This is a genomic window from Arthrobacter terricola (genome assembly GCF_004354015.1).
In the GTDB taxonomy this organism is placed as follows: Bacteria; Actinomycetota; Actinomycetes; order Actinomycetales; family Micrococcaceae; genus Arthrobacter; species Arthrobacter terricola.
Window position 1 is genome coordinate 1 of sequence record NZ_SMRU01000019.1, and the last position, 57,671, is coordinate 57,671.

52 protein-coding genes and 1 pseudogene (1 of these 53 running past the window's edge) are annotated in these 57,671 nt (G+C 64.3%); 33 read left to right on the forward strand and 20 right to left on the reverse strand.

The genetic code is table 11. The features are described 5' to 3' along the window. On the reverse strand, positions 1-428 hold a 428-nt coding region (locus E1809_RS15855), incomplete at its 3' end, for a CalY family protein (RefSeq protein WP_235835637.1). Between the two features lie 683 nt (positions 429-1,111). Here E1809_RS15855 and E1809_RS15860 point away from each other — a divergent pair. Continuing rightward, on the forward strand, positions 1,112-1,864 hold the full coding sequence (locus E1809_RS15860; RefSeq protein ID WP_133205211.1) for a GTP cyclohydrolase II: 753 nt from the start codon (positions 1,112-1,114) through the stop codon (positions 1,862-1,864). Positions 1,865-2,050: 186 nt separating this feature from the next. On the opposite strand, the gene E1809_RS15865 is transcribed toward E1809_RS15860, so the two are convergent. After that, positions 2,051-2,350 carry a DUF4193 domain-containing protein gene (locus E1809_RS15865; protein WP_133205212.1) on the reverse strand — a complete coding sequence of 100 codons (300 nt, stop codon included), beginning with the start codon at positions 2,348-2,350 and terminating at the stop codon, positions 2,051-2,053. Positions 2,351-2,753: 403 nt separating this feature from the next. Here E1809_RS15865 and E1809_RS26740 point away from each other — a divergent pair, with 403 nt between their 5' ends. The 9 genes from E1809_RS26740 (at position 2,754) to E1809_RS15905 (ending at position 13,014) form a co-directional block, all read left to right on the forward strand. Continuing rightward, positions 2,754-2,906, forward strand: coding sequence for a hypothetical protein (locus E1809_RS26740; RefSeq protein WP_205754213.1), 153 nt, complete (start codon positions 2,754-2,756; stop codon positions 2,904-2,906). Between the two features lie 87 nt (positions 2,907-2,993). Then, positions 2,994-3,902, forward strand: coding sequence for an SDR family NAD(P)-dependent oxidoreductase (locus E1809_RS15870; RefSeq protein ID WP_133205213.1), 909 nt, complete (start codon positions 2,994-2,996; stop codon positions 3,900-3,902). A gap of 157 nt (positions 3,903-4,059) precedes the next feature. Continuing rightward, positions 4,060-5,217 carry a substrate-binding domain-containing protein gene (locus E1809_RS15875; RefSeq protein ID WP_133205214.1) on the forward strand — a complete coding sequence of 386 codons (1,158 nt, stop codon included), beginning with the start codon at positions 4,060-4,062 and terminating at the stop codon, positions 5,215-5,217. Between the two features lie 88 nt (positions 5,218-5,305). Further along, entirely contained in the window at positions 5,306-6,637 is a 1,332-nt protein-coding gene (locus tag E1809_RS15880; protein WP_235835638.1) for an ABC transporter substrate-binding protein, read from the forward strand. A gap of 1 nt (position 6,638) precedes the next feature. Continuing rightward, positions 6,639-7,550: a carbohydrate ABC transporter permease gene (locus E1809_RS15885; protein WP_133205215.1), complete on the forward strand. Its 912-nt coding sequence runs from the start codon at positions 6,639-6,641 to the stop codon at positions 7,548-7,550. Then, complete coding sequence (locus tag E1809_RS15890; protein ID WP_133205216.1) at positions 7,547-8,473, forward strand: carbohydrate ABC transporter permease; 927 nt, start codon at positions 7,547-7,549, stop codon at positions 8,471-8,473. The genes E1809_RS15885 and E1809_RS15890 overlap by 4 nt, the downstream gene beginning before the upstream one ends. Continuing rightward, positions 8,470-9,474 (forward strand): hydroxyacid dehydrogenase, encoded by a 1,005-nt coding sequence (locus tag E1809_RS15895; RefSeq protein WP_133205217.1) that lies wholly within the window; start codon positions 8,470-8,472, stop codon positions 9,472-9,474. The genes E1809_RS15890 and E1809_RS15895 overlap by 4 nt, the downstream gene beginning before the upstream one ends. A 72-nt stretch (positions 9,475-9,546) precedes the next feature. Further along, entirely contained in the window at positions 9,547-10,221 is a 675-nt protein-coding gene (locus tag E1809_RS15900) for a ThuA domain-containing protein (protein WP_133205218.1), read from the forward strand. A gap of 96 nt (positions 10,222-10,317) precedes the next feature. Continuing rightward, entirely contained in the window at positions 10,318-13,014 is a 2,697-nt protein-coding gene (locus tag E1809_RS15905; RefSeq protein WP_165962345.1) for a polysaccharide lyase 8 family protein, read from the forward strand. A 915-nt stretch (positions 13,015-13,929) separates the two neighbouring features. On the opposite strand, the gene E1809_RS15910 is transcribed toward E1809_RS15905, so the two are convergent. After that, positions 13,930-14,268 (reverse strand): carboxymuconolactone decarboxylase family protein, encoded by a 339-nt coding sequence (locus E1809_RS15910; RefSeq protein WP_133205220.1) that lies wholly within the window; start codon positions 14,266-14,268, stop codon positions 13,930-13,932. Between the two features lie 132 nt (positions 14,269-14,400). Between E1809_RS15910 and E1809_RS15915 the strand changes: the two genes are divergently transcribed. From E1809_RS15915 to E1809_RS15960, 10 genes and pseudogenes are all read left to right on the forward strand, one after another. Next, positions 14,401-15,297, forward strand: coding sequence for a helix-turn-helix transcriptional regulator (locus E1809_RS15915; protein WP_133205221.1), 897 nt, complete (start codon positions 14,401-14,403; stop codon positions 15,295-15,297). Between the two features lie 2 nt (positions 15,298-15,299). Beyond that, on the forward strand, positions 15,300-16,286 hold the full coding sequence (locus E1809_RS15920) for an aldo/keto reductase (RefSeq protein WP_133205222.1): 987 nt from the start codon (positions 15,300-15,302) through the stop codon (positions 16,284-16,286). A gap of 16 nt (positions 16,287-16,302) precedes the next feature. Then, positions 16,303-16,743, forward strand: a complete 441-nt coding sequence (locus E1809_RS15925) for a cupin domain-containing protein (protein ID WP_235835639.1) — start codon at positions 16,303-16,305, stop codon at positions 16,741-16,743. Beyond that, entirely contained in the window at positions 16,740-17,597 is an 858-nt protein-coding gene (locus E1809_RS15930) for an aldo/keto reductase (RefSeq protein ID WP_133205223.1), read from the forward strand. Before E1809_RS15925 ends, E1809_RS15930 begins: the two co-directional genes overlap by 4 nt. Positions 17,598-17,617: 20 nt before the next feature. Further along, positions 17,618-17,989, forward strand: a complete 372-nt coding sequence (locus E1809_RS15935; RefSeq protein ID WP_133205224.1) for a DUF2255 family protein — start codon at positions 17,618-17,620, stop codon at positions 17,987-17,989. 380 nt (positions 17,990-18,369) lie between these two features. Then, complete coding sequence (locus E1809_RS15940; RefSeq protein ID WP_133205225.1) at positions 18,370-20,316, forward strand: beta-glucoside-specific PTS transporter subunit IIABC; 1,947 nt, start codon at positions 18,370-18,372, stop codon at positions 20,314-20,316. 28 nt (positions 20,317-20,344) lie between these two features. Then, positions 20,345-21,763, forward strand: a complete 1,419-nt coding sequence (locus E1809_RS15945; RefSeq protein ID WP_133205226.1) for a glycoside hydrolase family 1 protein — start codon at positions 20,345-20,347, stop codon at positions 21,761-21,763. 88 nt (positions 21,764-21,851) lie between these two features. Further along, positions 21,852-22,700, forward strand: coding sequence for a PRD domain-containing protein (locus E1809_RS15950; protein WP_133205227.1), 849 nt, complete (start codon positions 21,852-21,854; stop codon positions 22,698-22,700). A 176-nt stretch (positions 22,701-22,876) separates the two neighbouring features. Then, positions 22,877-24,555: pseudogene (gene ptsP, locus E1809_RS15955) on the forward strand (phosphoenolpyruvate--protein phosphotransferase). Positions 24,556-24,606: 51 nt separating this feature from the next. Beyond that, positions 24,607-24,885, forward strand: a complete 279-nt coding sequence (locus tag E1809_RS15960; protein ID WP_133205228.1) for an HPr family phosphocarrier protein — start codon at positions 24,607-24,609, stop codon at positions 24,883-24,885. 240 nt (positions 24,886-25,125) lie between these two features. On the opposite strand, the gene E1809_RS15965 is transcribed toward E1809_RS15960, so the two are convergent. From E1809_RS15965 to E1809_RS15995, 7 genes are all read right to left on the reverse strand, one after another. Further along, positions 25,126-26,526, reverse strand: coding sequence for an MFS transporter (locus E1809_RS15965; RefSeq protein ID WP_205754214.1), 1,401 nt, complete (start codon positions 26,524-26,526; stop codon positions 25,126-25,128). A gap of 336 nt (positions 26,527-26,862) precedes the next feature. Next, on the reverse strand, positions 26,863-27,711 hold the full coding sequence (locus E1809_RS15970; protein ID WP_133205230.1) for an HAD family hydrolase: 849 nt from the start codon (positions 27,709-27,711) through the stop codon (positions 26,863-26,865). A 210-nt stretch (positions 27,712-27,921) separates the two neighbouring features. Next, complete coding sequence (locus tag E1809_RS15975) at positions 27,922-29,121, reverse strand: FAD-dependent monooxygenase (RefSeq protein WP_133205231.1); 1,200 nt, start codon at positions 29,119-29,121, stop codon at positions 27,922-27,924. A 249-nt stretch (positions 29,122-29,370) separates the two neighbouring features. After that, entirely contained in the window at positions 29,371-30,075 is a 705-nt protein-coding gene (locus E1809_RS15980; RefSeq protein ID WP_165962346.1) for a phosphatase PAP2 family protein, read from the reverse strand. Between the two features lie 257 nt (positions 30,076-30,332). Continuing rightward, positions 30,333-31,091: an SDR family NAD(P)-dependent oxidoreductase gene (locus E1809_RS15985; RefSeq protein WP_133205233.1), complete on the reverse strand. Its 759-nt coding sequence runs from the start codon at positions 31,089-31,091 to the stop codon at positions 30,333-30,335. A gap of 1,097 nt (positions 31,092-32,188) precedes the next feature. Then, a complete protein-coding gene (katG, locus tag E1809_RS15990; protein ID WP_133205234.1) occupies positions 32,189-34,387 on the reverse strand; it encodes a catalase/peroxidase HPI in 2,199 nt (732 codons plus the stop codon). Positions 34,388-34,473: 86 nt separating this feature from the next. Beyond that, on the reverse strand, positions 34,474-34,953 hold the full coding sequence (locus tag E1809_RS15995) for a Fur family transcriptional regulator (protein ID WP_133205235.1): 480 nt from the start codon (positions 34,951-34,953) through the stop codon (positions 34,474-34,476). 786 nt (positions 34,954-35,739) lie between these two features. Between E1809_RS15995 and E1809_RS16000 the strand changes: the two genes are divergently transcribed. Both E1809_RS16000 and E1809_RS16005 read left to right on the forward strand, forming a co-directional pair. Then, entirely contained in the window at positions 35,740-36,186 is a 447-nt protein-coding gene (locus E1809_RS16000) for a hypothetical protein (RefSeq protein WP_133205236.1), read from the forward strand. A gap of 64 nt (positions 36,187-36,250) precedes the next feature. Further along, the gene (locus tag E1809_RS16005) at positions 36,251-37,348 is read left to right on the forward strand and encodes a D-TA family PLP-dependent enzyme (protein ID WP_133205237.1); all 1,098 of its coding nucleotides are present in this window, start codon (positions 36,251-36,253) and stop codon (positions 37,346-37,348) included. A 304-nt stretch (positions 37,349-37,652) separates the two neighbouring features. Here the strand turns inward: E1809_RS16005 and E1809_RS16010 are convergent, their stop codons facing one another. Together E1809_RS16010 and E1809_RS16015 are read right to left on the reverse strand one after the other, a co-directional pair. Beyond that, positions 37,653-37,904, reverse strand: coding sequence for a PhzF family phenazine biosynthesis protein (locus tag E1809_RS16010; RefSeq protein ID WP_133205238.1), 252 nt, complete (start codon positions 37,902-37,904; stop codon positions 37,653-37,655). Further along, positions 37,876-38,181, reverse strand: coding sequence for a hypothetical protein (locus E1809_RS16015; RefSeq protein WP_133205239.1), 306 nt, complete (start codon positions 38,179-38,181; stop codon positions 37,876-37,878). The genes E1809_RS16010 and E1809_RS16015 overlap by 29 nt, the downstream gene beginning before the upstream one ends. 357 nt (positions 38,182-38,538) lie before the next feature. On the opposite strand from E1809_RS16015, the gene E1809_RS16020 reads away from it, so the two are divergent. The 8 genes from E1809_RS16020 to E1809_RS16055 all read left to right on the forward strand — a co-directional run bounded on the left by E1809_RS16020 (position 38,539) and on the right by E1809_RS16055 (position 46,028). After that, a complete protein-coding gene (locus tag E1809_RS16020) occupies positions 38,539-39,315 on the forward strand; it encodes a cyclase family protein (RefSeq protein WP_133205240.1) in 777 nt (258 codons plus the stop codon). Further along, on the forward strand, positions 39,312-40,988 hold the full coding sequence (locus tag E1809_RS16025; RefSeq protein ID WP_133205241.1) for a thiamine pyrophosphate-binding protein: 1,677 nt from the start codon (positions 39,312-39,314) through the stop codon (positions 40,986-40,988). The genes E1809_RS16020 and E1809_RS16025 overlap by 4 nt, the downstream gene beginning before the upstream one ends. Before the next feature lie 354 nt (positions 40,989-41,342). Next, positions 41,343-41,789, forward strand: a complete 447-nt coding sequence (locus E1809_RS16030; protein ID WP_133205242.1) for a flavin reductase family protein — start codon at positions 41,343-41,345, stop codon at positions 41,787-41,789. 48 nt (positions 41,790-41,837) lie between these two features. Next, positions 41,838-42,962: an LLM class flavin-dependent oxidoreductase gene (locus E1809_RS16035; RefSeq protein WP_133205243.1), complete on the forward strand. Its 1,125-nt coding sequence runs from the start codon at positions 41,838-41,840 to the stop codon at positions 42,960-42,962. 56 nt (positions 42,963-43,018) lie between these two features. Beyond that, positions 43,019-44,050, forward strand: a complete 1,032-nt coding sequence (locus tag E1809_RS16040) for a helix-turn-helix domain-containing protein (RefSeq protein ID WP_215279600.1) — start codon at positions 43,019-43,021, stop codon at positions 44,048-44,050. A 310-nt stretch (positions 44,051-44,360) separates the two neighbouring features. Continuing rightward, a complete protein-coding gene (locus E1809_RS16045; protein ID WP_133205245.1) occupies positions 44,361-44,951 on the forward strand; it encodes a sulfite oxidase-like oxidoreductase in 591 nt (196 codons plus the stop codon). Beyond that, positions 44,902-45,699: a ferredoxin reductase gene (locus tag E1809_RS16050; protein ID WP_235835640.1), complete on the forward strand. Its 798-nt coding sequence runs from the start codon at positions 44,902-44,904 to the stop codon at positions 45,697-45,699. The genes E1809_RS16045 and E1809_RS16050 overlap by 50 nt, the downstream gene beginning before the upstream one ends. Beyond that, complete coding sequence (locus tag E1809_RS16055; protein ID WP_235835641.1) at positions 45,696-46,028, forward strand: DUF6510 family protein; 333 nt, start codon at positions 45,696-45,698, stop codon at positions 46,026-46,028. The genes E1809_RS16050 and E1809_RS16055 overlap by 4 nt, the downstream gene beginning before the upstream one ends. Positions 46,029-46,246: 218 nt before the next feature. On the opposite strand, the gene E1809_RS16060 is transcribed toward E1809_RS16055, so the two are convergent. The 5 genes from E1809_RS16060 to E1809_RS16080 are packed head-to-tail and all read right to left on the reverse strand — an operon-like array spanning position 46,247 to position 52,668. After that, positions 46,247-48,640: a bifunctional salicylyl-CoA 5-hydroxylase/oxidoreductase gene (locus E1809_RS16060; protein WP_133205246.1), complete on the reverse strand. Its 2,394-nt coding sequence runs from the start codon at positions 48,638-48,640 to the stop codon at positions 46,247-46,249. 13 nt (positions 48,641-48,653) lie between these two features. After that, a complete protein-coding gene (locus tag E1809_RS16065) occupies positions 48,654-50,306 on the reverse strand; it encodes an AMP-binding protein (protein ID WP_251600233.1) in 1,653 nt (550 codons plus the stop codon). A gap of 37 nt (positions 50,307-50,343) precedes the next feature. Further along, positions 50,344-51,261, reverse strand: coding sequence for an acyl-CoA thioesterase (locus E1809_RS16070; protein WP_133205248.1), 918 nt, complete (start codon positions 51,259-51,261; stop codon positions 50,344-50,346). Between the two features lie 4 nt (positions 51,262-51,265). Beyond that, on the reverse strand, positions 51,266-51,754 hold the full coding sequence (locus E1809_RS16075; protein ID WP_133205249.1) for a cupin domain-containing protein: 489 nt from the start codon (positions 51,752-51,754) through the stop codon (positions 51,266-51,268). A 5-nt stretch (positions 51,755-51,759) separates the two neighbouring features. Further along, positions 51,760-52,668: a fumarylacetoacetate hydrolase family protein gene (locus E1809_RS16080; RefSeq protein ID WP_133205250.1), complete on the reverse strand. Its 909-nt coding sequence runs from the start codon at positions 52,666-52,668 to the stop codon at positions 51,760-51,762. Positions 52,669-52,803: 135 nt separating this feature from the next. Here E1809_RS16080 and E1809_RS16085 point away from each other — a divergent pair, with 135 nt between their 5' ends. Then, positions 52,804-53,202 (forward strand): RidA family protein, encoded by a 399-nt coding sequence (locus tag E1809_RS16085; protein ID WP_133205251.1) that lies wholly within the window; start codon positions 52,804-52,806, stop codon positions 53,200-53,202. Positions 53,203-53,327: 125 nt separating this feature from the next. On the opposite strand, the gene E1809_RS16090 is transcribed toward E1809_RS16085, so the two are convergent. Then, on the reverse strand, positions 53,328-53,780 hold the full coding sequence (locus E1809_RS16090) for an acyl-CoA thioesterase (protein WP_133205252.1): 453 nt from the start codon (positions 53,778-53,780) through the stop codon (positions 53,328-53,330). Between the two features lie 194 nt (positions 53,781-53,974). Between E1809_RS16090 and E1809_RS26745 the strand changes: the two genes are divergently transcribed. Both E1809_RS26745 and E1809_RS16095 read left to right on the forward strand, forming a co-directional pair. Next, complete coding sequence (locus tag E1809_RS26745) at positions 53,975-54,115, forward strand: hypothetical protein (protein ID WP_165962347.1); 141 nt, start codon at positions 53,975-53,977, stop codon at positions 54,113-54,115. A 102-nt stretch (positions 54,116-54,217) separates the two neighbouring features. Beyond that, positions 54,218-55,081, forward strand: a complete 864-nt coding sequence (locus E1809_RS16095; RefSeq protein WP_133205253.1) for a PaaX family transcriptional regulator — start codon at positions 54,218-54,220, stop codon at positions 55,079-55,081. Between the two features lie 105 nt (positions 55,082-55,186). On the opposite strand, the gene E1809_RS16100 is transcribed toward E1809_RS16095, so the two are convergent. Together E1809_RS16100 and E1809_RS16105 are read right to left on the reverse strand one after the other, a co-directional pair. Beyond that, positions 55,187-56,764: a phytoene desaturase family protein gene (locus tag E1809_RS16100; RefSeq protein WP_133205254.1), complete on the reverse strand. Its 1,578-nt coding sequence runs from the start codon at positions 56,762-56,764 to the stop codon at positions 55,187-55,189. A gap of 15 nt (positions 56,765-56,779) precedes the next feature. Beyond that, positions 56,780-57,671: the 3' portion of a flavin reductase gene (locus E1809_RS16105; RefSeq protein WP_133205255.1), read on the reverse strand. It continues 848 nt past the right edge of the window; only the last 892 of its 1,740 coding nucleotides appear in the window; its start codon lies beyond the right edge, outside the window; the stop codon is at positions 56,780-56,782.

A 57,671-nucleotide genomic window follows, 5' to 3' on the forward strand; every position in this document is an offset into this window, starting at 1 on the left:
CTGGTCGTGCCCGCGCAGGTGTACGTGTAGGCGGGGGCCGTGCCGGCCTCAACCCAGCCCGTGGAGCAACGGTCGACGACAACCTGCAGGCCGTTGGTGGCGTCGGAGTCCAGCTTCGTGCTCGTCGTGGTCGCCGCCGTCGTCAGCGTGACGGCCGAGAGGTTCTGGTTCCCGGCTGCGTTGCTCAGGGTGACCGCGCGTTGGATGGTGTCGCCCGGGACGATGCCGGTGGCGGCGACGTTGAGCCGGTTGGTGGCGGCGGTGGTGCCGAGGGCAATGTTGACGGTGCCGGAACCGACAGCGGCGCTGGCCGACGTCGAGGACGTGAAGGCACCGTAAGTTCCCAGTCCTGCCACGCCGGCGGCGGTGCCGACCAGTGCCAGGGAGGCGATGACTTTGCCGGTGGTGGTTTTCAGGTTCAGACCCATGATCGTTGTCCGTTTCCGTGTGGTCCGTGGTGGCTGTGCTTTCTGTGTTGCTGTTGATTCCACGGTGGTGCAGATGGTTTAGGACGGTGCAGGGATCCGGTCAGGATTGCATCAAGGTTGCTTAAAGATCCGCTCAAGAGGCCGATCGCCTCAGACGGTCCTTGTTGGTTTCGGACGGCTGTTGGATGGGGAAAGCCGCTAGGTTCCCTTGTGGCGCAGCGGTTGCGGCAGGAAGACTGTTTCCTCTTGCGGGGAAGATGGGGTTGGTCAGGCTGTTCGAGGGAGCGCGAACGTGGGCACTCTGGATTCAGCGATGTGGTCGGGCCGGGTCTTCATTGATGGCTGGCAGCCCGGCGGTGGCGGCACCATCGGGGTGTCCGGGCCGGCAACGGGTGCTGTCCTGAGTGAGATCGCTGTAGCCGATGCCGCGGGGATGTGCGGCGTGCTGCTGGCCTTGCCAAGGAATCCCAGACGCGTGAGCGGCCGCGAGACCGGAAGACAGGACTGCTGTTCTGCGCCGCGCAGGCCAGCTCTTCGCAGAGCATGCCAAAGAGATTGAGGGATGGCTTGTCCGTGAATCGGGGGCTGATGCCCTGAATTTCCAAAATCATGCTACGTTGTTTTAGAAGATGAAATGCGGCATTCCGAGCCGTCTCTTCCGAATCCCAGAAGGAGTGGCCCTGATGCCCGAGTCCCCGCTCACGGCGACCGATTTGCCGGCCAGCACGGAAACCGCATGGACGTCAGATTCGCCTTCGGGCCCTTTTGGTCCCTCGCATCGCGGACTGAAAGAAGTTCCCGCCGCTACCGTGCGCACGCAGGTGCGCATTCCGCTCAGGTTCGCCGACGGATTCAGCACCTCAGCCGAGGCCTTTACATTCAATGGACTCGTTGACGGTAAGGAGCACCTGCTGCTGGGACTGGGCGATTGGCGGCAAGCACTTAACAACGGCACGGGAACGGGACGGGCACCGCTCGTCCGCCCGCACAGCGAATGCCTCACTGGAGATGTCCTGGGCTCCCAACGCTGTGATTGCGGCCCTCAGCTGCGTGAGGCAGCTGAAAGGATCGCAGAGCAAGGCGGGTTCCTGTTGTACCTGCGACAGGAAGGCCGCGGGATCGGCCTATACAAGAAACTGGACGCCTACGCCCTGCAGGACGGCGGACTGGACACCTACGCCGCCAATGTCGCCCTGGGCCATCGTGAAGATGAGAGGGATTATCGTCCGGCAGGGCAAATGCTCCTTGCCATCGGAGCACGCAGTATCAGGTTGCTGAGCAATAATCCGGACAAGGCCATGCAACTTGAAGCGAACGGTGTCACCGTCACCGAACGCATACGTACCGAAGTCCACCTCTCGCCGGAAAATGCCCGCTACCTGGCCGCAAAGCGCGACCATACTGCCCACACCATCGACCTCGGGCCCCTTCAGTAACCTCCGCCTGAGACCACCCAGGACACGTGCCAGGGGCACGATAGACGTTGACCAGCCGGCTGGCTCGGCCGCCGGCTTCGGCAAACGTGACCCAGGGCCGAGCCGAACCAGGGCCGACCTCAAAGGCCGGCCGCCGCCGTCGTCCTTGCGGGTCATGGTCCCCTTAGGTGGTCCGGCCCGGTACGGTCAGCCTTCACATTCGATGCAGTAGGCGTGCCCGTCCTTCTCCCGCGCGATCTGGGACCGGTGCCGGACCAGGAAACAGGAGTAGCAGGTGAATTCGTCATTGGCCTGGGGAATGACCTGCACGGTCAATTCCTCAGAGATGAACTCACCGCCGGGACCGTCCTGGTCAAGTCCGTCAGCCTGGTCAAGGTCCAATACCACGCTGCGGGCATCCGGCGCGTTCGCCGATTTCAGGGCCTCCAGTGAACTTTCTTGCGACTCCTTGACGTCGGAGCGTACTTCGTCATAATCAGCTGCCACGATGTGTTTCTCTTTTCTTGCTATCCATTAGTCCGACATGCAACGTACAGGACGGCGGCAAAATTCCGCAGCCGGCCCGGGACCCACCCACCGTCGAAGGGGCTCAGGAAGTTGCCAAGTTCCTGAGTGCCTCCGCAAAACAGTCTCCCAACCGGCAGTCGTGGCGTGGCTGCCAATCGGAAACCAGACCACAGACCGGGCGTCGCCGACGGTGAAGGCGAGCAACGCACTGTGGCCGCCCCGGGCCGCCACGACCTTTCCGACTGCAAATTGAGCTATCGGCATAAGGGCCACATTGGCGAATATTCAAAAAATGAACACCACGTTCAAACTCTTGACATTCAAGGTGGCGAGGATCACACTAGAACTAGTTCATTTAATGAACGTTTCGTTCATTTTGGAGATGAGTACGATGACACGTCGTGACAGGATCAACACCAACAGGCAAAGCCGGACTGAAGCGGAGACATCCCTTCGGGGCACTGCAGAGCGCCGTACGTCGTGGATGCCGATCGCAGACTACGACGGGGCGATCTTCCCCGACATGGCAGACTGATTGGCGAATAGCAGCCGCGTGCCCCCACTCGATGCCGCGTGGCGCGCCCTGGCCGGCTGAGACCCACACCGCCAAAGGAGAACGTCGATGTCCACCGCCACATCCGCCTGGGTCATTACCGGCCCCACTTCCGGTTTCGGTGCCGCCACGGCCCGCGAGCTCGCAAACCACGGGACCATGGTCCTCGTCGGCAGGAACGCCGCCAAGCTCGCCGTGGTGAAAGCCGACATCGAGAACCGCGGCGGCAGTGCGGCCTGTGTCGTCGGTGACCTGTCCGACATCGTCAGTGCCCGTCAGGCCGCCGCCGATGTCCTGGCGCTCGGGCTGCCGATCCGCGGTGTGCTGAACAACGCCGGCGTCATGTTGTCGCGTCCGGCGACGAGCACGCAGGACTGGGAGCTGTCCTTCGCGACCAACCACCTCGGACCCCTGGCCTTCACCGAAGCGCTCATCCCCGCCCTGACCGCCGGGACTAACGTTGTGTTCATCGCCTCGGCCGTCGAGGATCCCGAACGGATCCCCGCCGTCCGCGCGGGATTCCGCGGCGGCCGCTACATATCTGCCGCGGCGGCGGCCCGGGGCGAGTACACCCCGGGCGGCTCAAAACGCCCCGGTATGGACGCCTATGCCACATCGAAACAAGGCAACCTCGCCGCTGTCTTCAGCCTGGCACGCCAGCACCCGCACCTGCGCTTCCGGGCTATCGAGCCCGGGGTCAACCCCGGCTCAAACCTCGGCGAGCTGACGGCGACCCTCCGCCTTGTTGCCAAAGCCCTGACACCGATACTCACGGTGTTTCCGCACTTCACAACCTCCAAGCGCGCAGCCCGGGTCATAACGAAGATCCTCACGGACACCTCCGCGGCGTCCGGCACCTATTACGACGAGAACGGCAAGCTGATGCGCGCCTCCACGCAGGTCAGCGATCCCGCCTTCAGCGACCGGTTCATCACCGAAAGCCGCGCACTGCTCGCCACGGTCGAACCGCAGCCCTAGCATGAGGATTCCCACGAAAAGAACAAGCCCGCCACCACGCGGTTGAGGGAGAGGCCTGGGTGGATCCCCTCGAAGCCGGCGCGTTCATCAACTATGATCGAATAAGTTCGTTTGTAGCCAATGCGAACATGGAAGCCCGAACGATCAAGGAGGGACAATGATCGCTGATCAGCGCAAGGAACTGATCCTGCGGGAGCTCCGGGCGCGCGGATCGGTCTCGGTCTCGGACTTCGCCCAGCGGCACGACGTGGCCCGGATCACCGTACGGCGGGACCTGGCGGCCCTGGCCGATGAAGGGCTCCTCGCCCGGACCCACGGGGGAGCTGTCCCCGCACCTGCTTCCGCAGGCCGGGACGGGCAGGATCGGAAGGGCGCGCAGGCGCGGCGATCCCGGAGTGCTGCGGACGTGGCGGCCAGGAGCGGTCGCGGCGGATCCCGGGGGCAGCCGATCGTTGGCATGATTGTCCCCTCCGCTTCGTACTATTACCCGCTGATGATCAAAGGGGCCGAGGAAGCCGCCAGCCGGATGGGGGCACGGCTTGTGCTCGGCATCTCCAATTACTCCCCGGTGGAGGAACGCCGCCAGGTTGATCGGCTCGTGGCCAACCGGGTCGATGGCCTGCTGATCACTCCGAGCGAAGCGGACTTCTCCGAGGGCCGGACCCTCGAGGTCCTTGCAGGAGCGAAGGTGCCGGTCGTCGTGATGGAACGCTCGCTCGATGAAGCCCCGCCTCTGGGCTGCCTCGAAGGGGTTCGCACTGACCACGCAGCCGGAGCCGAGCTCGCGGTGGCCCATCTGGCCGGACTCGGGCACGGCCGCGTGCTCCTGGCAGTGCGCTCGTCGACTCCCACATCCCGCTGGATCGCCCAAGGGTACGCCCGTGCTGTCGCCCGGCGAGGGCTGGAGCCGGGGGGAAGCGTCATTGAACTGCCGATGATTCCGGCGGGCGAGCTGCCGGACATGGAGCCCTTTGACCGGCTCCTCGACTCGGTGTCCGGCGATTCCTGCGCGGTGATCGTGCACACCGACGAGGATGCCGCGCAGCTCCTGCGCCGCGCCCAGGAACGCGGCGTCGAGGTCCCGGAGCAGCTTTCCATTGTCGCGTACGACGACGAGATCGCCGCCTTTGCGCCGGTTCCCCTGACGGCGGTCTCGCCTCCCAAGCACGAGCTGGGCCTGGCAGCCGTCACTATGTGCCTTGAGCGCTTGGCCTACGGGGGCGTGGACTCGACGGAGCAGTCCCCGCTCAGGCGGCTCAAGCTCGTCCCTGCATTGAAGATCAGGGAGTCCACACCGCCGAGAAATGTTCCTTAATGATCGATTGTGGCCTTTTTCATTGACTCTGTTCTAAAGAGAACATTCCATGGAGTGACGCACCACACACTGCATGGAGGAGTTGGAAATGATCAAGGTTCGGGCAAAGATGCTCGGCGGCGCGATGGCGGCCGCCGTGGTCCTCGCGCTGGCCGCTTGCGGTTCGGGAACAAGCACTGCCGGTAGCACGACCGAGGACGGGGCGCAGGCCTCGGCCATGGCGAGTGCGAGCGGGAACATCACTTTCTGGTCATCGGTGGCGAACATGAAGCCGGTGGTCGACGCGTTCAATCAGAGCCATCCGAACATCAAGGTCAATTACGAGGTGACTCCCTCGGCCGCACCCGGGTACGCGAAGCTCAGCACTGCGCTCCAGGCCGGGAACGCCCCTGACGTGGCCACGATCGAGTACTACCGGCTGCCCGGGTACGCCAGCAACGGCGACCTCCAGCCCATCTCCGATTACATTGGCCAGGCAGACCTGGGGAAGTTTTCCGGCCAGGTCCGCGGCCTCGTGAGCCTGGGCGGCAAGTCCTGGGCCCTGCCTTACGACGCCCCGCCGATGGTGTTCTATTACCGCAAAGACCTCCTCGCCGATGCCGGGGTGAGTACCGCCCCGGCGACCTGGCAGGAGTTCGAAGCCGACGCGCGCAAGCTCAAGAGCGTCCACCCCGACGCCTATCTGGCCTCTTTCTACCCGGATGACCCATCGACGTTCGCTGGCCTGGCCTGGCAGGCCGGGGCGAAGTGGTTCTCCACCGAAGGCGATAGCTGGAACGTGAACCTCGGCGACGCAGCGACTCAGAAGGTCGCCGGGTTCTGGCAGAAGCTCATCGATGACAAGCTCGTCAAAGTCGAACAGTCCTTCAGCGACCAGTGGTCCCAGGACCTGCAGAAGTCAACGATGGCCGGAGTGGTCGGCGCCTCCTGGAGCGCAACCGGGATCGTCTCCCGGACCAAGGGCCAGGAAGGCAAGTGGGCCGTGGCCGAGCTTCCGAACTGGGGCACTCCCGCCGATAGCATGCTCGGCGGATCAACGTTCGCGATCACCAAGACCAGCAAGAACCCCGCCGCGGCCGCAGCGTTCATCCAGTGGATGACCACCAGCCCGGACGCTATCAAGGCACGCGGGAACGTCGGCTCCGCTTGGCTGGCCTACCCGGGCCTTTCCGATATCGCCAAGGCGAACTTCAGCACCGCACCTTTCGGCGGCCAGGACATTTTCTCGGTGTTCCAGAAGGCATCCTCGACGGTCAGCGACGGCTGGAACTGGGGCCCGAAGATCACGGCCACATACACCCCGCTGGCCGATGGCTTCGGCCGCCTCGCCACGGGAGGCACGATCTCCGAGGCGATCAACTCGGCGCAGACCGCGACGGTCAGCGACCTGAAGAACTCCGGCCTATCGGTCAAGGGTTGATATGAGGCGCACCGCCAGAACGTCCGCCCGCCGCGAGAGCGGCGGGCGGGCCGCCGCCCTCTTCCTCGCCCCGTTCATGGTGCTCTTCGCCCTGACGATGATCGCACCGATCATGTATGCCCTCGTGCTGAGCCTTTTGGCCGAGAAGAAGTCCGGGCTTGGCTTCGCACCCGCTGCAACGGTCTTCGCCGGGCTCGGGAACTATGCTGCCGTGCTCGGCTCCCAGACCTTCCTGGACGGGCTGGCTCGGCTGGGCGCGTACTGCCTGATGTACATCCCGGTCATGATCGGCCTCGCCCTAGTCCTGGCACTGTTGATGGACACGGCCGTGGCGCGGGCCCGGAAAGTATTCCAGCTGGTGCTCTTCCTGCCCCACGCCGTGCCCGGCATCATCGCCGCGATCGTCTGGGTATACCTTTACACGCCCAGTGTGAGCCCGATCGTGGAGGTCCTCTCCAACGGCGGTATCGCCGTGGACTTCCTGGACGCGCATCTGGTGCTCCCTGCGATCGTGAACGTCTCGGTCTGGGAATGGACCGGCTACAACGTCGTCATCCTCTTCACCGCGCTGCAGGCCGTCCCCAGGGAGACCATCGAGGCCGCGACGGTTGACGGGGCCGGGGGGCTGAGGACCGCTCTGAGCATCAAAGTGCCCCTCGTGAGCTCCGCCATCGGCGTCATCGCCCTCTTCACGATCATCGGCACGCTCCAGTTGTTCACCGAACCGACCATGATGCACACCGCCACCTCCTCTGTCACCTCGACCTATGTGCCCAACATGTGGGCCTACGATGCCGCCTTCAACCAGCACAACCTGAACCAAGCCGCCGCTGCCTCCCTCATCCTTGCCGTCCTCGCAGCAGCCCTGTCGTTCATCGTGACGCGCTGGACCTCCAGGAGCCAGAAGCCATGACCATCACCAAGACCGCCTCCCGGACCGCCGGACCGGCCCGGCCCCATAATCGACCGTCGCGCACACCCAAGCCCGACAGTCCCCGCCACCGACCGGCCTGGTCCGTGCTCTCGGTCAACGGCATCCTCGTCTTGGGCTCGGCGTACATGGTGCTGCCCGTGTTGTGGCTGGTGTTCGCCGCGACGAAGAACCTCCAGGACTTCTACGCCACGGACGCACTCTCGTTCGGCAGGTTCTCGCTGCTCGAGAACATCGGGCACGTGCTTACCCAGAACGACGGCGTCTTCACCGTCTGGATCCTGAACAGCCTCCTCTACGCCGGAGTCGGCGCCGTCGGCGGCGCCCTCATCTCGGTCGCCGCCGGCTACGCCTTCGACAAGTTCTCCTTCCGCTGGAAGGAACGCTGGTACGGCCTGGTGCTTCTGGGGGTGCTCGTGCCGAACACGGCCACCGTCCTGCCGCTCTACCTTCTCGCCTCCGCAGTCGGCCTGACCAACACGGTCTGGGCCGTGCTGATCCCGGCCCTGACCAATCCGTTCGGCGTGTACCTGGCGCGCGTCTACAGCGCCGCCTACATCCCCGACGAGACACTCGAGGCCGCACGCGTGGACGGGGCCGGGAATGTGCGAAGCTTCTTCTCCCTGGGCCTGCCGATGATCATGCCCGGACTCGTCACCATCGCCCTGTTCCAGTTCGTGGGCATCTGGAACAACTTCATGCTGCCGCTGGTCATGCTCTCGAACGAGCGGCTCTTCCCGCTCTCCCTCGGCATCTTCGGTTGGAGTACCCAGACCTCGGCCTTCCCGGACTTTTACCCCCTGGTCATCACGGGCTCGATGCTCTCCGTCATTCCCCTGATCATCGCCTTCGTCTTCCTCCAGCGCTTCTGGAAGACCGGCCTCACCGCAGGAGCGGTCAAATGAGGCCACTCGCCACGGCCCTGGCGATGGCCGAAGACACCGCCCGCGGCGTCTTCCCTCCCTCGAGGCTTGCCACGATCAGCGGCGAGCTCGAGCTGATCGATCCGCGCCCGCTGACCAGCTTCGACGGAGAACGTGCCGCCCGCGTCCTGGCCGAGACGGAGATCCTGATCACCGGCTGGGGATGCCCGCCCCTGACCCGCGAGGTCCTCGAACGCGCGCCGCGGCTGCGTTTCGCGCTCCACGCGGCCGGCTCCGTCAAGGAACACATCACCGAGGCGGTCTGGGAACGGGGAATCGAAGTCAGCACGGCTGCCGATGCCAACGCCATCCCCGTGGCCGAGTACACCGTGGCCATGATCCTTCTGGCGAATAAAGGCGTGCTCCGGATCTCCCGGGAACTGCACCACACCCAAGGTCCGATCGGCCTGGCGCAGTACCCCGGGATCGGCAACTACGGCAAGCGCGTCGGAATCGTGGGAGCCTCCCGGATCGGACGCAGGGTGGCCGAAACGCTCGCGGGCCAGGACCTTGAAGTTGTCCTCTGCGACCCCTACGTCACGGACCATCAGGCAGCCCGACTCGGCGTACGGCTCGTGGACCTGGACGAGCTCGTCGCCACAAGCGACGTCGTGTCCCTGCATGCCCCAGACCTGCCCGAGACCCGACATCTCATTGACGCCCGGCTGCTCGAGCTGTTCAAGCCGGGAGCGACCTTCATCAACACCGCGCGCGGTGGCCTGGTCGACCAGGACGCGCTCGTCCGGCGGCTCCAGCGTGGAGACCTCTTCGCAGTCCTCGACGTCACGACGCCCTGGGTCCTGGATCCCGGACACCCCCTGTACAGCATGCAGAACGTGTTCCTCACCCCGCATATGGCGGGCTCACAGGGGACCGAGCTCGAGCGCCTCGCGGCCGCGGCGATCGAAGAGGCCCGGCGCGCGGCGCGCGGCGAGCCGCTCAGGCACCCCGTGGCGGCCGCCGCCCTCAACCGCCTCGCCTAGGCCACACCATTCCGTGCCCGAGGCCAAACCGTTCCGTGCCTCCCCGAGGCCTGAAAGACCCGAGGACCTCCCTTGAAGGAAGCCGTCATTATCACCGGCTCGGGCCGGTACGCCGACCCGTGGCACCGGTTCCCGGAGACCAGCCGATCGCTGGCCTCGATCCTGGAGAAGGCCGGCCACACGGCCATGATCCGTGAAGATGTGGATGACACCCTCGCCGGGTGTGCCACCGCAGAACACAGCACCGATCTGCTCGTCTTCAACGTCGGCCTGCCCCGCGACGGGAGGCCCTCTCCCGCTCCCGAGGGGGCAGCGGCCATCCGCAGCATTCTCCACTCACCGCTTCCGGTTCTGGCCATGCACTCCAGTTCCACGAGTTTCGCCGATTCCCCGGAGTGGGAGGCACTGATCGGAGGCAGGTGGATCCGGGGGACATCGATGCACCCGCCGCACGGAAACGCGCACGTGGAACTGGCAGACCAGCGCCACCCGATCACCGTCGGATGCGAGGACTTCACCGTCGATGACGAGAGGTACTCGTATCTGAGGCGTTCGGCGAACTCCCGCGTGCTCGCCACGCACGAGCACGCGGGGGAGCAGCATCCTCTCATCTGGGCGTTCGACCGGCCTTCGGGTGCACGCACCGTCTACGACGGCCTGGGCCACTGCCCGGCCTCCTACCAGTCACCCGGCCACGTCCGGCTCCTCTTGGCAGCGGTGCAGTGGCTTTCGCGCGGCTCTGACTGACCCGCCTGAAGTGTTCGCACTTCACCATCCCCCATCAGCTACAGGGGTATTACCCGGCCCCTGGGCATTATGACAAAGGAGTCAATGATGACATCGATGACCACTCTCACGGCGCTCTCGCGCCGCAGCATCCTCCGCGGCGCCCTCCTTGGGGGAGCCCTCGCGGCCTTCCCCTTCGGGCTCCTCCCGAAGGGGAAGGCCGCGAGCCTCCCGGACAGCTTCGGCGTCGGCCGCCAGCAGTGGCTCGAGCACCTTCTCGGCAAGGACCTCAACACCTCCGACCCCTCCATCACGAGCCAGCTGGCCTCGATCGGCTCCGCCGCCCGATCGGCTATGAACACCTACGTGACCTCGGCCTCCCGTACAGGCCTGTGGAGCGACCTGTCGCTCGCCGCGCGCGCGACCAATGCGGACTCGGCGCGTGTGACGACGACGGCGCGACGGCTCCGCTCGATCGCCTTGGCTTGGGCGGCTGGTGCCCTCGGTCCGGATGCCGACCGTGGGCTGGCCACCGTTGCCGACGGCCTTGCTTGGCTGAGCCGAGACGTCTTCTCGACAGGTGGCGTCCGCTACGGAAATTGGTACGACTGGGACGTCTCAGCCCCACAGGCCCTGAACGATGCCCTGGTGCTCACCTTCGGCGCAATTCCTGCCTCGACGCGGACGGCATTGCTGGACGCGGAGAGGCACTTCACCCCTGTGATCCCCCAGACCGGCACGACCGCAGCAGCCGCAAACCGAGTATTGTTCTGCGATTCGTTCTGCGGCCGCGGCTTGCTCGGCGAAAACGCCGACGAGCTCACGGCGGCGCGCGACGGGCTCGCACCGGTCCTCACGTACGCCCAACCCTACGGTGGACCGGTCGGGCTCGTGGACGGCAACAAGGACGAAGCGGCGTTCTTCAGCAACGACGGGTTCTACCCGGACGGATCGTTCATCCAGCACGGCCAGTTCCCCTATATCGGCGGCTACGGCGCGTCGTATCTCACGTCGATCACTGCGATCGCTGCCCGCACCAGCGGCATGTCCTGGTGCCCGGATTTGGGCATCGTGCACGGCTGGATCCACTCAAGCTTCGAACCGTGGCTGTGGCGTGGGCTTGTCATGGACACGGTCCGCGGGCGCCAGCTCGCTACCGTCGCCGGCGATCAGGGAACCGGACTCAGCTTCATCAACGGAATGCTCGACCTGCTCCCGAGCGCCTCGGACGCGGAACGCTCCCGCCTGAAGTCGCTGATCAAGGCCGAGCTCCCATGGCGCGGTACCCAGCCCACCGCGGGCCTCGGGCTCCCCGAAACCGCGCTCGCCCTTGAGATCCTCGGCGACCCGACCGTCGTCGCCCGCTCGCCCTTGAACGGGACGTGGGTCTTCGGCCCGATGGACCGGGTTCTGCACCGGCGCGACGATTGGGCGGTGGCGTTCGCGATGAACTCGCTGAGAATGGCCGACTACGAGAACGGCAGTAACGAGAACCTGCGCGGGTGGTACACCTCGGACGCAGCCACCTTCCTTTACACAGGAGACCTCGACCAGTTCGACGACGCCTATTGGTGCACCGTCAACGCCTACCGCATCCCCGGCACCACCGTAGACACCGTGGCCCGCGATGCCACCGCCACGCCATGGCGGGCGGAGTACCACAACCCAAGCCTCATGGCCGGCGGCCTGTCCGCACAGACGTGGGGCGTGGCCACGATCGACCTCACCGCCAAGGCGCCCTCGACGCTGCACGGTCGCTTCTCACGCTTCTTCTTCGACGACTGCTACGTCTGTGCCGGCGCCGGCATCTCAGTCTCCTCCGGACGCAGCGCTGAGACGATCGTTGAGAACCGACGCGTCACGGCCACTAGTTCAGGTCCGCTGACCATCGAAGGATCCGTCCCCCTCGCGCTCGGCGAATCGAAGACCGTCGACAACGCCGGGTGGGCCCACATCGGCGGCGTGGCCGGCTACGTCATGCTCGGCAGGCCCACGGTGCTCGCGCTGCACGAACAGCGCAGCGGCAGGCTCTCCGACATCAGCGGCACGATTACCGGCACCACAGCATCCACCGTGCACACCGGCGACTATGTCGTCCTCGCCTTGCAGCACGGCCCGCGAGCGACCGACGCGAGCTACGCCTACATCGTCGCACCGGGGCTGGACGCTGCCGCGACGGCGCAACTGGCGGCGAAGCTGTCCGTCCGGCTGCTCGGGAACACTCCGGGCGTGCAGGCCGTCCGGCACGAGCCCGCCGGGCGGCTGGGAGCCGCGTTCTACGAGGCCGGCACCGCGTCGGTCATCACCGTGGACGCAGCCTGCGTCATCGCGGTCGAGGAGACGGACTCCAGTATCACCGTCCGGGCCAGCGACCCCACCCAAAGCCTGTCACGGATCCGAGCGGAGCTACGCATCCACGCCGACACGGTCATCGAAAGCGACCCGCGCGTGAGCTGGGCGCCGGGTGCGGATAGCTGTACCCTCACCTTCGACGTCTCCGGCCTCACGGGGTCGACCGTGTCGGCAAGGCTCGCCTGGCAACCGCCAAGCGCGGCCGACCTGGCCGCTGCACTCGGCCGGCTCATCGGACGGGACATCCCCGGCAGCGTCGGCGCGCAGCTGCAGAAGACGGCCGGACATTTCATCGGCGTCTTCAACAGCGGCGACTTCGCCGCCGCACGCACCGAGCTGCACACCTTCCAGACCACCCTCGACGACTGGGTGTCCACCCAGGCACGCCCCACCGCAGGAGTGCTCGCGCTGGTCGACCTGGCATCACGACTGGTCACCCGGACGCTGAACAACCGGAGTTAAGCAGGACAGCCGATGCAGGACACCGCTACCCCCCAGGCCGGCGGCAGCCCCGCCGGACGCTCACGACCACTCATATCCGCACCTCGTGGGTCGATGGGCCGTCAGTCCATGCTGGCCAGACCATCCCGCACCTCTTGAGCCGGTGCCGGCAATCGAATCCAAGGCGGGGTCGACCTTCCAGCTGTCTAATTCATGGAGTTCAAAAATAATAGGGACTCAGTGCTCATGATCCGAGGCATTGCCTGGTCGCGCGGGATGCGGTGACGGCGGACCTTATCGCGCGCTATCCGCTTTTATCTGGAAAGCCGGATAAACCCAGATAAAGGCGGCCGACTCGCGGGGCAAGTGAGGCCTGTAGGGGAGGGGTCCGTCGTCGGGCACGCCAGTGGTGTCCTGAGTTTCCACCTCCGGGGCCAGCGCGCGTCAGGGATTGGAGAATTCCGTTGGTTCCGGGTTCTGGAGCTTCTCCCGCTGCTGGCCCCGTCCGGCAGCTGGCCTGCTGGCCAGGCTCATCCACCTCCGGCCGGTGATCCTTGCCATGATTGAACAACATGCCAAGCCCTGGCCGCGCGAGTGAAGCCTACTTAATATTTCCTCGGGGACCGGCTGCGTCAGGCCCTGAGCTGCGCTTGGCCTGATTAACATCCCGGCCCCGGTCCCGAATAACGGGGCTGGGGCTGACCCGTTCGTCCTTGACCGCGGCGAGCGGCTCTTTGACGATCATTGTTGCCGGGCTGAGGACTCCCGAGCCCCTTGACTACGCCGAAGATCGGTTCTTCTGGACGAAGGTGAACGGGTCATCGCCCTGCGATTCTCCGATCCGGGGCTCGGGCCGGCGCAGACCCGGTTGTCGTAGCCGACGTCAGGACAAGCGTCGAGGCCTTCGGCAGTTTAGCGGTCGGGAGAAGCTCATGCTCACTCTTCGTCCTCGATGATGTTCTTCAGCACGGTCGTCGCGCCCATGCCGTTGGGCCAGCCGGTGTAGAACGAGAGATGCAGGAGGGCTTCCTTGAGTTCGTCGTCGGTGACGCCGTTCCGGCGGGCGAATCCGAGGTGGAATTTCAGCTGGTCCATTTTGCCCATGGCCGTCAATGCGGCGACGGTCACCAGGCTCCGGTCCCGTTTGGAAAGTTCCGGGCGTTCCCAGACTTCGTCGAAGAGGACCTTGTCGGTGTAGTGGACCATTCCCGGGGCGAAGTCGCCGAACGCGTTCCTTCCGCCACTCCAGCCGGTTTCCTGCTCTTCGGTGCTCATGTTCGTTCTCCTTTGGCGTAGTTGCTCGGATACTCCCATTCCATCGCGACGGCCGTAGGGGAGGGAGTCTCCAGTGAAGGGTGTACCAGCAGGGACTCCCACCGGGGCCATGACCGAAATAGCGTTGTCTGCATGAACAGCAGGGACGAAGCACGCCAGTTCCTCATGTCCCGTCGTGCGAACATCAGCCCCGGGCAGGCCGGGCTGGCGGTATCGGGACACCGCCGCGTGGCGGGCTTGAGGCGGGGCGAGGTCGCGATGCTCGCGGACGTGAGCCCGGAGTACTACGCCAAGATCGAGCGGGGCAATCTCGTCGGAGTCTCCGACTCCGTGCTGGAGTCGGTCTCCCGGGCACTGCACCTCGATGACGCCGAACGCGAGCACCTGTTCGATCTGGCCCGTGCCGCGAACGGTGGTGCGCAGCCCGTGCGCCGGCGCAAGCCGAAGACGTGGGTGGCGAGGGAGAGCCTGACCCGTGCGTTGAACGTCATCGTGAACGGCCCGGCATTCGTACGCAACGGGCGAATGGATATCTTGGCGACCAACGCCCTGGGCTGCGCCTTCTACGACGAAGTCTTCGACGGTCCCGGGCACGGGAACCTCGCCCGGTACTGCTTCCTCGACGAACGGGCCAAGGTTTTTTACCCGGACTGGGAGGCGGCCGCCGATGTCACCGTGGCGATCCTGCGCACGGAGGCCGGTCATGATCCCCGCGACAGGCAGCTCCACGATCTCGTCGGAGAGCTTTCCACCATCAGCGATGCGTTCCGCACGCGATGGGGCGCGCACAACGTGCGCCGCCACGGCTCCGGTACAAAAGATTTCCACCACCACGAGGTCGGCGACCTCACCCTCAGCTACGAGGGCCTGGAGCTCACCGCCGAGCCGGGTCTGTCGTTCCTCATCTACACCGCTGAGCCCGGTTCGCCGAGCGAGCAGCGGCTTCAGCTGCTGGCGAGCCTCGCCGCCACCGTGACCGCGTCGCCGACGCGGCCCTTGCTTGACGACACCACTACTAAGAAGGACTGATCATGCATATCAGAACACTTGGCCAGGGCCTGGAGGTCTCCGCAATCGGGCTCGGTGCAATGGGCATGTCCCAAAGCTACGGGCCCAACCCCGGCAGCAGAGAGGAGATGATCGCCGTGCTGCGCTCGGCCGTGGACGAGGGCGTGACGTTTTTCGACACGGCAGAGGTCTACGGGCCGTACGTCAACGAGGAGCTCGTCGGTGAAGCGCTCGAGCCGGTCCGCGACCGGGTGGTGATCGCCACCAAGTTCGGCTGGGACATCCGGAATGGCAAAAGCGTCGGCCTGGATAGCCGGCCCGAGCAGATCCGCCGCGTCGCCGAGGCGTCCCTGAAACGGCTCCGGACCGACACGATCGATTTGTTCTATCAGCACCGCGTCGACCCCGACGTGCCGATCGAAGACGTCGCCGGTACGGTTCGTGAGCTTGTCGCCGAGGGCAAGGTGAAGCACTTCGGCCTGTCGGAGCCCTCAGCAGAGACCATCCGCAAGGCACATGCGACCTTCCCGGTCACGGCCGTCCAAAGCGAATACTCACTCTGGACACGCGATCCCGAGGCGGAGGTACTGCCGACCCTGACGGAGCTCGGCATCGGATTCGTGCCGTTCAGCCCGCTCGGCAAAGGCTTCCTCACCGGCACCGTCTCCTCAGCGACGACATTTAGCGAGGGCGACGTCCGCAACCGTGTCCCGCGGTTCCAGGCTGAAAACCTGGCCGCCAACCAGAAGCTCGTCGACCACGTGAAGGGCCTCGCCGAGGCGAAGGGCGCGACGGCGGGCCAGGTCGCCCTGGCTTGGCTGCTCGCTCAGCAGCCCTGGATCGTGCCGATCCCCGGCACCCGACGCACCGAGCGCATCCGGGAAAACGCCGCGGCAACCCAGGTCGCGCTTTCCGCGGATGAACGCGCCGACCTCGACCGCCTCGCCCTGCGCCTCGGCGTGCACGGCGACCGCTACAACGCCGAGCACATGACCTACGTCAACCGCTGATCCTGCAGAAAGAACCATGATGACCGATAAGACCGAATTCACGCAGATCTTCCCGCTCGGGGAGCCCAACGACGCCTACGCGCAGTATTTCACCGGGCAAAGCTTCCTTGCCCCGCTCGCCTCGGGGAGCGTGCCCGTCAGCAACGTGAGCTTTGAGCCGGGCTGCCGCAATAATTGGCACATCCACCACGGCACCGCAGGCGGCGGTGACCAAATCCTGATCTGCACTGCGGGCAGCGGCTGGTACCAAGAGGACGGCGAGCCCCCGGTCAGCATGGAGCCGGGAACGGTGATCCGCGTGCCCGCCGGCACAAAACACTGGCACGGCGCGAAGACCGACTCGTGGTTCTCCCACGTCGCCTTCATCACGCCCGGCGAGGGCGTCAGCAATGAATGGCTCGAACCCGTTACCGATGCGGTGTACGGGGCGCTACCGAAGACAGGAGAGAACGCATGACCATCCTGAACGAAAACTACATACTGTCCAACGGCGTCGCGATCCCCAAGCTCGGACTTGGCACCTGGTTCATCGACGACGACAAGGCGGCCGACGCGGTGAAGACCGCGATCGGGATCGGCTACCGCAACATCGACACCGCGCAGGCCTACGGCAACGAACGCGGCGTCGGCGAAGGCATCCGCACCAGCGGCGTCGCGCGCGAAGAGCTGTTCGTCTCCACCAAGCTGGCTGCCGGGATCAAAGACTACGACGGTGCGGTGGCTGCGATCGACGGGTCGCTGCAGACGCTGGGCCTGGACTACATCGACCTGATGCTCATCCACTCTCCGCAGCCGTGGGACGACTTCCGCGGCGGCGACTACGCAGAAGGCAATCGCCAGGCATGGCGTGCACTGGGGGATGCGTACCAAGCAGGCAAGATCCGTTCGATCGGGGTGTCGAACTTCCTTCAGGAAGACATCGAGAACATCCTGTCCACAGCGACAGTGGTCCCACAGGTGAATCAGCTGCTGGTGCACGCGGGCAACACTCCGGCGGACCTCCTGGCCTACTGCGCGGGCAAGGACATCCTGGTCCAGGCGTACTCGCCGATCGCGCACGGGGAGATCATGAAGAACGCCGAGGTTCAGGCGATGGCTAGCAAGTACGGCGTGACTGTACCGCAGCTGTGCATCCGATACACCCTGCAGTTGGGCGCTGTGTCATTGCCGAAGACCGCGAACCCGGAGCACATGCGGTCCAACGCCGAGGTCGACTTCGAGATCTCCGAGGCGGACATGACCGCCCTGCGGGACCTGCACGCCAAAGACTACGGCGACGCCAGCGCGTTCCCGGTGTACAGCGGCAAGTGATGCAGGAGGACGAACAACGCATGACTTCATGGACCATTGGGCAGCTCGAGCAGATCGGCACGACCGACGACTTTCACATCTCTCCCTACCGCGCTGACGGCACGACGCCCGGCACGCCGACCTGGATCTGGTCCGTCGTCGTCGACGGCGATGTGTACGTCCGCGCTTACAACGGGACCGCTTCCCGCTGGCACCGGTCCGCGCTAAAGCAGGGGGCCGGGCACATCCGCGCCGGCGGCATCGACGCTGATGTCACGTTCACCCCGGTGGACGGCGAGATCAACGACCGCATCGACGCAGCCTATGCCAGAAAATACGCAGGAAGCCCGTATCTACCGCCGATGATCTCGACGAGGACCCGCGCGGCGACCGTGCGCGTCGACCCGGAGTAGGGTCCCTTCCCTCCGAACTCTGATCGGGCCGGGCTGTCCGGCGTCGCCGACGCCCGGCCCGATCAGAGGCACACGGCCGTCCGAAAAGACTTACGACGGCAGCCGTTCAGGGCAGCCGGCGACGTCGGTGTGCACCGCACTAGACCCGAGAGTCGCCTCGTTTGACGTGACTCCTATCACCTGACATGATGGCTTCTGGTTCTTTCGAGACCTGGGTATGTAACTCGCTTCGGCGAGGCAAGGCTCAAGCTCTGCGACCTTCATCGGTCAACCGGCTTGGGCCTTTTTCGTGTCCTGAAACAGGATCACCCAAACAGCTCAAGCCGCGTTGCCTCACACTTCCGCCCAATGAAGGGCGGATCTGAGAACGCGAGGAAATCATGAGCAAGCAATACGCTCCCTTAGCCGCGGACATCGTGCGGCTGGTTGGCGGAAAAGCCAACATCACCGAGGCCTACCACTGCCAGACCCGGCTTCGTTTCGCCCTCAAGGATGAATCCGCCGTTGCGCTGGACGAACTGAACGCCACTGAAGGCATCGTCAAAACCCTCTCCAAGGGCGGCGTTTTCCAGGTGGTTGTGGGCATGCACGTCAAGGACGTGTTCGACGAGATGGAGCACGAGCTCGGCGATCTGTCTGCCAACGCCAACGACGCGGACGGCGCAGCCAAGGACAAGCACAAAAAAGTGGGCAGCGCGGTCATCGAATTCGTCTCCAGCGTCTTCCAGCCCCTCATCCCGGCCCTTTCCGGCGCTGGTATGGTCAAGGCCCTCCTGGCCCTCCTGGTTGTCCTGAAGGTGGTGAACACAGGTTCCCAGACCTACGTGCTGGTGAATCTCTTCGCAGATGCGGTGTTCTACTTCCTGCCCGTGCTTCTGGCGTTCAGCGCGGCACAGAAGCTGAAAATCAGCCCCATCCTGGCAGCCGCGGTCGCCGCCATGATGCTGCACCCCAACTGGGTCGCCCTGGTGACAAAGAAGGACCCGGTCACCTTCTTCGACATCTTGCCGTTCCCCTTGGTGAACTACTCGGGCGCGGTCATTCCCATCATCCTGGTCGTGTTCGCCCAGTTTTACGTGGAGCGTGGTCTGACCCGGGTAATTCCCAAGTCCGTGAACCTGGTGTTCGTTCCGATGTTGACGTTCCTCGTCATGGGCACCTTGGCCCTCGGTGTGCTTGGACCCATCGGCAGTATTCTCAGCGGTTACCTCGGTTCATTCTTCACATTCCTGAGCACCAACGCAGCCTGGGCCCCGGCCCTGCTGGTCGGTGCGACACTCCCCGTCATGGTCATGTTCGGCCTGCACAACGGCATCGCCCCGCTGGGTGTCGTCCAGCTGGCCCAGACGGGGAAGGAAAGCATCTTCGGCCCAGGTGCCCTGGTCTCCAATATCGCCATGGGTGCTGCTGCCCTGGTGGTGGCTTTCCGCACCAAGGACAAGAAGACACGTCAGATTGCCACGGCGGGCGGCATCACCGGCCTCATGGGTATTACCGAACCGATTCTCTACGGTGTGGCTTTGCCCAAGCGGTATCCGCTGATCGCGGCCATGATCGGCGGCGGCGCAGGCGGTTTGTACGCTGGCCTGTCCCAGGCCCACCGCTTTGCCACCGGCTCCTCCGGCCTGCCGGCCGTCCTGCTGTACATCGGTGACAACTCACTCGTGAACATGATCAACATCATCATTGCGTTGGTGATCTCCGCAGCGGTCTCCGCCGTACTGACCTTCGCCCTGTCGCTGAAGTTCGAAAAGGCCGCCGTTGATGCGGCTCCGGCAGCGGACGACGTCGTCGCCGCACCATCCCGCCGTCGCACGGCCGCCGCTGAGAGCGCCTTCACCGCCGGTGGCACCGCCACTTTGGTGCGCACCGAGACTGTGGAGCTCGCAGCTCCTTGCGCCGGCACCGTGGTACCGCTGGCCGAGGTCAGCGACCCGGTGTTCGCCTCCGGTGCCATGGGCCAGGGCATCGCCGTGGAGCCGTCCGAGAGCGTCATCGTCTCCCCGGTGAGTGGCACGGTAGCAGTGGCCATGAAGACCGGTCACGCGTTCGGGATCAAGACTGACGACGGCGTGGAGGTGCTGGTGCACGTCGGCATCGACACGGTAACCATGAAGGGCGAGGGCTTCCACGGCGCGCTGGAACGCGGCACCCGTGTGGAGGCCGGTCAGCCGCTTGTCACGGCCGATCTGGACGCCATCCGCGCCGCCGGTCACCCGGCCACCGTGCTGGTGGTGGTGACCAACGGTCCCACGGACGCACCCGTGGAGCAGCTCGAGGGCGGCTCCGTGGTGGCAGGCGCGGCGATTGCCGCCGTCGGCCGCTGATCCGCAAAGCCACGAAAGGAACCGCAGAATGCAGCACGAACAGCTGACCCCGTTTCCCGGGGACTTCCTCTGGGGAGCGTCCACCTCCGCCTACCAAGTGGAGGGTGGTTGGGACGCAGATGGCAAGGGCCCGTCCGTGATCGACATCCACATGCACCGGCCGGAGGGTGTCACGGACTTCACCGTGGCAGCTGACCACTACCACCACTACTCCGAGGACGTGGAGCTCTTCGCCGAACTGGGGCTGAACGCGTACCGCTTCTCCATCGCCTGGACCCGCATCGTCCCGGACGGGGACGGCGAAATGAACCCGGCCGGCGTGGCCCACTACCACCGGGTGATTGACGAGCTCCTGGCCCAGGGCATCGAACCCGTCGTAACCATGTATCACTTCGACCTCCCCGCGGCGCTGGACGCCAAGGGCGGTTGGTCCGAGCGGGCAACCATCGACGCGTTCGAGCGTTACGCCCAGGTCCTGTTCCAGGAATACGGCTCGAAGGTGAAGTTCTGGCTCACCATCAACGAGCAGAACATGATGATCCTGCACGGCAGGGCCATCGGGACCACGGGCCGCAGCGGCCAGGTGGAGGGTAAGGAGCTCTATCAGCAGAACCACCACATGTTCCTGGCGCAGGCCCGGGCCATGGTGCTCTGCCACGAGCTGCTGCCGGAGGCGAAGATCGGGCCGGCCCCGAACATTGTGTCCGTCTACCCGGCCACCTGCGCGCCGGAGGACATCATCGCGGCCGATGATTGGGACGCCATCCGCAACCTGCTCTATGTGGACCTGTCCGTCCGGGGCAGCTACCACAATCTGGCCTGGGCGTACCTGTGTGCCAAGGGCTGGGAGCCGGAGATCCTGGACGGTGATCTCGAATTGCTGGCTGCCGCGAAGCCGGACTTCCTGGCGTTCAACTACTACTCCACCCAGACGGTCGGGGCGTCCCGCGGGGACTCCTCGGATATCCAGGTGCGGGGCGGGGACCAGCAGGTAGTACGCGGCGAGGTGGGTCTCTACCGTGCGGTGAAGAACGAGTATCTGCCTGTCAATGCCTTCGGCTGGGAGATCGACCCGGTGGGGTTCCGCACCACCATGCGCCGCCTGTGGGACCGGTATCGGCTGCCGCTCATCATCACCGAGAACGGGCTAGGTGCCTTTGACGAGCTGGTGGACGGCAGGGTGCGGGACGACTACAGGATCGAGTTCCTGAAGCTGCACCTGGAACAGATCCGGCTGGCCATAAGTGATGGCGTCGAGGTGTTTGGCTACTGCCCGTGGACGGCTATCGATCTGGTGTCGACGCATCAGGGGATCTCCAAACGGTACGGGTTCATCTATGTAGACCGCGAGGAGGATGCTCTGAAGGACCTGGCCCGGGTACGGAAGGACAGCTTCTTCTGGTACCAGGGCGTCATCGCCTCCGGCGGTGACTCGCTGTCCTACTGAGGGCAGGGCCCCACGGTGCGGGCACCGGTGGTGCGGGGCGTCCTGCCCCGCACCACCCCATGATTTTTTACGGAAGGAACGGTGAGTCGTGCGGGTCAAGCGCGTGCTCAACAACAACTCGGTCCTCGCTGTCGATGACGCAGGCAAGGACCTGGTGGCGATCGGCCGTGGCCTGGGCCACGGCCGGAAACCCGGCGATGTGATCTCCCGCGAGGTGGCGGATCAGGTCTTCGTCGCTGCGGAGAACGCCAATCTGGAGCGGCTTGCCCGTTATCTGGATGACATTCCCCTGGACTGCCTGAATGCAGCCGGCGAGGTCGCGTTGCTGGCGCAGGAGCGACTCGACCTGCGGGTCAGCCAAGCTCTGGTGGTGCCGCTCGCGGATCACCTCAGCTTCGCCATTGAACGGCTGCAGGAGGGTATCCCGGCCCAGTTCCCGCTCGCCTGGGAGGTCGCCCAGCTTTACCCGAAGGAACTGGCCACGGGACGCGAGGCGCTGGGTCTGGTGGAGGCGTCCCTGGGCGTGAGGCTGCATGAGGATGAGGCGGTGGCCCTGGCCATGCACTTCGTCAACGCCCAGTTCGCCACCCCCGGCATGGAGAAGGCCATGCAGATGACCGGCGTCATCGCGCAGGCCTTCGCGCTGGTGGATAAGACGTTCGGCTTCACCGTGGACCAGCAGTCGATGAATGCGGCACGCTTCGTCACCCACCTCCGCTATCTATTCAGCCGAGTCGCCTCGGGCAAGCAGATCTCCGAGAAGTCCTCCCTGCTGGTAGACGCGATCATCCAGAGCCACCCCGAGGCGGTCGTCTGTGCGGCCAAAATCCAGTACCTCCTGGAAATGGGATTGGACACCAGCCTCACCCGGGACGAGGTGGCCTACTTGGCGTTGCACGTGGCACGCCTGGTTTCGGACGTGAATGAATACCGCTGAAACCCGGATGTGTCGTGCCTCGCGGGGTCCGGCGGCCGATGGCACGCCCACGGACCACGGTTACCGTCTCAATCTTCCCTCAACCCCGGGCAGCACTGATGCCCCCGGGCGCGGTTGAACCGAATAAATGAAAGAGATTTTCGATGGAAGCAATAGCGCTGAAATTAGCAGGAGCCATGGGTTTCCAGGGAGTTGGAGTCAATCCCGGGCGTGTTATCGCCACTGTCAGACACATGCCGGAGCCACTCACGGAGCCGGCTGCGGGTGAAGTCCTGGCGGCCGGGATTGACCCGGAGGAGGCCATCGCGGGTCTGAAGTCCGCGGCCCTGGCCGTTCACGACGAACTCAAGGACCGCGCCTCCCGTGCCCGGGAGGACGGCAAAGCAGTTCTGGAGGCCACGGCCCTGATGGCCAAGGACACGATGCTCCTGAAAGCCGCGGGCAAGCTGATCACCGCGGGCATGGGTGTAGAGCGTGCAGTGTGGGAGGCCGCCGAGGGTGTCGCCGCGCAATTCAAGGCGCTGGGCGGGTATATGGCCGAACGCGCCACAGACATGTTGGACGTTCGGGCCCGCATCGTCGCTCAGATGCGCGGCGTTCCCGCGCCGGGCATCCCGTCCTCGGACACCCCGTTCATCCTGATGGCCGAAGATCTGGCCCCCGCTGACACGGCCACCCTGGACACGAACGTGGTGCTGGCCCTGGCCACTTCCGGCGGCGGCCCCCAGTCGCATACGGCCATCATCGCCCGCTCCCTTGGCCTGCCCGCGGTCGTTGCGGCAGCGGGCATCGAGGCCATCGCGGACGGCGTGGAGGTCTACGTAGACGGCGCGGCCGGCGTCGTTCTCGCAGAACCTGGTGACGCCGAGCGGGAGGCCGCAGCCAAGTGGGCGGCGGGCGCCGCGACGCTGGCGTCCTTCAATGGGTCGGGCACGACGGCGGACGGCCACCAGGTGCCTCTGCTTGCCAACGTGGGCGGCGCCAAGGACGCTGAAGCGGCCGCCGCACGGGGCGCCCAGGGTGTGGGCTTGTTCCGTACCGAGTTCTGCTTCCTGGACCGGGACACCGAACCGACCGTCGCCGAGCAGGCTGAGGCTTACCGTGCTGTGTTCGCCGCATTCCCGGGCAAGAAGGTGGTTGTCCGCACCCTGGACGCGGGTGCGGACAAACCGCTTCCGTTCTTGACCGATTCCACCGAGCCGAACCCCGCTCTGGGCGTGCGTGGCTACCGTACCGCCTGGACCAACCCGGGTGTCCTCGAGCGGCAGCTCTCCGCGATCGCACTGGCAGCCGTAGAGACCGAGGCCGAGGTCTGGGTCATGGCCCCCATGATCGCCACCCGCTCCGAAGCGGCGCACTTCGCCGGGCTGTGCGCCGCGGCGGGCCTGAAGGTCCCCGGCGTCATGGTGGAGGTGCCCTCCGCAGCGCTCACTGCCGGCAGCGTCGTGCAAGAGGTGGAGTCGCCTCCCTCGGCACCAATGACCTGACCCAGTACGGGATGGCCGCGGACCGCATGCTCGGCCCGCTGGCCGGGCTAAACGACCCTTGGCAGCCAGCCGTGCTGCGCCTGGTCCAGCTCACCGTCCACGGCGCGAAGTCAGCCGGTGACAAGGCCGTGGGCGTCTGTGGCGAGTCCGCCGCGGACCCTGCACTCGCCGTCGTCCTGGCAGGTCTGGGCGTGAACACGCTCTCCATGACCGCACGTTCGCTGGCAGCGGTGGGAACGGTCCTGAACTCCGTGACCCTGGCCGAGGCGCAGGAGCTGGCAGCGTTGGCGGTGGGAGCCGCCACCGCCGCCGAAAGCCGCGATTCCGTTCGCGCCCGCCTGCCTATTCTGGCTGAACTCGGCCTGTAGAAGCACCCTGGATTACACCCGACCCTCGATCCATGTCCTGAAGGAGAACCCATGCCAGAACTCAAAGCCGTTGTCGCCAGCCGCTCCGGCCTACACGCCCGTCCCGCCGCAATCTTCGCCGAAGCCGCCGCTCAACTGGAAGCCGAGGTCACCACCGCCCTGGACGGCGCCCCCGAAGACGAGGCCATGAACGCCTCGAGTATCCTGGCCCTCATGACCTTGGGCGCCGGCAACGGCGACACCGTGGTGCTGCGGGCCGAAGGGGCGGGGGCTGAGGAGGCCCTGGACAAGCTCGCCGCCCTGATCGAAACCGACCTGGACGCCGTCTGATACTTCCAGGGGCACGCAATGCCGAACGTTGCAGGATTTGGTGACCCGTCGGCTCCGATCGAGATGCCGTCGGGAGACTCCCCGGTGAGGACAGAACGCCCTGTCCTACCTGGCCGGGAACGTTGTGTCCTCGGCCATAGTTGGAACCGCCATACCTTCATATGGGGCTCTACCGCGCGACCGGACGGTAACCCACGAATCCATTTGAACCGGGGGCTCCAGCTCGAAGCCGGGACCTACTCATCTGGTGTGGTGGTGTGTCCCGGGCCGGGGGATGAACAGGCAGGCCACCGCGGCGAGGACCAGGGCGGACGCGGCGATGGTGAAGCTTGCCTGCATGCCGGGGATGAAGCCTGCCGGTGAGGCGAGGAGGCCGCCGAAGACGGCGATGGCCACGGCGCCGCCGACTTGACGGAAGGTGTTGAACACGGCGCTGGCGGTGCCGGCCCGCTCCGCAGGGACGCTTGCCAGCACGACGGAGGTGATCGGGGGCATGGCGGTGGATCCGCCAAGGCCATTGAGGATGAGCAACGCTGCGACGAGCGGGGGCGAGCCGAGCGGTGCCGTGAGCAGCAGCGCCGTGAGCCCGGTGGCCATGGAGGTGAGCCCGAGGACTGCGGGAACGCGCGGCCCGAACCGGTTCGCGAGTCTGCCGCTGAGGATGTTGCCGGTGATGCTGAACGCCGAAGAAGGCAGGAACACCAGGCCGGCCAGGAGAGGGGGCAGGCCAAGGTGCTGCTGCAGGAAGAGGCTGATTGTGAAGACACTGCCGAAGTTCCCGACCATGAACGCGAAGCCTGCCGCCAGGGAGATCCGCATCCCGACGGCGGCGAACAAGCTCAGCGGCATCATCGGGTGTTTCACGCGGGCTTGGATCAGGAGGAATGCTGCGGTCGCTGCGGCGGCGACGGTCAGGGCGAGGAGCGGTCCGGGGCCGAATCCCCGGGACCCTCCGGTGATGAGCCCGTACATCAGCGCGGTCAGGGCTGTCAGTGACGCGGCCTGTCCGGCCCAGTCGAACGGTGTTGGCCGCACAGGAGACCTGGTGACCCTGGCAACCAGCACGAGCATCGCGACGCACGCGGGCAGGTTGATCCCGAAAACCAGACGCCAGTCCAGAGTTGTCAGCAGACCCCCGACGGAGGGACCCACGGCGCCGGCGATGGCGCCTCCTACGGCCCAGAACCCCAGTGCATGGGTGCGGCGGACCGGGTCCGGAAAGGCCTCGCGGATCAGTGCCATCGAGGCCGGCAGCATGATGGCCGCACCGGCGCCTTGGAAGACCCTGGCAGCGATAAGGATACCAAGGGTGGGTGCTGCCGCGCATGCGAGCGAGGACAGGAGGAAGAGCGCGATTCCCCATGCGAGTGCGCGTTTGGCGCCGATCCGGTCTGACAGGTTCCCGGCAAAGAGCAGCAGCGACGCAAAGGTCAACGTGTACGCGTCGATGATCCACTGCTGCCCGGACGTGTCGCCACCGAGCTCGCGCCTGATGCTGGTCAGGGAGACGTTCACGATCGTGATGTCCAGCGTGATCAGGAAGAAGCCAAGAGCGCACAGCAACAGTGTGGTCCGTGCACCTCCTCGGTCCGGAAGGCCAGGCGTGACCGGCCGGATCAGGGTGGGGTCAGGCTGGGGCACAGTTTTTCCTCTCGGGACGTCGGGGCAGGCGATGAACGTGGCCAGAGCGATGCCCACCATTTGGTAAGGGCATTCCGTGGCCGGTTGTAACAGTTTCCACCCTTCAGGAAGAGCCAAGAGAGTTCCTGACAATACCCCCCTTGCCCAGTACCTCCCTGGTGCCGGATTGGTACGCGTGCCCGCCAACGCCACACGAGAGAGAGTGCCCGGACGGGATTGGTGACCAACCAACCGGATTTCAACGGTGGGTAACCGGGTTGTCGGAGGCAGCAACCCTTCTGGCCAAGCTTTGTGAGATGTCTTGAGTCGCTGGCCCTACAGAGGTGACGGGGCTGATCAGATGATCCCAAGCCCGGCGAACGCGGCGACGAGGCCTTCCTCCCGTGGGCCCGGAGTCGTGCGGTCCGCGACTGCGACAAGCTCGGGGAGGGATCCTTCGATGGCGATGCCGACGCCTGCGAAAGCGATCATTTCCAGGTCGTTGGCACCGTCGCCGATGGCCACGGTGTTCTCGCGCGCAATCCCGAGATGAGCCATGACGGCCGCGATCCCGTCCGCTTTGCTGATCCCGCGCTGGTACAGTTCCCCTGCGTGGCGGCCCTCGTCGGCCACGGAATTGGCCACCACCGCGATCTCGCCGCCGATCTCCCCGGCCAGGGATGGCATGGGTATAGGGGAGTCAAAGACGGAGACCTTGGCGAACCGGGCAGCGCCCCGGTCCCGGGTACTGCGGACGGCGTTGAGGATGTCCGAGGCCCCGACCGGACCTCCTGGCGCCTTGCTGAAATGGACGTCAAGGATGGTGCGCAGACGGTCAAATGCAGCCGGCGGTGCGTGCGATTCGTCCTGCGCCTCGAGGATATAGACGGCATCGTGCGCGTCGAGGACCCTGATCGTTCTCGCCGCCAGATCAGGGTGAAAGCGCCGGTCCACCAGCACGGTTCCAGCCACCTGGACATAGGCGCCGACACTGGCCACGACGCCGTCGAAACCCGCCGCCTGGATGCTTGGCGGCAACATCGACACCGGACGACCGGTGCACAGCAGGACCCGGTGACCTGCCCTGCGCGCCGCCTGCACGGCCTTCACATGGCCCGTGGGGACGACACCGTAGTCCGCGTAGGTACCGTCCACGTCCAGGAAAACTGCACGAACATTATTCGATGTCTCCGGTGTTGAGCTCATGATCCCGGATCATAGCCGCCGGAATCAGGCAGACCAAAGCTCCCGCAACGGGCTGGCTGGCCGCGCCCCGAATGCTTAGCGTCTCAAGACGGCTTGGCCAAAAGGCACCATCAACATAGGGCCGCCTGAGGATCAGCGAGGATCAAAATCTTCGGCAGGTCACCAGCCGGAATCGGACGTAGCGCCATCGCGTGAGCGGCCTCGGGGCGGCTACGAGTAGTCCTTGAGTTTCATTGAATCGGCCAAGCGCAGACCTTGGTTGCTGAACCGGGCGGCGGCCCGGGCCAGTGGCGCGGGAAGGCGGGAGATCAGCCGGGTGCCATGGACCAGCGCCCAGACTTGTGCCTGGTTTGCCGGGACAAGGATCCGCGCCGTGTGCCGGGCCAGCGAGCGGCTGCCTTGCACGTAGGCGAGCATTTCGCGTTCGGCGGCCGCGAAAGCACGGATATAGTCGTTGCTGGCTTGGGTGAGTTCGCCGGCAAGGACGTAGGCTCCGACGATGGCGAGGCTGGTGCTTCCGCCCACGACCGCTCCGGGGCAGTACCCCGCGTCCCCGACGAGCGTAACCCGTCCGCGGGACCAGGTGTCCAAGGATAGTTGGGTGATGGCGTCGAAGTAGAAAGCCTCGGTGTTTTGCAGTTCTTCCAGCCAGCGGTCGACCTGGCTGTCCAGGCCGGTGAAGGCTGCCCGGAGCAGGTTCTTTTGGGCGGGAACATCGTGCCGGTCGTATGCTGCCGGACTTTCTGTGCGGAACAGGAACAGGGCCCTCGCATCGGACAGGTGCCTGGCGCTGTAGGTGGCCGCGAGCCGGCCGACGTCCAGGTAGGCCAGGATGCGGCGGTCGAGCCCGAGCACCTTGGGCAGGGAGAAGACAGCCAGATTGGCGCCGAGGAACGAGCTAAATTGCTCTTCCGCGCCGAACACGAGTCGTCGCACGTTCGAATGCAGGCCGTCGGCGCCGATGATCGCATCGAATGTGCGGGGCGGGGCATGGTCGAAGCTGACCTCGCCGGTATCGGGGGAGAGAGCGGTGATCGTGTCTCCGAAAAGGTATTCGACGTCGTTGCCGGTGGCGGCTGTCAGGATCGCGCTCAGGTCATCGCGCATGATCTCGACATGATGCTCTGAGATGGCATGGATGAACCTTTCGATGTCCGCCTTGAGTGGCCGCTTCAACCCCGGTGCGAAGAAGATGCCGCTGGTGGTTCCCGTATCCCTGGCCAGGACCTCGGATAAGACGCCCATCCGGTCCAGAATGTTCAGCGCCGGTGTGAACAGGTCGACCGCGTGTCCGCCGGTCGTGCGGGGCCCGGACGCGCGCTCGATCACCGTCACTGAGTGGCCGGCACGACAGAGCCAGTAGGCCGCCGTCGGGCCCGCGATACTCGCGCCCGAGATCAGGACACGCACCGGACGTACACCCCTCGGCCGTGCGGCCGCGGGGTATCGCGGTCCGCCCGTTCTAACGCTTCCACCGCAGCTATCCACGCCTGCGCGGCACGGAACCGGCGACTGTCCTCGATCATTGACTGCGCCATGGGACCACCTCACTCAAAGCATAAACGGGACCACACTGACGTACCCGGATGGTCTTTCCGTCCACGCCCCGGCACCCTCAGAATGCTCTCCAGCGGCGACCCCGCCTGAGGAGCCCCGCGCCTACCCGGCCCGGCGGCCGGCCGCGCCGAAGCGCGCCAGCACAAGGTCCGCAACGATCAGGCGGGCCGTGGGCGCCATCGCCAATGACCACAGGATCGAGGCGAGTACATCGGTGGGGTAGTGCAGTCCGTTGGTCATCACCGCCAGCCCGACGATGACCGTTGCCACCGCACCAATGATTGCAGTGAGGCGGACCCACCGGGTGCCGCGCAGCAGGAAGCAGAGCGTGAGGGTCAGGGCGACCACGAAGGCGGTGTGGCCGCTGGGAAAGGAAGCGTCGGTCTGCAACGGCGTGTACGGGTGGGTCAGTGCCCCCAGTTCGGGCCGTGGGCGGTCCACAACGACCTTCAAAACCACCGACGGCAGCCAGGTGACCGCGATGGTGGCACCGAAAGCGACCGCCGTCCGGAAGGCGCGCGAGACCGCCCACACCACACCGGCGAGTACCGCGGTAAGCACGACGGCGGGAACGGGACTAAGAAGCTTGTAGACACCGTCCGTGACTGCAGCCCACGCCCCGGTGTGCAGGCGGTTCAACGCGCTCACCACGGGCAAGTCCGCAGGATGGGCCTTCATGATCATCCCGAGCACCAGCAGGACCACACCGGTCACGACCGACAGCAGAACCGTTGTATAGGGGAATCGTGCCGGCCGGAAGATTCCCGTGTCCGTGGTGGGCGCCGCCGTCGTCCTGTTCTCCGTCATCGGGTATCTGTCGCCTTTCGAAAAAGTTCTGTCTGCCATGCCGGGAACCGCAAGCGGTTCCCGGCCTCAAGGATGACGGGCCGCACCCGAAGGACCGGCCAGGGAGGAGGCTCCCGCCCACCCCAGGGTCCACGTCGGCTGGACTCCGCCGGCAAACCCTGCCCCGACAGAGTACCGCGGACAGCACAGTGTCCGACGAACGAGGGCCGGGTCTTGGCTTTGAACCGGCGTGTCAGTTCCTATTCGGAATCCTTTTCCTACCAAGGAACGCGCGTGCCGTCCCATGACCAGAAGGCCCCGGTGGGGCCGTCGTCGGGGAGGAGCGCGAGGCGGACGGCTCCCGTGGCGGCCTCGGCCGGGTCGCCGCCCACCGACATACCCGCAATGAGATTGGTGCGGCGCAGACCCGGTGCCAAGGCGTTCACCTTGATCTCCTCACCGAGGGCCTGAGCCGTCAGCAAGGTGACGGCGTTGACCGCGGTTTTCGAGCCCCGATAAGCCAAGCCACCACCTTTTACCCGTTCCCAGTCGAACTGCGGGTTCGGTCCGCTGTTCCAGGTGAGTGACCCGGTGCCGCTGGACACGTTGACGACGCGTGGGTGCGCCGACCTCCGCAATGCGGGAAGGAACCCCTGAGTGACGGAAATGAGGCCGAAGACGTTTGTCTCGAACGCGACCCGCAACTGCTCAAGAGTGGTGCCGTTGATGTCTTCGCCGCCGGGGTTTACTCCGGCGTTGTTGACCAGGATGTCCAGCTCGCCGATCTGCTGCACCGCCGCGGCGATCGACGGCGGATCCGTGACGTCGAGTTGCACGACCCGCACAGCGGAGCAAAGTTCTTTCGCGGCCAGCTGCCCCTTGCCGAAGTCGCGTACCCCGATCCACACGGTCACGCCGCGGTCGAGCAATTGCCTCGCCGTCTCGAATCCGATGCCGCTGTTGCCCCCGGTCACCAGCGCGACCGTGCCCGGCTCGGGTGAACCAATCTCAGCGGGAAGGCGGTCAGTATTTGTCATGATGCCCCTATCCAGCTCCAACGATGTGGTTAGAACGCTACCCCACGTCCGTTTATCACCCGGACTATTCAATTCCTGGTGGGCAACCCCGGAAGAGCACTGTCCCCAACGGAATCCCAACAGCGCCTGCACCGGTACGATCGTCCAGAGCGTAATCACGACGATGCCGACCGGCACACCTGGATCGGCTGCACCGGGGGAGAGTTCTCGCTGCGGCTTCCGTGCCCTCCTCTGCGACTGACCCGCGTGCGGGATCCAACCTGGCGATGGTCGCGGCCAAAAGAACTCTTGCGTGATTTGTGATCACATATCTACAATAATAGTGAAGGATTTAGAGAGGAACCCGTCCACGAATCAGGTGAGCATCATGAAGAAGCTGAATGCCACAAGGAGCAACGGCAGCCCGGCGCAACACTACCAAGCCCCGAAAACCTCCTCAGGCGACCGCCGTCGTTGGACAGGATGCCGTGGCGGGGCGTTTTCATTGGACTGCCCGTTTTGTTGGGCGCCGGATTCCGGTGGCGTGCATACCAGCGAAAGCGGTCTGGCGGAACGCTCGCCCATGTCATCAGGCTGGTGATCGCGAAGTCTCTCATCGTCGGCAGCCGTCGCCTGCGACGGCTATGGATTCCTGCCACTCCATCGACACTGCAGAATTCAAAACGGCCCGCCCCCCGGGCCCTCGCCAAGGAGACCAGCATGGAGACCGCCATCCCGACAAAGCAGCCCGTGCGCACAAGCGACGACGTGACGTGTGACGACACCGAGGTGTGTTTCTACTGCACGGGACCTGAGACGGACTAAAAAGGTCTCCTCTCATGGATGCCGCTCTAAGGTACGGGCGGCGTGCCCCAAAAAACCCGCAAGCCAAGGACGCCTGACCAGTCTTCGTTCCAAGGCGACCTGACGATTCGTCGCGGGTGAGTATGCGGAGTACGCCGCAGGCTCGCTCGACCCTGTGGCCAGGCAAGCCGCGGCGCCACCCGCGAACCGCCGGCTTAGTGATGCTGGCTGCCCCCGGCGGCCGCCATCCCCTGGGATGACGGCCGCTGGGGTACACGGGCACTCCGCGCGGCTGCCGGAGCGCCCCCGCCAGCCTAGTTCTTCAGTTCAAAGCGGTCGTTGTCCATGACCTTAGCCCAGGCCTTTGCGAAGTCGGTCACGAACTTCTCCTTCGCGTCGTCGGAGGCGTAGACCTCGGCGATGGCGCGGAGTTCGGAGTTCGAACCGAAGACCAGGTCCGCGCGGCTGCCGGTCCAGCGGCCGTCCGTGGTGGTGTAGGTCTTCTCTTCGGCGTCCGGGGTCCACTCAAGGCCGAGCTCGAGCAGGTTGGCGAAGAAGTCGTTGCTGAGCGCGCCCGGGCGGTCGGTGAAGACGCCCAGCTGCGAGCCGTCCCAGTTGTTGCCTAGGACGCGGAGGCCGCCGACGAGGACGGTCAGTTCCGGGGCGGAGAGGTTCAAGAGGTTAGCGCGGTCGATCAGGAGGTACTCGCTAGGCAGCTTCAGGAAACCGCTGTCGTAGTTGCGGAAGCCGTCGGCCACCGGCTCGAGCCAGGCGAACTGCTCGATGCTGGTCTGCTCCTGGGTGGCGTCCACGCGGCCCGGGGTGAACGGGACGGTGATGTCGTGGCCAGCGGCCAGTGCGGCCTGCTCAACGCCCACGCCACCGGCGAGGACAACGACGTCGGCAAAGGAGACCTTGACCGCGGAGCTGGCGTTGAACGAGTCAACGATCTCCTCGAGTGCGGCGATCACCGGCTGGAGCTTCTCCGGCTGGTTCACGGACCAGCTGGCCTGCGGCTCCAAGCGGATGCGTCCGCCGTTGGCGCCGCCGCGCTTGTCCGAACCGCGGAAGGAAGCCGCGGCTTTCCAGGCGGTGGACACGAGGTCCTCGACTGAGAGGCCGGAGGCCGAGATCTTCTCCTTGAGCACGGCAATCTCGGCTGCGCCGATGGTCTGCTCCGGCGCGGCGGGCAGCGGGTCCTGCCAGATCAGGTCTTCCGCGGGCACTTCCTTGCCGAGATACCGGACCTTCGGGCCCATGTCGCGGTGGGTGAGCTTGAACCATGCTCGCCCGAAGGCGTCTTCGAGTGAGCTGAGGTCGTCCTTAAACCGACGAGAGATCGGCTCATACACGGGGTCGAAGCGCAAGGCCAGGTCACTCGTGAGCATGCGCGGTTCGCGGGTACCGGAACCTGCGTGGGCTTCGGGAACCAGGCCCGCTCCGCCGTTGTCCTTCGGGCGCCACTGCTTGGCACCGGCCGGGGACTCCATGAGCTCCCACTCGTAGGCGAAGAGGATGTGCAGGAACTCGTTGTCCCAGCGCGTCGGGTGGTAGGTCCACGTGACCTCAAGGCCGGACGTGAGGGTGTCGCCACCCATGCCGGTACCGTGACCATTCTTCCAGCCAAGGCCCTGGGCCTCCAGGGGGGCGGCTTCCGGGTCCGGACCGAGCTGGTCGTCGGGGTGCGCGCCGTGCGTCTTGCCGAAAGTGTGGCCTCCGACGATCAAGGCCACTGTCTCCTCGTCGTTCATGCCCATGCGGCGGAAGGTTTCTCGGATGTCGCGGGCCGAGGACAGCGGGTCCGGGTTGCCGTTGGGGCCCTCAGGGTTGACGTAGATCAGGCCCATCTGGACCGCGGCCAGCGGGGCCTCGAGTTCACGGTCGCCGGTGTAGCGCTCGTCGTCGAGCCAGACCTTCTCCGGACCCCAGTACACGTCGTCGTCCGCTTCCCACACGTCCGGGCGGCCGCCGGCGAAGCCGAACGTCTCGAAGCCCATGGTCTCCAGAGCCACGTTGCCCGCGAGGATCAGCAGGTCCGCCCAGGAAATGGACTGGCCGTACTTCTTCTTGACCGGCCACAGCAGGCGGCGAGCCTTGTCGAGGCCGCCGTTGTCCGGCCACGAATTGAGCGGCGCGAAGCGCTGCTGGCCGGCGCCGGCGCCTCCGCGGCCATCGTGGGAGCGGTACGTACCGGCGGAGTGCCAGGCCAAGCGGATCATGAACGGGCCGTAGTGGCCGAAGTCGGCCGGCCACCAGTCCTTGGAATCCTCCATGACCTGTGCCACGTCCGCCTTGAGCGCGTCCAGGTCCAGCGCCTTGAACGCCTCGGCATAGTCAAAGTCCGAGCCCAGCGGGTTCGCCACCACTGGGTTCTTCGCCAGGATCTTCAGGTTGAGCTTGTTGGGCCACCATTCGCTGTTGGCGATGCCCTGCGTAGGGTGCACACGGCCGCCATGGGCGACAGGGCACTTGGAAATGGCGCTCTCAGACTGGGAAATGGTGCTCTCAGACACGGTTTTCCTTCCGGGTTGGTGTTGTGTTTGCAGAGGTGAAGTGTGTCAGTGGGGAACTGTCGAGTGTCGTTCGCCGTGCACGCAGCTTAGGTATCCGGCTGGTGCTCCGGAGCCGTAGCCTCGAGGCAGTCCTGGCAGATCCCCTGGTAGAGGACGTCTGCGATCTTGATGGTCATGGTCTCTTGGGAGTCATTCCAGGCCGGCTCCAGGCAGGGTGCGTGCCCGACGGCGCAATCCACATCTTCGATGCGACCGCACCCTGTGCAGACGGCGTGGTGATGATTGTCCTTGACCCGGGTCTCGTACAGCGCGGGTGACTGTGGTGGCTCGAAACGCCGCAGCATACCCAACTCAGTCAAATCCCCGAGCACGACGTAGACCGCCTGCGCGGAAATGGCCGGGAGTTCCTGCCGGGCTGCCTCAAGGACGGCTTCCGCCGTGGAGTGCGGCCGGGTCTCGACGGCGGTCAGCACGGCCAGGCGCTGCTTCGTCACGCGTCGGCCGCCGGCACGGAGCTGCTCTGACCATGAAGGTCGCTTCCCGGGGAGGGCCGTGAACTGGGACATGTCTTTATTCAACCACTTATTCTGAGCTATTCATAATAACTCGGGAAAAGTCCGGATGACCCCGACACACAAACGCGTAAGGCGGTCGGTGCTGGTTAGCCGGCTGCGGGATGGCGCCATGGAGGTTCATGGGGATCGGGGAAGACGGGGCCTCTGCACGGCGGCCCGTTCGCGTACCGCAGGGCGCTTCCCGGATTTTTGCGTGGAAAGGTCGTGAGGGTGGTCCTGGCGGGGCAGAACGGTGGCATCCATCATGTGGACACCCGGCACGCCCGGTCCGGAATTCATCACAGGCCGGATCCTTCACCGGCGGGTCAGGGTCTTCGTGCCTTTTTGGCCCGCTCATGACTCCCACACGGCGCTTCGTGCCCTGTCGCGTGTGCCGGGTGCCGCCTAGGCTTGATGCCATGACCCGCGGCCTCGTGGCCGGCTCGTCAGTGGTGTTCTGGTCTTCGCTTCGTGCCTGCTGCCTAGCTGAATCGCCGGTCGTGAACAACCCACGCACGGGTTTTATGCTTGGCTCGGGGCAGAGCCAGCGAGACTTTCAAGGAACTTCCCGTTGGGACCACTGACAACGGGGGAGAAGTGTCAAATAGTGCCACGGGCCGCAGTCGGTCAACGGTTTTGGGCGCGGGCCGGAAAGCCCTCAGAATCATTAGGGAATTCGGGACCCGAAATCCTCCCAAGCCAACACATCGGGTAATCACAGGACCGCTGGCTTACGCCGTTGGTGCGTTCGCTGCAGTCGCAGCGTTGTCGCTGCCAGCTTTGGTCCTTACGGTTACCGTGTCCGGCTTTGAGGGCATCGAATCATTTATCGGTTGGGGTCTGGCCAAATTCACCATCATCGCGATGGTCTCTATCCCGGCATTGCCGCTTTCCGTTGCCGCCGCACTGCTCCTCAGACCCGTCAGATCGCAGCTCGTTCACGTATTGGTGTTCGGACTGGCGGGTTTTGCCGCTTGCACGCCTCTGATAATGGCGGCTCTATTCGGCGAGCCCACGCAGCCCGGCGTCGGCATTCAGCTTCTGACTATCTGCGCTTTTACGGTCACTTGCGCCATGGGTGGCCGTCTGCTCATATGGCCGCTAGTGAGAACCCTTGATGCCGCAACCAGCCGGCTGGACCGCGCTCAAGTGGAAAACCTCAGCGGCTACATGCTGAGCACCGACGCTGGATCACAAAGCCAAGCAAAGAAGCCTGGCACGGTCTGCGATTCCACCAAGAATTGATACGGCCTGTTTGATACACCACTTAGACTTCTGGGGTGCCCGGCCTAAAGAAAGAGAACCAGCGATGACGATCCCCGAAAAAGTCGACACCCCGGAGATCCTGATCGACAGGGACGTACTCCAGCAGAACATTAACCGCATGGCTGCCGCCGTCCACGCCAAAGGGCTGAAGCTTCGACCGCATGTGAAAACCCATAAGATACCCGAAATTGCGCAACTGCAGCTGGCGGCCGGGGCAGTGGGTATAACGGTGGCTACTTTGGGTGAAGCTGAGGTCTTCGCAGACCAAGGAGTCACCGACATCTTCATCGCTTATCCCCTTTGGGTCGGCCCCCGGCAGGCCGAACGGCTGCGCCGGCTCGCTGCCACGACGAAGATCGCAGTGGGACTGGATTCACCGGAAGCAGCCGAAGCCATGGCAGCATCACTAGGCGAATCAGCCGGTGATTTCGATGTGCTCCTGGAAATCGACAGCGGGCATCACCGCAGCGGAATCGCACCCGCAGCAGTCGTTGGCGTGGCGCAGGCCGCAGAGCGCGCCGGCCTTCGCGTCAGGGGAGTGTTTACCTTCCCCGGACACAGCTACGCCCCGGGTATGCCCTTGAAAGCAGCTCAAGAGGAGCAACTGGCCCTCGGGCAGGCCTCGGACCTTCTCGCCCAGGCAGGATTTGAGATCATCCAGCGCAGCGGAGGATCAACCCCCACAGCCACCCTCACCGGCGATTCAGTTGCCACCGAGGTCCGTCCCGGCGTTTACGTCTTTGGTGACGCCCAGCAACTGGAACTGGAACGGTGCGCGGCTGAGGACATTGCACTCACTGTTGCAGCGACCGTCGTCAGCCGGCATGAGGGCGACGACGTCATACCGCGGCGGGTCATCCTGGACTCAGGCAGCAAAATCCTTGGCGGAGACCGACCTGCCTGGACCACCGGTTTCGGGCGCCTGCTCGACTACCCGGACGCGCGGATTACGGCGCTCTCGGAACATCATGCCACCGTGGTCTGGCCCGAGGAGGCCGGGTTGCCGGCTCTTGGAGACCGGTTGCGGGTGATACCGAACCACGTGTGCGTGGCGGTAAATCTTGTTGATGACGTCACAGTCATCAGCGGCGGGCAGATCGTGGACCGCTGGCGGGTAGCCGCACGCGGAAAGAACAAATAGCGACACACCCCGCTGGCCCGCTCCGGCTGCCAGCAGTCGCCGGATGTGGGAGCACGAGCCTAATCCCGGGCGGATTGAGACCTATCGGAAGGTTATGTCTGGCCTGCCCCGATTCTTCCTCCCCGGCAAGCTCACCTTGTCCTCTCGCGCGCCGGATCTGGCAAAACAGTGACCATGTTGATTGCCACCGTAAACAATCAGGGCGCTTCCTAACTGGAGTTCTCGCTACCTGTACGTTCGTTGGAGAACAGGAGATTGGTCTCGGAGACTTGCCTTACTGTCTTCGTCCGGTGAACCCCGCCGCTTACGAGGCTTCAGCGATCTCCACGGCTTCTCCACCCACGACAATGCCGCCGTGCGGAGGAATATCGACGGTGAGGACACTCGGGCGGCCCACGTGGCTGCCTTGGTGCACAATCACCCGGCTTGGTGTTTGGACGAGCGAAAGCAGCCGGAGGTATGCGCCGAAAGCCGCGGCGGCTGAACCTGTCGCCGGATCTTCAGTGACAGTTCCTACCGGGAAAAGGTTACGCGAGTCGAACTCGCCGCCACCGATCTCGAAGAGAGTCGTGACAGTGCCGGCCCAGCCCTGGGCATCCGTCGAGGGTACGGATCTCGATCAGCTCCAGGTCGAAATCGGCGGCCTGGCGAAGATCGGCGCGTCTCCGGTCTGGTTCGAGGACCGGCCGCAGTTCCTCGCCGTACTGCGCGGCGCGGCGGTCCAGGAACTGGAGACCTTGTTTACCCCAGTAACCGCCCCAGTCGACGTGGGCGTTATGCGAGCCGAAGCCGTCCATGGTTGTGAAGCCGTCCCAGGTGTAGATGGCAGTCATGATGGTCTCCTGAGTCTCATTTGGTGGAGTCGGACGCGTACCGGGGGAGTCCGGCGGGCCAGTAGCTCTGCAGGAAGTTTCCCTTCGGGAATGCCTCCGTCGCCCCGTGTAGAGAAAATTTTTCTATCGCAAAAAAAGCTCTACAAAATCTGGCGGGAACTGGATAGAATCATGACCAACTCTCCGGCCCGATCGCGGTTCCATTGACGGACAGCGGACGGGTCGTGCCGCAACTGGCAGTCAATTGCTGGCCAGATCCGGCCGGGGCTGATTCGGCTTGCCGTCGCGCCTAAGGGACGGCACAACAGAGAAACCGTGGGGTCCGTTCGATCTCAACATCAACCGCATAGGAGCACAATGTCTGTACTTGCCGGACTCGTCGGAGCCCTAGCAGATGGCTCGATAGAAGTCGTCGACCTGACCACTCCCCTCAGCAGTGACACACCCATCTTGAACCTGCCGCAGCCCCTCGCCAACACAGTGGGTCTGAGCCTCTCGCCCGTGAGCAATTTCGACGACGCCGGTCCGGCGTGGGCGTGGAACGACGTCACCGTGGGGGAACACGCGGGTACGCATTTGGACGCGCCAGTCCATTGGATCACCGGGCGCGACGGCAAGTCCGTCGACCAAATCGAGCCTGGGCGTCTTGTGGGTCCCCTTGTTGTCATCGACAAAACCACCGAAGCGGCCCGGAACCCGGACTTCCTGCTCGAGCCTGAGCACTTTGAACAATGGCAGGAGGAGCACGGGCAATTGCCGGGCAACTGCTGGGTGATTTTCAGGACCGGATGGTCGGCACGGGGTGGAAACGCTGCGGATTTCGTCAACGCAGATTCAGCCGGGCCTCACACCCCGGGAGTGTCGGCGGAGGGTGCAAAGTGGTTGGCAGCCAATGCCAGCATTAGCGGCTTCGGAGTGGAAACCGTCGGGATCGACGCCGGTCAGGCCGCCAACCTCGATCCCATGTTCCCTGTTCACTCATTTCTTCTCGGAGCGGATAAGTACGGTCTGACCTCCCTTCGAAACGTCGACAGGCTTCCCACCACCGGTGCGACCCTGGTTGTTGCGCCCCTCCCGATCGTGGGTGGCACTGGCAGCCCGGCCCGGGCTTATGCACTGGTGGAGGCGTCATGAGCGAGTCCATACGGGTTTCCACCCTCGTTGGCAGGACGCTCGCCAAGCTAGGTGTCGGCCATGTTTTCGGGGTGGTGGGAAGCGGCAATTTTGATGTCACGAACGCGCTCATGCTGGAAGGTGTTCCCTATACAGCAGCCAGGCACGAGGGCGGCGCGGCGACCATGGCCGACGCCTATGGCCGGATGTCCGGCAAAGTTGGCGTGGTGACGACGCATCAGGGGTGCGGACTGAGCAATGCGATCACGGGCATCGGCGAGGCAGCCAAGAGCCGGACACCGCTTATTGTTCTGACCGCGGACACCCAAGGAGCAGCGGTCCGATCCAACTTCAAGATCGATCAGGACGCCTTGGCGCGCAGCGTCGGTGCAGTGGCCGAGCGGATACATTCAACCGAGTCGGCCGTGGCCGATACCGTCAGGGCGTTCCGGACAGCTGTCAACGAACGGCGCACGGTTGTACTCAGCCTGCCTCTGGACGTGCAGGGCGGCTCAGCCGCTGACACGCTGGACTCAGTAGCGCTCGAAGACACCCCTCGATTGCGTCCCGAGCCAACCGCTGTCGAGCGGCTCGTTCGGATCGTCCAGGAAGCCGAGCGCCCGGTATTCGTGGCCGGGCGCGGGGGCCGCGGGGCCAGGGATGCGATCCTGGCTCTTGCCGAGCACGCGGGCGCGCTGGTAGCAACTTCAGCAGTGGCCAGCGGCCTGTTCAACGGTGCCGGGTTCAACCTGGGCATCTCAGGGGGCTTTTCGTCGCCAGCGACGGCGGAACTCATCAGTGGAGCAGATCTGATTGTCGGGTGGGGTTGCACGCTGAACATGTGGACCATGCGGCACGGCAGGCTAATTTCGCCCGGGACGAGAGTGGTCCAGGTAGACGTCGAGGATGCCTCGCTCGGTGCCAACAGGCCGATTTCGCTAGGTGTAGTGGGGGACTGCGCCCTGACCGCCGCTGATGCACTGGACGTGCTCAAGAGCGCGCAGCCGGAACCTGCGGAAAAATATCGCACGGAGGCCAACGCTCTGACCATCAAGGAGTTTTCCCGGTGGCGCGACGTGGACACGCCTGACCTCTCCACGGCGACCTCGATCGATCCGCGCGTCCTCAGCCGGGAACTTGACACGATCCTTCCCGCGAACCGGATCGTTTCGGTGGACTCCGGTAATTTCATGGGCTACCCGAGCCAGTATCTGTCCGTGCCCGACGAGTTCGGCTTCTGCTTCACCCAGGCCTTCCAAGCCATCGGACTTGGCCTCTACACGGCAATCGGTGCGGCCGTCGCCCAACCGGAGCGTTTGCCGGTCCTCGGCGCAGGCGATGGCGGCTTCCTCATGGGCATCAGCGAACTGGAGACCGCAGTCCGCCTCAAGCTGCCGCTCGTGTGCATCGTCTACAACGACGCCGCCTATGGAGCCGAAGTCCATCACTTCGCAGGACACGACGATTCCGTCGACCTGGACAGTGTTACCTTCCCGGATACGGATATTGCTGCCATTGCCCGGGGATTCGGTGCCGAGGGGGTGACGGTGCGGACTCTTGACGACCTGCAGCCGGTAAGAGAGTGGGCAGACGCGTTCCGTTCCGGATTCCAGGGCCGTCCGCTGGTCATCGACGCCAAGATTGCCTCCGACGGCGGATCCTGGTGGCTGGCAGAGGCCTTCCAAGGACATTGAACATCTTGAAGGGACTGGATACGGATGCGCCGGATCCAGTCCCTTCAGCTTGAAGCAAACCGCTGCCAGGACCGTGCCTGCTTCGATCGTCCCCTGAGAACCGTCCTCCGAGAGCCTCCGCAGGTAGCGCGACCACGCACCTCGGACGGAAGCAGCAAGGTGGCTGACGGTGTCCGGGGCGGCGGTACTGATCTGCTTTACCGACGTATCGGTGCGCCCCGATTCGCGACCGCCGTTTTTGGACAACATGCCTCCGGAATCGGATAGCCAGGCCTATGTGATGGGGGACACCATGGATATCACCTCGCTCGGACACCGAGAACTCGCCGGAACAGCACGACGTCGGAGAAACCCATGCAAACCACCACACTTGAATCGCCAATCAAAGGACATGAGCTGCGTCAGGCGATGCGCCACTGGGCCAGTGGAATCGCGGTGATCACAGCGGGTCCTGAGCCCCTAACCAGGATCGGCCTCGTCTCGAACAGTTTCACGTCGGTCTCCTTGGAGCCGCCGCTCGTCTCATGGTGCGTGGACCGCAACTCAAGCAGCTTCGAGGCCTGGTGCCGAACACCGTCCTTTTCCATCCACATCCTCGACGAGGAGGATGTCCACCTCGTCCCTCGATTCGCGGCAAAGGGGACCGACAAATTCGCGGGACTCACAACACACGCCACCGCCGTGGGAACACCGGCGCTCGAAGCGGGATGCGTCAGGCTGGACTGCCGCGCGTGGAAGACGTACGACGGCGGCGACCACGTCATTATCATCGGCGAAGTTGTGTGCATCGAGCCTCGCTAAACCATTTCCAGAAACCATCGTTTTCAATCGAAAGACAAGGGAACTCGCATGAACCGCAGCATTCTTGACGGCCGGGGATTCAAACTCGGCATCTTCTCCCCGAACTGCTCCGGGGGACTCGCCGTGACCACGATTCCGGAACGCTGGAGCGCCAGTTGGTCGGACAATCTCAGGCTGGCAAAGATTGCAGACGAGGTCGGCATCGACTTCCTGCTCCCTATTGCCCGCTGGATCGGTTACAAGGGCGACACGAACTTTCACGGCAGCGTCCTGGATCCCATTGCATGGGCCGCGGGCCTCCTTGCATCCACGGAGCGGATCTCGGTGTTCTCCACCATCCACACCGCATTCAACCACCCGCTTGCCATTGCGAAGTCGCTGGCCACGCTCGATCAGATCGGTGGCGGCAACCGCGCGGGCCTGAACATCGTCGCGGGATGGAACCAGCCCGAGTACGAAACCATGGGCGTCTCGATGCCCCAGGAGCACGACGCCCGCTACGAATTCGCGCAAGAGTGGTGGGACGTGGTCCGCGACACGTGGTCACGCAGCGAGATCTTCGACTACAAGGGCACCTACTTCAACTTGCAGCACATCGAATCCGAGCCCAAGCCATTCGGGGGAAGACTTCCCGTCTTGAACGCCGGCTCGTCGAGCCAGGGCCGGGATTTCGCCGCCAGGAACTCGGACTTCGTCTTCACGATCATCCCCGATGTGGAAACCGGCGCAAGCATCGCGTCCGGACTCAAGTCCCAAGCGCGAGTCCAGTATGGACGCTCGGTAGGGGTCGTTACGCTCGGCCATGTTGTGTGTCGGCCAACCCGGGCAGAGGCGAAGGAATTCGTCCATTACTACGCCGAGGAGAACGCAGACTGGGGAGCTGTGGACTACCTGATGGGGCTCCAGGGCCTGCACGCGCAGTCCTTCACTCCCGAGATGCTGGCCACCATGCGGGGAAGGTTCGCTTCCGGGCACGGTTCCCTGCCGATGTTCGGAACTCCCGACGACGTTGCCGACTCGATCGAGCGGATTCAAGCGGCCGGCTTCGACGGCATGACATTGGCGTTCGTCGACTACGCCGGTGAACTCGAGTACTTCGCCCAGGAAGTCCTCCCCAGGTTGGAGGAGCGTGGCGTGCGGATGCCCGTGCAGGTGCCGGCGCATTCTGCATGACGTGCGTCACAAGAACCTCGTAGCATGGAAGTAAGCTCGTTTCGAGGAGACACGTGATGAACGACGGCCTGCCACCCGCAGCCGGTTCGGCCCCGGACCGACCATTGGGCGGCAGGCCTCTGGCCAGGACTAAGTCAGCGCGCGAGATCCGTAATGCGGTGGATGCCCTGACGAATGAGCACCATCAGTTGATGGTTCGGGAGGGGCGCTGGCTTGATGGAACGGCCGATGGACTCCAACTCGGGCCCCTCGGAATTGTCCATGTGGCCTACGGAGCGCCGGTCGTCGTGGACAGTCCTCCGTCTGGTCGACAAGTAGTCATCGTCCTGCCACTTGGCCCCATGGCAGTCGGCTCCAACGGGCACCAGTGGATCGCCCGGGAGCCGTTTGCCCTCAGTTCGTGCCACAGCACAAGGATGGCCCCGGATCCTCATGCCGGAGCCTTGGTTGGTTCCGCGCCAGCTGCCGTCATCGAAGACTATATTGAGCGACTCCAGTCGAAGCCGCTACGGTCGCCCCTTTTCCTGTCGTCCGAGGAGCCGTTGCGACTGGCATCGCCGCGCCTGGTCGAATCTGCATGGCTGGAAGCCTGCAGGGTGCTGAGCAGCGGCGCGGACCGCCCGGAGGAAATCACGATCAATGCCCTTGTGTCCTCTCTCCTGTCGACGATGACCCTTGGCCTCGCACCCCACCTGTCATCGTCGATCGTCTCGCCGTGGCGCGCGCTGGAAAGCCCGACGGTCCAGTCGCGGGGACCTGGATATGTCAGCGCCGCTCGGGAACTCATGGATGCCCGCCTCGCCGAAACGCTGACAGTGGAGGACATCGCGGCCGCGGTCGGGATCAGCTCTCGGCAACTCCACACCGCTTTCGCGGAACGTCTCGGCACGAGTCCGGCGCAAGTCCTGCGCGAAATGCGACTCGACCGGGCGCGGGCCCTTCTTCTCGACCGGAGCATGGCAGAGCGCCTTACGGTGGCCACGGCGGCCGCCAAGGTGGGGCTTTCCCATTTGGGGCGATTTGCGGCGTACTACGTAGAACGCTTCGGAGAGAGTCCATCCGCCACCCTGAACCGTTCACGGCTCTGACGCCGTGGTGAACGGTTCAGGGTGACGGTTGTGGCTCCAGGCCATCGAAGACCTTGCATTCGCGCTGACTGAGCTGAAGAGTGCCTGGAACGTCTCGGCTATCCGGTCCGCAGGCCGCGGTAGCAGGCCGGAGGGGCTTCAATGAAGGTAAGGACCCCCAATCCTCGTCGGACTCCACGGTTCAGGACTACGCCTATTCAACCGACACGCTGGTCGGGTCTTGGTGTTCCCTAGACCGCGCCCGGGGGTTGTCCTATGGTTAGGGCATTAATGGTCGTTGGCCGGGTGGGCTCCGTTGCGGAGGTGCATCGTGGGTATCGTTTCTTCTGGTTTTCGTGGACGGCGGTCCGGAAATCCTGCGCTGCCTCCGGGGCAGCACGAGACACGGGACTTTCCCGTCCTTACGGCGGGTCCCGCTCCGCTGATCCCGCTCGAGGAATGGGAGTTCTTCATCGCCATGGAGAATGGCCGGCGGCTCTCCTGGTCTTGGGAGGAGTTCATGGCCTTGCCACAGGATGAGATCACCAAGGACATTCACTGTGTGACCAGCTGGTCGAAATTGGGGACCGTGTGGCGTGGGGTGTCGTTGGATACCCTCTTGGAGGGCGTGGAAACCACGGGCGGGTTCACCACCGCCCATTCCTACGGCGGCTACACCACCAATGTTCCGGTCCGGGATCTTCTGGAAGGCAAGGCATGGGTGGCTTGGGAGTTCGACGGCGAGCCTCTCGAACGGGCCCACGGGGGTCCGGCACGGCTTTTGGTGCCGCACCTGTACTTCTGGAAGAGCGCCAAATGGATTCATGGTCTGGAACTGACGGGGAAAGAAGCTCCGGGTTTTTGGGAATCGAATGGCTACCATCTTCATGGCGATCCGTGGCGTGAGGAACGGTACTCGTGAGGCACATTCCGTGAGCTCGGTGTGGCGCGTTGCTGAAGTGGTCGATGGCTTCCCGGAAAATGCAACGGCCCGGACGATCAGGCTGCGGGTGGATGGCTTGGCGGGGCATCTTGCCGGACAGCACATTGACATCCGCCTTACCGCGGAGGACGGGTACACCGCCGTCAGGTCCTACTCGGTAGCTTCGGCCGACACGGACGGACATCTGGAAATCACCGTGGATGAACTGCATGAAGGCGAAGTGTCGCCGTACCTTGTCCGGGACCTGGAGGTCGGGGACAAGCTGGAAATCCGGGGGCCGGTGGGTGGATGGTTTGTCTGGCAGCCGGGCAACATGAATCGGGTGCAGCTGATCGGGGGAGGATCCGGTGTGGTGCCGCTGATGTCGATGATCCGAGCCCATCAGGCCTCCGGCAACGAGGCGCCGTTCAGGTTGCTCTATTCCCTCAAGTCCCCCGAGTCATCGCTTTACCGCGACGAGCTGCGTCGCTTGGGGCGGGAATCAGCCAAGCTGATGATCGACTACGTCTATACGCGCTCGACGCCGGAGGGCTGGCCGGCCGGGCCGGCTCGCCTTACATCGGAAGCCCTTCTGGGCAAGATTTTTCCGCCCGAGGAGAATCCGGACGTGTTTGTCTGCGGCCAGACAGTTTTCGTGGAGACCGTTGCTGACTGGCTGGTAACGGCCGGTTATTCTTCGGAATCGATCAAGACCGAACGGTTCGGCGGAACAGGAGGTACCCGGTGAACGGCTCCGATAACTTTGCTGTCCCGGACTCCGGGGACCCGGACATCGCGGCGGCACGGCATGAGCCGGTCCTGCATGTCGACGGGAACGCCGCGGCCGGCGCCCTGTCCGAAGTGTTCCGCATCGACATCATCGCCGCACTCGGACGCTGCAGGCATTGCGGCTCGGTCAAGGCTGTTGGCGAGGCGATGGTCTTCATCGACGCGCCCGGAATCGTTGTGCGCTGCCGCGACTGCCAGGGAGTGCTTCTGCGCCTTGTGGAAACCCCAACACGCTACTGGCTGGACCTAAGCGGCCTCAACTATCTGGAAATCGACCGCGAGGATTAGCTTGGGAGCACTGGGTATTGCGGTTTGCCTGCCACGGTGGCTTTTGGATCTTGGGATCCGCTGTTATCGGCTGGGCGATGCCGAAGCAGGCCCGCCAGAGGGCTTCCGCATTGGCGGGCCGCTCATTGCAACCCGCATAGCCGGGATCGGGTCGCCGATTGCCGATTGCCGATCGCCCAAGATGGCTTGGACGATCGGCGCGTGTCCAGGTGTCGGCCCTAGTGTGCGGGCACTGCTGCGGTGTCCAGGCTCGCGGGCTTCCAACGCAGGTGGGCGGACTGCCCCTCTGACTCGGGCTCCCGAAGCAGGGAAAGCCGGGGGCGCACGGCATCGGTACGGGAACTCGGCGGCTTGCGCCGGCCTGCCCTGAACTGCGGGACCCATTGTGCGCCCTCGCCCTGGTATTCCTGCTCAGCTGCCGCGTGCAGGGTCCATTGGGGGTCGTACAGGTGGGTACGGCCCAATGCGACGAGGTCCGCACGGCCGGCGAGGAGGATCGAGTTGACGTCGTCGTAGCTGGAGATGGCGCCGACGGCGATCACGGCGACGCCCGCCGGGGCGGCGACTTCCTGGCGGATCCGGTCAGCGAAAGGCGTCTGGTAGCTGCGGCCGAAAGCTGGTTTCTCTTCCTTGGCGACCTGGCCGGTAGAGACGTCCAGTCCGGCTGCGCCGTGGGCCACGAAGGCGCGGGCAATCTCGACGGAATCGTCGGAGGTGTTTCCGCCGTGGATCCAGTCGGTCGCGGAGATGCGCACCGTCACGGGCTTGCTTGCGGGCCAAGCCGCGCGAACGGCGTCGAACACTTCCAGCGGGAACCGCAGCCGGTTCTCCAGGCTGCCGCCGTATTCGTCGGCCCGCTGGTTGGAGACCGGCGAGATGAAGGAGGACAGCAGGTAGCCGTGGGCGGCGTGGATTTCCAGGAGGTCGAAGCCGGCCGCGTCGGCACGGCGGGCGGCGGCCACGAACTCGGCTTTGATCGCGTCCATGCCGGCACGGTCCAGTTCCGCCGGAGTCTGGTTGCCGGGACCGTACGGCAGTGCCGTAGGTCCAACGGTTTCCCAGTTCCCGAATTCGAGGGGCTCGTCGATGCCTTCCCACATGAGCTTGGTGGAGCCCTTGCGGCCGGAGTGTCCGATTTGCGCGCCGATCTTCGCCGTCGAGCTGGCGTGGACGAACTCCACGATTTCTTTCCAGCTGTCCCGCTGGGCGTCGGTGTACAGCCCGGTGCAGCCGGGAGTGATGCGTCCTGCCTCGGACACGCAGACCATTTCGGTCATGACCAGGCCGGCGCCGCCCAGTGCCTTGGAGCCGAGGTGGACTTTGTGGAAGTCGCCCGGGACGCCGTCAACAGCGGAGTACATGTCCATCGATGAAACCACGATGCGGTTCTTCAGTTCGAGTCCGCCGATCCGGAACGGTTGGAACATGGCCGGAACGGTTTGTGCCAAGCCTTGGGATTCAGCGAAGTTGCGGTCCACGGCTTCGGCGAATTCAGGATCGCGGAGGCGCAGGTTTTCCTGGGTGATACGGCGGCTGCGGGTCAGCAGGTTGAAGGCGAACTGCGTCGGGTCCTGGTCCTTGTACTGGCCAATGCGTTCGAACCACTCCAGCGAAGCCTGGGCGGCGCGCTGGGTGGAGGCGACCACGGGCCTGCGCTCGGTTTCGTAGGCGGAAAGAGCCGCCTCGAGGTCGGCGTGCTCGTGCAGGCAGGCTGCGAGAGCGAGGGAGTCTTCCATGGCGAGCTTGGTGCCGGAGCCAATGGAGAAGTGGGCCGTGTGGGCAGCGTCGCCAAGCAGGACGACGTTGCCGTGGCGCCAGCTCTGGTTGCGGACGGTGTTGAAGTTCAGCCACTTGGAGTTGTTGGACAGGACCTCGTAGCCGTCGAGTTCCTCAGCGAAGATGGAGCGGATCTTGGCGATGGCCTTTTCGTCGGAGACGCCGGGAGGGAAGACTTCGTTGGCGGTTTCGTCGAAGCCGGCAGCCCGCCAGACGTCCTCGTGCATTTCGACGATGAACGTGGATCCTTCGTCCGAGTAAGGGTAGCCGTGGATCTGCATGGTGCCGTAGTGGGTTTCCTTCACGAAGAATTTGAAGGCCTCGAACACTTGGGCCGTCCCGAGCCACATGTACTTGTTGGCCCGCGGATCCACGTCGGGTCCGAAGAATTCGGCGTACTTTGCGCGGATCTGCGAGTTGACGCCGTCGGCGGCCAGGACAAGATCGTAGTTGGCCTCGAGTTCCTCGATCGCGGGAGCCATGGTCTGGAAGCGCACGTCAACGTTGAGTTCAATGCAGCGCCGCTGGAGCAGTTCCAGCAATTCTTTGCGGCTCATGGCTGCGAATCCCTGACCCCCGACGGTCAGCGTCTCGCCACGGAAGTGGATGTCGATGTCCGACCAGCGGGCGAACCGCCGGCTCATGTAGTCGGCGACCACGGGGTCGGCGTTTCCGATGCCGCCCAGCGTTTCGTCGGAGAATACGACGCCGAAGCCGAACGTATCGGTCGCGGCGTTGCGTTCCCAGAGCGTGATGTCGTGTGACGGGTCGAGTTGCTTCATCAGTGCTGCGAAGTACAGGCCTCCGGGGCCGCCTCCGACGATGGCGATCTTCATGGATCGGTTCCTTCTAGGCTGGGGTTGCTGCCGCGTGGGCTAGCTGGTCGTTGTTGTTTTCGAGACTTTGCCGCAGTTTGAAGTGCTGCAGTTTGCCGCTGGGATTGCGGGGGAGATCATCGACGAACCGAATGTCGCGCGGGTATTTGTAGGGCGCGATGGTCTGCTTGACGAAGTCCTGGAGTTCTTTCCGTTTTGCGTCGTCGCCCTCGACGCCTTCGCGCAGGACGATGAAGGCGCAGACCACGCTTCCGCGCTCGGGGTCCGGCCGCCCGATGACGGCACTCTCGACGACGTCCGGGTGCTGGTTGATGGCGGCCTCCACCTCCGGGGCTCCGATGTTGTAGCCGGAAGAGACGATCATGTCGTCGGAGCGGGACTGGTAGGTGAAGTACCCGGCCTCGTCCCGCACAAAGGTGTCACCGGTGATGTTCCAACCGTTGCAGACGTACCGGGATTGGCGCTCATCGTCGAGGTAGCGGCAACCGGTCGGTCCGAGGACGGCAAGCCTGCCGGGCTGGTTGGGGCCAAGTTCGTCACCGTCTTGGTCAATGATCGTTGCGCGGAAACCCGGGACTGCCTTGCCCGTTGCGCCGGGCCGGCTGTCATCGCCGGTAGCTGAGATGAACACATGGAGCATTTCCGTGGCGCCAATGCCATTTACCAAGCGGACGCCTGTCGCGTCGTAGACTGCCTGCCAGGTTTCTTTGGGCAGGTGCTCGCCAGCGGAGACTGCGACCCGCAGTCGGCTGAGCAGCTCGCCGCGCCCTGCCTTGAGGATGGCGCGGTAGGCGGTGGGTGCCGTGAAGAGAATTGATGCTCCGGCAGCGGCCGCGTGCTCAGCCAGCTCAACCGGCGTCGCACGTTCGGTAAGGAGCGCGGAGGCACCAAAGCGGAGTGGGAAGATGACCAGCCCGCCGAGTCCGAAGGTAAATGCGATCGGTGGAGATCCGGCGAAGACGTCGTCGGCTGTTGGCTGGAGGATGTAGCGGGCGAACGTGTCGGCAATGGCCAGGATGTCACGGTGGAAATGCATGGTGATCTTGGGGGTGCCGGTGGTACCGGAGGTTGGGCCGAGGATCGCGACGTCGTCCGCCGCCGTATCGACGGCGGTGAACGTGCCGCTCTTGGCCGCGCAGCGGGCGGCGAAATCGTCGATGCCCGCGCCTCCGTAGGCGAGGACGGCGACGTCGCCGCCTGCTGCGGCAGCCATGTCGTCCATGAAGCGGTGGTCCGAAAGTGCAACCACCGGCTTGGTCAGCTGGATCAGTGTCTGGATCTCGGTAGCGCGCAGCATCGGCATGGTGGTGACAACAACGGCACCTGCTTTGATCACGCCGAGCCAGGCGGCGACGATCCATGGGTTGTTGGGTCCGCGTAGCATCACGCGGTTCCCCGGCACTACGCCGAAGTCCTCGGTGAGTACCTGTGCCGCCTGGTTTGCGCGAAGCTGAAGTTCGCCGTAGGTCCAGACGGTTCCGTCAGGGGTGCGCAGCGCGGGGCGGTCGGCACCATGACGTGCAATGCTGTCATCGACGAGAACGGCGGCGGCGTTCAACTGATCGGGGTATTGGAGCTCGGGGAGGGTGAATTCAAGGGCCGGCCACGTCGCGGCCGGCGGCAGGTGGTCCCGCGTAAAGGTGTCCACATGGGCTGATGTGCTCATGGCCACTCCTTCTATGGTTCGTGCTTTTGATGTCGGATTAGGATCCGGGTCGGATCATGCCCTCTTGGGCGACGGTGGCGAGCAGGCGGCCTGCCTGGTCGAAGAAATGGCCCAGGGCCAGTCCTCTGTTGCTTTGGCCGGACACTGCTTTCTGGGCGTAAAGGACCCACTCGTCCACTCGTCCTTCGCGGTGGAACCACATGGAGTGGTCCAGGCTGGCGGTGGTGAGGCCGGGGGAGGACCAGTGCAGACCCTGGGCCCGGAGGAGGGGCTCGAGGATCGTGTAGTCGCAGACGTAGGCAAGGGCGGCCCGGTGCAGGTTTGCGTTCAGACGCTCATCGGGGCTGTCCGGCAGCTTCCCGAATGCCTTCACCCAGATGGCCTGGTGCGGTTCGTGGCCGCCTTCGACCTCGACGTAGACGGGGCCGGGGACGTGGCGCATGTCGAAACTGCGTCCTGTAGACCAGTACTTCGCGGCAGGACCCTGCTCGTCAGCCAGAATCTCGGCCGCGCTTCGGAGGGATTCCGGGTCGAGTCCACCGGCTGCCATGTGCTCGGGTGCAACCGGCTGGAGTTCGGCGCCGTCCTCGGGGACGTGGAAGGAACCCAGCGCCGCGAAGACGGCCTTGCCGTTTTGGTATCCGCGGACGCTGCGCGTGGAGTAGCCCCGGCCGTCACGCAGGCGTTCCACCTCATACCGCACGGTCGATCCCACATCGACCGGTCGCATGAAGTAGCTGTGCATAGAGTGCAGCGAGCGGTCGTCGTCGACCGAGCGCATCATTGCAGCCGCGGATTGGGCCACCATGTCTCCGCCGTAGGCCTTGGGCCAGGGCACGTACTGTGTGGTTGCCTCGTATGCTTCGTCATAAACCAGTGCAGGGACCCGGGTCAGGTCAATGGCGCGCAGGAACGTTGCTGAAGTCAGGGTTTGGGTGGAGGCCGGGGTGTTCATGGGATCATGCCCGCCGGTAGTCGGCGAGAGTTTCGTCCGGGACATCTTCGAGGTTGACCACGATGTTTTCCGGTGTGCGGGTGGTGAGCCAGACGAGTTCTTCGGTGACGGACATGTTGGCTTCGACATGGGGCATGAACGGGGGCACGAAGACCCAGTCGCCGGCTTTCATGTCCTGGTATTCGGAGTAGTTTTCGCCGTAGTAGATCCGGCCGTAGCCACGGAGCACATAGCCGCCGGTCTCGGCTTCACCGTGGTGGTGGGGAAGGGAGCGGTAGCCAGGAGTGTTCGATACTTGTCCGAACCAGATCTTCGTGGCGGGAGTGTGCTGGATCGAGACTCCTGAGACCCGGATGCAGTCGCCCGATTGGGCGGTGTTGGTGTCTTCGTGCCCGGCCCGGGTGACAACGGGGACGACCTTGCCGTCGGGTCCGGCGTAGATCGAGTTGTCTCCCTCGGTGCGGTACAGAGTGGGCTCGGTCAATTCGGTCATGGTCTCTACTCCTTGGTTGTTGCGATGGCGGCCGGAGTGCGCGAAGCGTCCGCCGGGCCGTTTGACATGATGCGGATCGTATTTTCCAGGCGTCCGATGCCTGCTATTTCGGTGGTCAGGACGTCTCCGTCCTGCAGGAACCGGGGAGGCGTCATTCCCATCCCGACTCCTCCCGGCGTGCCCGTGAGGACAAGGTCGCCGGGCCGAAGGGCGGTGAATTGCGAGATGTAGGAAAGGAGCCGGGCCGGGCCGAACACAAGGGTGTCCGTGTTTCCGGACTGGACCAGGTCCCCGTTGACGAATCCCTGGACCACAAAGTGGCCGTCGGCCTCGTCGGCGGTGATGAGCACCGGGCCAACAGGGGTCGTCGCGTCGAACGTTTTTCCTTGGAACCACTGCAATGTGCGGTTTTGCCAGTCGCGCATGGAAATGTCGTTGGCCACGGTGTAGCCGGCGATTGCCGCTTGGGCCTCGGTTTCGTCCGCCCGGAAAATGTGGCTTCCGATCACGACGGCGAGTTCGGCCTCCCAGTCGATCTTTTCGCTGCCGTGGACCTCGATGGTGTCATTTGCGCCAGTAAGCGTGTCCGCATGCTTGGCAAAAAGCGTGGGGTATTCCGGGAGGTTCCGGCCCATCTCAAGGATGTGGTCCCCGTAGTTCAATCCGCAGCAGATGACCTTTCCGGCTTCGGGCAGCAGGGGGGCAAAATCCGCATCGCTGGCCTTGATAGTCCCGGCCAGCGCCGGTGACCCGATAGACCCGTTTGCCTGGACGGTTTCCTCGACGGTGGTCCGCCAGACGGAGTCGGCCAGGAGCACGCCAACGCTCGGATAGGGCAGCGGCAGGTAACCGTCGGTACCGACGGCGAGGGCCGCCGTCGTGCCCTCCGCGGTGCGCAGTGTGGCCAGTTTCATCCGTCTGGTTCCCTTCTGTTTTGATATGTCGACTTTTTTACGGTCGTCACATATGCTCAAGGTAGCACGACGCAAGGACCCGGACAAGGGGCCTTTTCAAAGCCGAAGTCGAAGCGGATTCACAAGGGAGCATCAATGAGCAAGAAGACAGTCAATCCTGAATCACTGGCCAAGCCGTCCGGTTATGCGCATGGCATCCTTGCCGGAAATGCGGTGTATCTCGGCGGCCAGACGGCGCTGAACAAGGACATGGAGATTGTCGCGGGCGGCATTGTCGAGCAGTTCAGGCAGGCATTTTCGAATGTCCTCACTACCCTCAGGGAGGCCGGGGGGCAGCCGGAGGACCTGGTGTCCGTCACGATCTACCTGATCGATGTGGATGACTACATCGCCAACGGCAAGGAAATCGGACGGATCTGGCGCGAAATGGCCGGTTCGGAATACCCGGCGATGGCGGGAATCGGCGTCACCCGCCTCTGGCAGAAAGAGGCCTTGATCGAAATCCAGGGAATCGCGGTCATTCAGGATCACTAAAAGTATCCGGGCGTTCCCCAAGAGCGCCCGACGGCGGATGGTTCGGCGGGCTGAATAGCTAACCCCCGGTGGCGGTTTCCTCTCGCAAGAGCGGCGGGGGCGTCACCGGGGGTTTTGCGTTGCCGCTACATTGCTGTTCTTTCCCCGGGCGCGACCGCGCCTTCCCGGGATGCTACAGCTTCCACGACCGCCGAGGGCCAGGGCTGCGCTTTGGAGGAGCCTAGCGGCACGTGGGCCACTGTTACTGTTCCAAAGGCGGCAAGCGCGCCCGGCTGGCCGTCATTCGAATGGCCATGAATTTCGAAGGCGTAGGTCATCGACGTCCTGCCGAGTTTGGCAACGCCCACGGTTGCGGTGATCTGTTGGCCGAACCAAAGCTTGGCCTTGAAGTGAATCTCCTGATGAATGCGGGGAACGGTCGGGAAATAGTCGGGCAGCTTAAGGGTGCGGAGGAAGAGCTCGGCCTCCGCGGCCTCTACCCAGCGCATGATCGCCGAGTTGTGCTGATGGCCTGAGGCATCCGTGTCCACCCACTCCACGGCGCGGGTAACGCTGGCGCGCGGGTTCGTTCCGGACATCCGGTCCACTGTGGGCTCCTCTCAATTGCCGAGCGCTGGAGGCGTCGGTTCCCTAACGATCGTAACCCAAGTTGAACAAAAGTATCGCGCTATCTTTACGGGCGTAATGGAAGCTCTATATACTTGATTCATGCCGCATGGATATCGGACACATCCCGTGAACGAATCCATGTGCTCGATACGAGGAGACAACGATGTCCGCTTCATACTCGGAGGAAACCAAGGACGACGCGCAGGATGTGACCGTGCGGGCCGTGCTCGAGGAAGAGTTCAAGTCCGTATTCGGTGGTACCAAACCTGTTGCGATGCCGTGGGCAGGCCTCATTTACATCTAAATGGCCGCCAACCAGGCGACTGCCGCGGAAGCTCCAAGTCGTGCGGGATGTAGCCTATGACTGTAAACCAACCCGAAATATCACAATCTGAGGTAATGCTGAATGGCCACAGCCGATGTCGTCGCCGACATTTCCCCGATGCCCCGGCATCAGCACCTCATCGTCACTGTCTACGGCCTATACGCACGCAATCAGGACGGCACTTTTGCCGTTGCGGACCTGATCCAACTGCTGGGGGACCTTGGCGTTGAATCCGGAGGCGTGCGCTCTTCAGTGTCACGATTGAAGAAGCGTGGCGTACTTGTCAGCTTGAAACGAGACGGCTCGGCGGCTTATAAGCTGTCGCCCGATCTCGAGGATATTTTTACTGCAGGTGATGAACGGATTTTCGCTCCCCGCCGGGCAAAAAAGGGTGATGCTTGGCTTTTGGCATCCTTCTCGGTTCCGGAATCCCAGCGACATCTCAGGCATAAGCTGCGTACTATCCTGACTCGCGTCGGCTGCGGGCAGGTCGCACCCGGCTTGTGGATCGCCCCTGGAAATCTGGCCCACGAAGTTGAACAGCAAGTGGACCGTGCCGGCCTGATGGATTACGTTGACCTTTTCAAGGCAACGCACCTCACGGAAGACCACATCCATGAGAAGGTCGGCCAATGGTGGGACCTGCCGTCGTTGGAAGCCCTCTACCAGGAATTCCTGGAGCGGCATCAACCGGTGCTGCAGCGGTGGGTGCACCTGGAAGCGGATGCGTTGGATTCGCCTGAGCTGCTAAGGCAGGCATTTGCGGACTACGTTCCAATGGTGACCCAGTGGCGAAGGTTGCCCTACATGGATCCGGGATTGCCTGAGGAGTACCTTCCCGCAAACTGGCACGGCCTTGCCGCACAAGAGCTCTTCACCAAACTGCACGCACTGCTGGGCCCCAAGGCCCAGCGCTATGCGTCCTCGGTCGTAGGGACGAACTAGTAAAACGTGCCTGAAGGGTCCGGGGCTTCCGCGGAAGCCCCGGACCCTTCCGTTTCCTCGTCGGGGCACCTGTCCTGATTGTTCTCCTATTGGTTTGACCGTGGTTCAGGTCAGTTTTTGGGCGACCAAATGGCCCGAACCGCCGGAAAGCCCCGGACCTGGGTGGGTCGAGGCACCGATGTGCCACAGCCCTTTGATCGAGGTTTTGTGATTTGCCGCCGAAGGGAATGGCCGCCACTGCAGGTTTTGGAAGAGCTCCGCCGATCCGCCATAGGGGTCGCCTTTCACGGCATTCGGGTTCTCTGCCGCAAGGTCCGTTGGTGCGATGATGTCCCAGGCCAGGACAGAGTCCCGGGTACCGGGTGCAAAGCGCTCAAGCCGGGACAGAACCCGCTCCATGTACTTTTCCTTGAGCTCCCGCGTCCAGCCGCAATCAACGGCGAGCAATCCAGCACCATCCCCGACAGGCTCAAAGGGCACCTCCTGCAGTTGCAGCCAGAGGGTGGCCTTCCCGGCGGGCGCCCGCGAAGGATCCAGAACGCACTGCTGACCAACCACCACGGTGGGCTCCGCCGGCAGCAGGCCTGCTTCGGCCTGTGCGCACGCGATCCCGGTGCTGTCCGAGCCGTTGCTCAAATGCACCAGGGGAACGGTATCCAGCCGCGAATCCAGCCATTTGACGGGCATGTCCAATGCAAGGTGGATCTGCATCGCACCCCGTCCATTCTGGTAGCGCGCCGCTGCTTCTGCGGCTCCTGCTGGCGGCTGGCGCAACAGCCTTGAGTACAGCGCTTGGGGAGAGACATTGGCCAGGACAGTGCGCGCCCGCACCACGCCGCGGCACGTCTTCACGCCGGAAACGCCCTTCGCGTCGACGAGTATCTCCTCGACCTCGGTGTCCACGAGGATGCGGACGCCCTTGTCCCGTAGAAGAGACTCGAACGCACGCACGAAGTTGGTTGCCCCGCCCTTGACCACCGGAAGCCCATGAGCGTGCATGCTCAAGGCCATGACCGGCAGCATGACACCGCCCGTTGACTGGTCAGGACCGAGACCGGCATGAAGCAGCCAAGGCGACCAGAGCTGGTCCGTCTCCCAGCCGTCGAACCGGCTCCTGAGGTAGTTGCGGCCACTCATGACCGCGTCCCTTAGGAAATCCTCCGTGTCCCGGAACCTTCCTCGCTTCAACGCCCCCAAGGCGATCTTCATGACTTCCCTGAACGAGCGCAGCTCCGCGCTGAAGGCCCCGAAAATGGTACCGGCATTGCGTCCCAAATCATCCAGCATTGCCAGGTACGCCGCCTCATCGCGAGGTGACTGCAGGGCGGTGGCTGTGCTTGCCGGGTCGCGGTACGCAATGACTACCTTGGGCGCGCCCGTCCCGGGATCGGCGGCCACGCTGGCCGTTACGGCCCCCTCGGTGTTGCAATACTCCAGTCCGCGGTCATGGAGTTCACCCTTCAAGACTTCGTAGGCTCCTCCGGAGACGAAAAGTGGATGCCATGAGGAGAAGGTGTCATGGATAAATCCAGGCAAAGTCCGTTCCGCTGAATCGATGAAACCGCCAAGCTTTTCCTTGCGTTCGATGAGGCAGACGCTCTTCCCCGCGAGGGCCAGTTCCGCGGCAGCTACCAGGGAATTGATACCTGACCCAATAATGGCAATCTCGGTGGAATGATCCATCGAGGGTTCCTTTCCTCAGAAGTCCGGGTGGTTTGCTGTGGCGTGGTATTTGCCACTATGGAACACGAGGGGTGATCCTCCGGTGTTCTCGTATTTCTCCACCTCGCCGACATAAATCACGTGGTCGCCGGCGTCATGGCGGGATACAGTCCTGCACTGGAAGGTGGCCACCGCTCCCTCCAATAGCGGAATCCCGGCAATTCCTTCCGAGGTTTCCGCGCCGGCAAACTTGTCGGTTGATGGTGTGGCGAATTGCCGTGACAACACGTGCTGGTCGCTGGCGAGGATGTTGATGGCGAAGTGGGTGGAATCCTCGAAATCCACAAGGCTCGGGGCCTTCTTGCTGGGGCACCACAGGACCAGTGGGGGTTCCATGGAAACCGAGGCAAAGGAGTTGGCTGTCATGCCCACCTTGCGACCGTCCGCGCCAAGCGTAGTGACCACGGTGACGCCAGTGGCGAACTGTCCGAGGGCGCTTCTGAAATCCCTGAGGTCGAAGACAGCTGAATCTTCTTCCTTCTGGGTCTGCACGAACTCTGAGGCAGCAGCAGGATCGAACCACCAAGGGTAGAAGGTGCGGGGATCATCGAAGCCCTCGGCGATCCTGGAGGCAAGCGCTTGGTGGCTCGAAGCCTCACTGAGCACCAACCTCTGGTGGTCCCGCCGCGGCTTGAGCATGTCGTTGGTCCACGCGACTGCCCACTGCCCCCACCCGCGCCAGAACTCATCGAACGTCTGTTCCATCCAGCCCCTGTCAAATGGCTGCTGGCCCCTGCGGAGGACGGAATCAAGATAGTAGCGGGCGGCCAAAGTGGCGTTGTTTGAACCCTGCCCAGTGAGGGGGTCGTTGAGGAGGACGGCGTCTCCCAGCCCGAAGACCAGTTCGCCATTCGCGAGTTCGCCAACC

What these genes read in the sequence shown, in the direction of transcription:
- E1809_RS15860 (WP_133205211.1), top strand. Translation starts at nt 1,112, where the DNA reads ATGCCCGAGTCCCCGCTCACGGCGACCGATTTGCCGGCCAGCACGGAA.
- E1809_RS26740 (WP_205754213.1), top strand. Translation starts at nt 2,754, where the DNA reads ATGAGTACGATGACACGTCGTGACAGGATCAACACCAACAGGCAAAGC.
- E1809_RS15870 (WP_133205213.1), top strand. Translation starts at nt 2,994, where the DNA reads ATGTCCACCGCCACATCCGCCTGGGTCATTACCGGCCCCACTTCCGGT.
- E1809_RS15875 (WP_133205214.1), top strand. Translation starts at nt 4,060, where the DNA reads ATGATCGCTGATCAGCGCAAGGAACTGATCCTGCGGGAGCTCCGGGCG.
- E1809_RS15880 (WP_235835638.1), top strand. Translation starts at nt 5,306, where the DNA reads ATGATCAAGGTTCGGGCAAAGATGCTCGGCGGCGCGATGGCGGCCGCC.
- E1809_RS15885 (WP_133205215.1), top strand. Translation starts at nt 6,639, where the DNA reads ATGAGGCGCACCGCCAGAACGTCCGCCCGCCGCGAGAGCGGCGGGCGG.
- E1809_RS15890 (WP_133205216.1), top strand. Translation starts at nt 7,547, where the DNA reads ATGACCATCACCAAGACCGCCTCCCGGACCGCCGGACCGGCCCGGCCC.
- E1809_RS15895 (WP_133205217.1), top strand. Translation starts at nt 8,470, where the DNA reads ATGAGGCCACTCGCCACGGCCCTGGCGATGGCCGAAGACACCGCCCGC.
- E1809_RS15905 (WP_165962345.1), top strand. Translation starts at nt 10,318, where the DNA reads ATGACCACTCTCACGGCGCTCTCGCGCCGCAGCATCCTCCGCGGCGCC.
- E1809_RS15910 (WP_133205220.1), bottom strand. Translation starts at nt 14,268, where the DNA reads ATGAGCACCGAAGAGCAGGAAACCGGCTGGAGTGGCGGAAGGAACGCG.
- E1809_RS15915 (WP_133205221.1), top strand. Translation starts at nt 14,401, where the DNA reads ATGAACAGCAGGGACGAAGCACGCCAGTTCCTCATGTCCCGTCGTGCG.
- E1809_RS15920 (WP_133205222.1), top strand. Translation starts at nt 15,300, where the DNA reads ATGCATATCAGAACACTTGGCCAGGGCCTGGAGGTCTCCGCAATCGGG.
- E1809_RS15925 (WP_235835639.1), top strand. Translation starts at nt 16,303, where the DNA reads ATGATGACCGATAAGACCGAATTCACGCAGATCTTCCCGCTCGGGGAG.
- E1809_RS15930 (WP_133205223.1), top strand. Translation starts at nt 16,740, where the DNA reads ATGACCATCCTGAACGAAAACTACATACTGTCCAACGGCGTCGCGATC.
- E1809_RS15935 (WP_133205224.1), top strand. Translation starts at nt 17,618, where the DNA reads ATGACTTCATGGACCATTGGGCAGCTCGAGCAGATCGGCACGACCGAC.
- E1809_RS15940 (WP_133205225.1), top strand. Translation starts at nt 18,370, where the DNA reads ATGAGCAAGCAATACGCTCCCTTAGCCGCGGACATCGTGCGGCTGGTT.
- E1809_RS15945 (WP_133205226.1), top strand. Translation starts at nt 20,345, where the DNA reads ATGCAGCACGAACAGCTGACCCCGTTTCCCGGGGACTTCCTCTGGGGA.
- E1809_RS15960 (WP_133205228.1), top strand. Translation starts at nt 24,607, where the DNA reads ATGCCAGAACTCAAAGCCGTTGTCGCCAGCCGCTCCGGCCTACACGCC.
- E1809_RS15970 (WP_133205230.1), bottom strand. Translation starts at nt 27,711, where the DNA reads ATGAGCTCAACACCGGAGACATCGAATAATGTTCGTGCAGTTTTCCTG.
- E1809_RS15980 (WP_165962346.1), bottom strand. Translation starts at nt 30,075, where the DNA reads ATGACGGAGAACAGGACGACGGCGGCGCCCACCACGGACACGGGAATC.
- E1809_RS15985 (WP_133205233.1), bottom strand. Translation starts at nt 31,091, where the DNA reads ATGACAAATACTGACCGCCTTCCCGCTGAGATTGGTTCACCCGAGCCG.
- E1809_RS15995 (WP_133205235.1), bottom strand. Translation starts at nt 34,953, where the DNA reads ATGTCCCAGTTCACGGCCCTCCCCGGGAAGCGACCTTCATGGTCAGAG.
- E1809_RS16005 (WP_133205237.1), top strand. Translation starts at nt 36,251, where the DNA reads ATGACGATCCCCGAAAAAGTCGACACCCCGGAGATCCTGATCGACAGG.
- E1809_RS16015 (WP_133205239.1), bottom strand. Translation starts at nt 38,181, where the DNA reads ATGACTGCCATCTACACCTGGGACGGCTTCACAACCATGGACGGCTTC.
- E1809_RS16020 (WP_133205240.1), top strand. Translation starts at nt 38,539, where the DNA reads ATGTCTGTACTTGCCGGACTCGTCGGAGCCCTAGCAGATGGCTCGATA.
- E1809_RS16025 (WP_133205241.1), top strand. Translation starts at nt 39,312, where the DNA reads ATGAGCGAGTCCATACGGGTTTCCACCCTCGTTGGCAGGACGCTCGCC.
- E1809_RS16030 (WP_133205242.1), top strand. Translation starts at nt 41,343, where the DNA reads ATGCAAACCACCACACTTGAATCGCCAATCAAAGGACATGAGCTGCGT.
- E1809_RS16035 (WP_133205243.1), top strand. Translation starts at nt 41,838, where the DNA reads ATGAACCGCAGCATTCTTGACGGCCGGGGATTCAAACTCGGCATCTTC.
- E1809_RS16040 (WP_215279600.1), top strand. Translation starts at nt 43,019, where the DNA reads ATGAACGACGGCCTGCCACCCGCAGCCGGTTCGGCCCCGGACCGACCA.
- E1809_RS16050 (WP_235835640.1), top strand. Translation starts at nt 44,902, where the DNA reads ATGGCTACCATCTTCATGGCGATCCGTGGCGTGAGGAACGGTACTCGT.
- E1809_RS16060 (WP_133205246.1), bottom strand. Translation starts at nt 48,640, where the DNA reads ATGAAGATCGCCATCGTCGGAGGCGGCCCCGGAGGCCTGTACTTCGCA.
- E1809_RS16065 (WP_251600233.1), bottom strand. Translation starts at nt 50,306, where the DNA reads ATGAGCACATCAGCCCATGTGGACACCTTTACGCGGGACCACCTGCCG.
- E1809_RS16070 (WP_133205248.1), bottom strand. Translation starts at nt 51,261, where the DNA reads ATGAACACCCCGGCCTCCACCCAAACCCTGACTTCAGCAACGTTCCTG.
- E1809_RS16075 (WP_133205249.1), bottom strand. Translation starts at nt 51,754, where the DNA reads ATGACCGAATTGACCGAGCCCACTCTGTACCGCACCGAGGGAGACAAC.
- E1809_RS16080 (WP_133205250.1), bottom strand. Translation starts at nt 52,668, where the DNA reads ATGAAACTGGCCACACTGCGCACCGCGGAGGGCACGACGGCGGCCCTC.
- E1809_RS16085 (WP_133205251.1), top strand. Translation starts at nt 52,804, where the DNA reads ATGAGCAAGAAGACAGTCAATCCTGAATCACTGGCCAAGCCGTCCGGT.
- E1809_RS16090 (WP_133205252.1), bottom strand. Translation starts at nt 53,780, where the DNA reads ATGTCCGGAACGAACCCGCGCGCCAGCGTTACCCGCGCCGTGGAGTGG.
- E1809_RS26745 (WP_165962347.1), top strand. Translation starts at nt 53,975, where the DNA reads ATGTCCGCTTCATACTCGGAGGAAACCAAGGACGACGCGCAGGATGTG.
- E1809_RS16095 (WP_133205253.1), top strand. Translation starts at nt 54,218, where the DNA reads ATGGCCACAGCCGATGTCGTCGCCGACATTTCCCCGATGCCCCGGCAT.
- E1809_RS16100 (WP_133205254.1), bottom strand. Translation starts at nt 56,764, where the DNA reads ATGGATCATTCCACCGAGATTGCCATTATTGGGTCAGGTATCAATTCC.